Consider the following 57,671-nt stretch of genomic DNA (forward strand, 5'->3'; position numbering starts at 1 on the left):
TTGAACGGCCTCACTGCTAGTCGTAATATGATTATGAATCGCCTTGTACAGTGACTTTTCGGTCGCAAATTTACGAGTTGCATTCCAATAAGCCCGAATAAAACGGGTCGTTGCCCCCGAATCATTATTCAGTGCATCCATCATCTGGTTCCAAGTTTCTTGTACCAGCTCTAGTTCATGTTGCGCTGTTCTGAAAATATGATTTTTCAATAAATCACTAGCATTTAGATCCCGTCCACGCGCATTTAACGTTTCAAAAATCACAAAAGCCGCTGCTTCATCTGGAGTGACAATCGTAATCACAAAGAAACTTTGCGTTAGGTGTCGATAAAGCATCTTTAAGTAATTCAAACGTTCATTACTTGTTGTATATTTATGCAGTGCATTCGTCACATTTTTCTGCAATAACGTAAATGTCTGATTAATATTCTTCAATGATTGCTTATTCGTTTTAGGCGCCTTACTAAAGGCATTCGGCGTTTGCACATACGTATCAAAGTAATCTCGTACCGAGTCGCTTTGCTCTAAATGAAACTTCCCACGTTTGCCAAGAATATCATCCTGCAAATCGTTCGCACGAATCAATGCTTCTGAACCATTTTGATCATCACCAGCTGCCAGCGCCAGCAAAGCATCACGAATCACGGCTAAAAAAATAACCGTCGTCGTTAGCCGCTGTTGACCATCGATAATGTATTGCTTACCCTCACTATTGTTCATCACAATCTGACCAAAGAAGTGATCAGACTGATCATCATCCATCACTTCCATTAAGTCATTCCACAAATCATCAACTTGATCCGCCCCCCATGCGTAGCCGCGTTGGTAGATTGGAATCGCCATATTAGTGACTTCTTTAAAAAGTGCCTCTAAACTGTACTGCGTAAAAGATAGATTGCCTGCCATGAGTATCCTCCAAGTTTTTTAGGTTTTCTATTAGTTAGTTACGCAAGGTCGGTTGGTTTCCACGTTAAAAGTTATGATTTAATTCGTACCGGAATAAAGAACGCTACAGCCACCATCTAGCTTATCTAAATCAAGTCACTGTCCTCTAACAATTCTTCATAATCTGCCTCAATTCTAGCCAACAATTCCTCGTCCCACCGCTGGTAATCTTGAAACCAAGAATGCGTTTCTAACCGATACGAGTCCGTCACGGCATTAAACCTGACTTCGAGTCAAAAGTCTGTATTCAAATTTTCAGCCATGGTCATTGTCAACGCAATCGCTTTTTGAACGGTTATTTGATGATTAGGTAATCGAGTTGCCATAAATTCTAAATAATTCACAAGTGTCGCTGTCATTTACTAAAACGCCCCATCTAAAAATATTTTATTTTTAATGCGATCCGATCCTAACATGAGTGCCTACAGATCAAAACCATTTTCACTTGTGATTTTTGATCAATTAGCTAGTATAAAAATAATTATTCATGAATCAACCCTCACCTACCACCGCTAGCTTTCACCACAGACAACCGCTATAATACGATCAAAATCACTGAGGGGGCTTCACACTAATGACCACTAGTACACCTGTAAAATCACTCACGACACTTGGCGTTTTAACGGCCATGCAAATTATTCTCGGTAGTCTGCTATCGATTCAATTCTTAACCACCAAAATTGCCTTTGCATTTATCGTTGTCGCCATTACCGCCCGACTCTTTTCACCACTCGTTACAGCTGGCAGTACTGCTTTAGCATACTTCTTAGGGATGTTGCTATTTCCCAAATTCACATTCTTCCCAGGCTTTATTCTGACAGCCTTTTTAACCGGTCTCGTATTCGGCTATGCATTTCAACATCAGACTTCATTTATCCGTATCTTAATCGCTAACTTCATTGTGACGTTTATTTTGAATCTTTTCTTGAATAGTCTTTGGTTACACATTATGTATATGACGCCTTGGGCAGCTCTCTTAACGACCCGTCTCATTCAAGAAATCGTCACTTTCACTTGTTATTCTGCCTTTTTGGTGATTCTTTTCAAAGTCCCCGTCATTAACCAATTAACCACCCGTTTTAACCTAAAATAAATCAAGGGAAGTCTAACGTTATGCCAGTCAAACTAATGGACACCCACTACACTGTCGTGATTGAACGACAACCGAAAGTCTATCTGGTTAAACTTTATGCCAACGACTTTGACCAAATTGCTAGTCTATGGTTAAAGAGCTGGTACACACCCGAGCAAGGTCATCACCCAATTAACGACCTTGCTTTTACCTTACGGACACGGATTTATCGACATATTACCAACTTGAGCCTGACTGGAGTTCAAGAACTGATTATCAGTAGTGCTCAACAATGGCACATCGACACGACGACAATTGCTGCGCTAGTCATCGATGATCAATTAGGTACCAGCTTTACCCTCGCTGCCACTACTGGGGAACCGCTACAACCACTGCAGACCTACCTGCAGCATTATTACACCGCATTGGTCGCAGCTGATACGCAACAAGATGACGCCACGATGCGATTGATTCGGACTGCCCTCTTAGACTACTTGGCTGAGCAACTAGCCGGCATTCCAAAATTAACAACTAAGACCCGCACGGATACCCGGTTATTTGCTGACTTGATTCATGGACTCACCTTGCTGTCACCAGCTGAATTACTGAACACCATTATTATGGAAAACTACTTAGCCGATACCCCGATTGTGGCCGCCCATCAACAATGGCAACCACTCTATACTTTAACTGCGGTTGAAACTAATTCTTGGCAACAAAAAAGTCGCTGACACTCGTCAACGGCTTTTTTAACACTCACTATTAAGGATATAACGACAAGCGTTCCGCTCGATACGACCAATCACCAGCCGTAAAGTTCGTGCGGTTCACATCAAAGACGACTTGATTCGTCTGCCGATTCACTTCAACGAACTCACTCCGTTTACCACTATCAGCGTAACCAAAGCCAATCAAGGTATTACCTTGACCAACATTGTAACTACTACCGACAATATTAGTAAAGTTCGCTTGACCACGCGACTGACCATAAGACCAGAGCGTCTTCACCGCTTTTGCTTGCTGATTCAAACTGACTTCGGTGCCGAATGAATATTTTTTTGAAGTCTTCAAATCACCACGGGTTACCGCCACGTTGTTATCATAATATTCCAGATGTAAGACATTCCCGCCATCTGATTCGGCTAAAATATTAATGGCATGTTGACCGCCATTATATTGGAATTTGGTGCCTTTAGCCGGCTTAATTAAGTACTTTTTATAAGCAGTCGGAATTTTCTGATCTGCTCCTAAAATCCACTTCAGCTTGCCAGTCCGATAATTCAAGCCTAAGATCATCGATTGATTCCGACCTGAAACAATCAACAGATTATGCTTTTGATCATAGACCATTGAATTTTGATGGAACCAATCTTTCTTGCCATCCGAACGATGCGTGGCCTTATATTTCGTATACGCTGATTTAAATAATACTCGTTTCAAATCAATGATCTTTTTAATCTTCCCACTTTGACGGTCAATCTGAATCATGGTGTCTTCCACGTATTTCGCACTACCATCATCGACCGTCAGCAAGAAGTCGCCATTCGGCAGTTCAATCGCATCGTGATGAATCACAGTATTAACAGCCTGCTTGTTCGGATCGGCTTTCGTCGGGAACATTCCGCTAAAGTTGTACTGCTTATAAATACGTCCATAATAATCCGTAATTCGCAACGCATTATACTTTGAATCACGCGTCTTTTTCTTGGTTAACACCAATAAACGACCGTTTTTTAATGGTTTAAAAACATGTGAAATCTTATTAGTTGCGTACCAGCGAACCTGGCCTTGCGCATCTAAGCCATAGGTCAAGCCTTGACTACTGACCGCAAACGTCAACTTCGTATTGCCAGTGCCCAACACCATCTTGCTAGGGGTACTGGTCTTAAGAGTATTCGTACCGATATCACTCGGTAACTTGCTTGTCTTAACAACATACGTCTGGACCGTTTTAGCACCAGCCTTAGTGGTATAAGTAACTTTAATCTGATTAGTCCGATTCGCATATAACCCGAGCACGCCAATCTGATGACCAGTCCGATACCCTTTAATCGTATGCGTTATCGTGGTCGCTGGGCTGTCACCAACGACTTCAGTGGTCACTTGCGTTGCCGCTTTCGTCTTCACTAGAATCAAGGCTGACAGCGGACTCGTACGGTACGGATTCGTGATCACCTTACCAGCTGAGCCGGCCTTTAGCAATTTTAACTGCTTCGTATAAGTTGCCGATAATCGCCGCGTCTGCGTAACTCCCGTCGTGCTTAAAGTGGGTTGTAACCGCTGCTTAATCGTGGCCGTCGCCAAGCCACCGGTACGTTCAACTTGCTTAGCATGCCGAGCGACATCTTTAACGGGAGCTGCGCGTGACTGTTGCCAATAAACACCGCCGCCCACAATAACCAATCCAATAATTATCAAGCCACCGACTAGCCATGGCCGGTGCCGTGATGCTGACTTCATCTTAAATCACCAGTTTCTTTTCTGATTACACGTCTATATTAGCCAATTGTTTCACTACGCTTAGTGCTAGTTGAAATTTCCGCCTGCCGGTTGGTTCCTAAAACGCTGAAACGACACAGCTGAGCATTTTATGAACCAACGGCTCGGCTAAACTTATGGCCAACAATAAATAGTCAATAATCCCCGTTAGTTAACGTCGAGCGGACCAGAATTGGCTCAGTGGTGTCGTTTATCTTAGTCGGTGATTTTCCGACTTAGATAAAGCCCGGCTTGGAAGACCGCTCTTCGGCTTCCAAACGTGGCCACCACGTTCCAGCCGATTCTGGGCCAACCAGAGTGGCAATTTAAGCCAACTAACATCAAGCGTAATTGTTTCACTATATAAATATAATCATATCAAAAAAGACTGGTCACTGGCAATTAATTCAAAGCCGCTAAGATCCCCGTTAAGAAGTCATCGACATTACCAACAAAGGCATGCTGCGCCACTTTAAAGATTGGCGCGGTTTCATCTTGGTTAACCGCCACGATATGCTTAGCCCCAACCATCCCAATAACGAATTGATCAGCACCGGAAATGCCTAACGTGATAATGACTTCTGGATTGACGGTCGCACCGCCAAGTCCAATCTGCTGATCAACACTGAATTGTTCCAACGTGGTTAGTGGTCGCGTAACCGCAATCGTCGCACCAATCCACTTCGCCAATTGTTGGGCCTTTAACACTACCGCTGGGTCAAGTGCCCCACGACCGAGGGCAATAATCCGCTTGGCCGTGCTGACATTACCGACATTGACCGGCACATCTTCTGTTAAATGCAATTGTTTGACGACGCGATGTAAGTCCGCTACTTGAATGCGCTTGGCCGTTGGAACCGGTTGTTGATTCAAGGTATCTTGTTGCACCATAACACCGAGTTCAATCGCCCCTAAATCTTGACTGATCCATTCAGACGATCCTTCCGCTAAATCTAAAGCCCGCACGTCCCGCAATAATTGTTCTAATGGGAACTCATGGGTATACGCAACGCCGCCGACAACTTGAATCGCTTCATTAGTCACCTTGAACCCTTGATGGCCGCCATAAAGCTTAGCCATCGCTGCCGCCGCTTCAAAGTCAGCACTCGCATCGACTTGTTGGGCCGCATCTAAAGCTAACAATTCAGCTGCACGCTTTTGCATCGTCATATTAGCAACCTTCGTTTGGACGGCCGGAATCGTATTCAACGTGCCATCCACAACTTCGCGTTTTTCAGCATAGCCTTTAACACAATCCAAGGCATGTTCCATAATACCGGCCGCAATCGCCCCCATCATAATACGAGCAACCGCCTGATTGCGCCGAGCAATCTCTAACCCTTGACCAGGACGTCCTAAGATGTTTTCAGCCGTGACTTTGACGTTGTGGAGATGCAGGCCAGCTACAGAGACCCCACGCAAGCCCATCGTGGTTTGCTTGTCCGCAGTCGTAACCCCTGGCATACTAGTATCAATAATAAAGGTCGCAAACTCACCTTGGTCAGTCCGCGCTAAAATCACATAAGTCGTCGCCTGGCCACCGTTAGTAACAAAGGCTTTTTCACCATTAATCAGCCAACCATCAGCCGTTTTAGTCGCCATCGTTTTAACCCCGAGCAAACTACCGCCACTCGGTTCAGTAATCGCAAACCCCATCAGATGATCAACTGCTGGCGTTAAATACTTGTCCTTTTGTTCAGTGGTCCCATAATGATCGATCTGTTCAGCCGCTTTCCATAAGCCTTCTAGCATGACTGCTAGACTAGCCGAACCACGGGCAATAATCGACAATACTAACGCACGCGATTGCATCCCTAGTCCCGCGCCATATGGCTTAGCGAGTCCTAATTGTGGTACCTTTTGTTGGATCAGCAAGTCATACGCGGCTTTTGGAAATTCCCCCGTTTGATCAATCTGGTGATCCAATGGTGCCAGATGCTGTTTGGTAAACGTCACTAACTGCCGCTGCATGGCAGCTTGATCAGCCGTTAAATTCAATCCCATCGCAATGCCCTCTTCATTTCCTGAAAATTTAAGTTAAGTCTAATTTACCACAGTTCGCACAGAATAAAACGACTAAAAAAGCCGGACTGCCGCCCGACCTTTAAATTCAGTCACTTTTTAAATGTTGAACCGGCGATTCCGAACCATTAAAACGATCACAATCACCAGACTAATCAAGGTAACTGCCGTGTCAATTTGGAAAACGTGCAAGACACTAACAGCGGTTTCATTAATAATAAAGCTCGATACTAACGGCCCGACAAAGAACGTCAATGCCGTTGCAAAGCTATAGTAGCCGGTAACTTTCCCCTTTTGTGCTGGGAAATATTGACTCAATAACGTCAAGCCTAACTGCCAAATCCCACCGGCCGCAAAGAAGCCGATCACGATGGCCGTCAACCGAGCCCCATTGGCACTCGGAATCATGACCATTTGTAACAACGCTAAAAATGAGACTAAGGTGTAAATAAAAATTAATTTAATTGGTTTTACTTTTGTGACTAATGAAGACGTAATGAAGACCGAAATTAATGACGCACTGGCGTACCATGAGATTAAGGACTTCGCCGTATTCGCACCCAGCTTCAAGACGGAACTGCCAAAGTTAGGGGCATATTGCGAGAAGATATAGAACGTAAACGACAAGGTAAAGCCAATAATGATTAAAAGACTCCCATCAATCAACATCGATGGCTTCGGACCAGTTGTCTGCTCAACGTCCGCAGCCGGTTGTTTAATCGTGGTTTTTGAAATTACTGGTTGCGGTGCAAAGGCGGCCATTGCAATCAAGCCAATATCTAATACCATGATAACGACCATCGCAATCAACGTCGTCTTTGAACTCGGTTCTGCGGCGACAATAAAGGGCAGGACAAACTGTGCTAACGACATCGCTGCTTTAACGAGTGAATTCATGCTGGCAGCTTGATCTTGAAACGCATCGGTCAAGGCTGGATAGCTGGCCGTATCACCAAAGGAGTTCGTGACCCCCATGAATAACGCGGCCACACAAGCACTGATTAAGTTCGTACTGAGTAGTAGGCCAACCAAGAAGACGATTTGAGCGACCATCCCAATCAGCATCGTCCGCTTTCGACCGAGGCGATCGGACAAATACCCGGCCACTAAGATCGTCAATAACCGCCCAACCCCAATCATCGCAATGACCGTGGAAATGCCTTTTAGATCCGTGTGCCACAACGCTTGAAATTGAGTGCCGTACTGCGACACAATAATCGTCGCCATTCCCAAAATGGCATAATTAATATAGATTCCTAAAGCCAATGGTAAATATTGTTTGCGTTTCATCGTTACGACCTGCTTTTCTTTAATTTCCATCTCTGTCACCAGCCAATACTATTTTTAAGTGATTAACGTCACAGAACTATTTGTTTAACCGCTTACAATTTCATTTTGAAGTAATCCATATCGCGTGGCTATTAGTTAAAATTCGGCTATCACGTGATATGGGACGTTAATCAAGTTAACTTGATAGTTTTTTCACAATCATCTTTACAACTTTGATTTTAGCACTGGTATGGCGGCTGTCTAATGGCGACTAGTAATCAGACTGATAGCTTGTGGCTATTGATAGATAGCAAAAAGGCTTGGGAATCAACTCCCAAGTCCTTTAATTTGCTTAATTTCAATTAGATTACAAGGCCCGGCCTAACTTTTGGTTTAACCAAGCGACGACCCGATTAATAATCTCAGGTTGATACCATTCCCAAGTCCCATGGCCAGCTTGATCAATCGTAATTTGTTGTACATCAGCCTGATGGGCCTTGAGTGCGGTCACCATTTCGCTAGCTTGGGCTGGCGAGACGATTCGATCAGCATTGCCATGCATGATCAAGAATGGTGGCACTTGGGCTGTCACATAGCTGACTGGGCTGGCTGCTTGGGCCTTGGTTTTATCCGCCGTAATTGATTGCGCCGTATCACTCATGAACGATGGTCCATTGACTAGCAAGGCTTCCGTTGACGTCGTCGATTCATGGAACGGCTCATTCAAGCCAGAGCCAATGGTTAATAGGTCACAGAACCCATACATTGAGACGACCGCTTTGACTTGTGTCTGGACTTTAGTCACATCAGCTGGTAAGAAATGAGCCGTCTGACTCGTTGTGCCGAGGAACTGAGCCAAGTAACCGCCCGCCGAATCCCCGATTACCGCGATGCGATTCGTATCAATATGATAAGCATCAGCGTGTTGGTACAAATAGCTTAAGGCATGCTTGCCATCAGTCACAATCTTTGGGAACTTGTCTGGCACAACGCGATATTCAGCCGCCGCAACCACATAACCCGCTTGTGCTAACGCAGCCCGCATCTGAATATACTTGTTATGATTAGCTGCCGTAAACCCGCCACCTGGTAAGTACAACACCGCTGGCTTTAGATCAACAGTCCGTGGCACTAACATTGATAATTTCAATTCGACCGCATGATCGCCTTCAATCGTTTGGTAATAAACCAGATTAGGCATTTCATCGACTGTTGGTACCGTTTGTTTAACTTGAATTAATTCACTCATTATTTTTTACACCCCAATATTCTATTTCGCCGCTGCTGGTTGATAGTAGCCAGTAAACGTAAAGTAAAAATCAACTAATGTCATCAAAACCATTCCAGCACCGCCTAACATTAACACGGTACTCGGTGACCCATTGCCGAATAATTGCGCTAGTGGATTCATCAGAATCGGCGATAAGAATGAGCCGAGACTCCCACTGACTAAAATCATTGATGTTGATAAATGTTTGGCATCTTTTGAGGCCACTTTATCGATCCGCATGAAGCACCGTGGCAAGACCCAACCGAAGAAGAGTCCGACTAAGAAGACACCTACAAAGACTAACACCATATTTTTAGCTGTCGCAATTAGAAACATTCCTAAGGCCATGCCTAATAGTGACGTTGGCATAATGTAGTCACCTAAACGCTTGTTAACTTGGCTAAAGAAGCCACTTGCAACCATTGAGAAGACGCCCATTAAGGATAGTGCCACTGCCGCAGCGGATGGCGTCCCAATCTTTTCAGTCGTGACTAAACTAGCTAATTTGATAATCACTGCCATAAAGGCACAGAAAGTTAAAAAGACTAGCAAGGTTAATAACCAGATTTTATGATTGGCCTTGCCACTTTCCTTCACATCAACTTTAGCTGGCTGTTCAGGTACTTTTATGAATAGCCCAAATAAAACCAATGGAATGAGTACTATTAGATAAGATAAGAAGGCTAATTTCCAACTAAACGCTAATAATGCGGCAATCAATAAGCCAATCCCAGCAGCGCCGAGATTTTGTGCAGAACTTTGATAACCTAGCATCGCGGATAGCTCATCATCTTGATAGAAGCTGTACATCAGACTAACCGAGAATGGGTTAAAGAGGCCGACCCCACAGCCCATTAAGAACCGTGTCACCATAATAACCGTATAGTTGTTCGTTAAAGCCGGCGTAATGCCACCAATCAAGAAGAGCACTAACCCTAACATAATCGTGCGTTTGATACCTAACTTTTTACCGATAATTCCTGAAAACATAATCAATAACAATGACCCAAAATTGGGCATCGTAATAATACTTTCAATCTGAGATAATGATTGGCCGTGTAACGACCGTTGCATCAATGGAACGGCGGCTGAAATTGACGACGTCGTCATTGCTAAAATCGAAATTGACAATAAAGCCAATTTAAAAGCCCAGCTATGTTCATTTTTCATGATATCACCTTCCGAATGCCTGTCTCATAACTATCTATTTGGCCGCAGCTGGTTGATAGTAGCCAGTAAACGAACAATAGAAATCAATTAACGTCATGAAGACTAATCCCGACCCAGCTAACATTAAAACAGTGGCTGGCAACCCATTACCTACTAGGTTAGCCATTCCATTCATAATGGCTGGTGATAAAAATGACCCGAGACTTTCGCCCACTAAGACCATCGACGTTGAGATATGCTTGGCATTTGGAGAAGCAACTTTGCCAACGCGTAAGAAACTCTGTGGTAGTACCCAGCCAAAGAAGACCCCGACTAAGAAGACCCCAGCAAAGACCAACACGATATTAGTCGCACTAGCAATCAAGAACATACCTAGTGCCATGCCTAACAGGGAAACTGGCATCACAAAATCACCTAAGCGTTTACTAATTTGACTGAAGAAACCACTTGAAACCATTGAAACAACGCCCATCAAGGACAACGCAATCGCGGCGACAGAAGGACTGGCTAACTTTTCAGTGGTAACCAGGCTACCTAACTTAACCACAACTGACATAAAACCACAGAACGTGATAAACATTAAACCAGTTAAAATCCAAATTTTATGATTAATATGCCCATTTTCTTTCGCATGCATTTCCGTATGCTGATCTGGGACTTTGATAAATAGACCGAATAGAACCAATGGAATCAGCACAATCAGATATGAGAGAAAGGCTAACTTCCAACTAAAGGCTAACAGGGCAGCAATCAATAGGCCAATCCCCGCGGCACCTAAATTCTTCGCTGAATTCTGATAACCCAGCATCGCTGATAATTCATCATCTTGATAAAAACTGTACATTAAACTAACTGAGAATGGGTTAAATAACCCGACCCCACAGCCCATTAAGAAGCGGGTAATCATGATAATAGCATAATTACTGGTTAAAGCTGGGGTAATTCCGCCGATTAAAAACAGGCCTAACCCCAACATAATCGTTCGTTTGATTCCTAATTTTTTACCGATAATTCCCGAAAACATGATCAACAACAAGGATCCAAAATTGGGCATGGTGATGATACTTTCAATCTGCGACAGCGATTGTCCTCGCATTGAATGTTGCATCAAAGGGACCGCCGCTGAAATTGAAGAGGTCGTCATCGCCAAGATTGAGACTGACAACAAGGACAGCTTAAACGCCCAGCTATGTTGATTTTTCATGGTATTCACCTTCCGATTGCCGTGAAACGACAATCCTTTCATTGAGAAAGTGACTTCATACACAAACGAAACTAGCTTTTAGCTGTAACGCGATTCAATTTTAAGTTCGATAATTTCTAAAATACTAGTTCCACCCATATGAAGCGCTTTCAATTTAGTTAAAAGCAACAACAGGTTTTCGAGAAAAAACTCACAAATCATTCACACCTTTAGTCTAACATCTCCGCTTGGCCTGTCTAATCACCCCTAAGCATAGCATCCATAGTCTAGGGCTATGAATCCATAGCAAAAGGCCCAGGCAATACCCGCCCAGGCCTTTGCTTTTTAATTATGTCAATGGTGTCACAAAACCAAATTGTAAGATCTGCATATAATCCTTCGCCCGATCCACAATCCATTGCGCATCGGTCATCGTTTTAATATCTGGTGACTGTTGCATATGCTGCTGAAACTCTGTAAAAATTTGATTATAAAGGCCCATAATGAGACTGATTAACGTCTCCCGGTTAATCTCCGGGCGCACCGCCATCTGATCCAGTACGTCACCAATCAACCCTTGCATCGTGTGCATATTTTGTTGATACAACTGGTTTAGTTGGGCCCGTACCTTAGCGGGTAACTTATCAACCATCCCATAAGCATCAATCATAATCCGCATTTCATCGGGATGTGTCTGGCCGAACTCAGCTTTGTAACGCGCCCCTCGAACGACTAAAGTCACCAAATCTGTCGTCACTTCATACGCTTTAGGATTAATCGTGTCCAGAATAGTCTGTGTCGCTGCTTGAACGGTCTCAAAGTATAACGCTTGTTTACTCCCATAATAGTGGAAGATCAACCCTTTTGAAACCTGTGCCTTCGCGGCAATCTGTTCGGTTTTAGCCCCAGTATAACCGTGACTGGCAAATTCATGAGTGGCCGTTTGCATAATTCGGGCCACCTTTGCGGGATCTTTTGGCACTGCTGTCATCCTGAGACTTCCTTTCTTAAATCGGTTAAACTGCCACTCTGGTTGGTCCAGAATCGGCTGGAACGTGGTGGCCGCGTTTGTGAGCCAAAGAACGGTCTCACAAGCCGGGCTTTGACTAAGGCTGGGAAAACCACCCAACCTAAGTCAAACGACACCACTGAGCCAATTCTGGCCCGCCCGACGTTAAATAACTGTGTTTGTTTGATTACTAGTTAGCCATATTAAAACTCAAGTTCAAAAAAATTCTTTTTAGTTGAAGATTATTAACACTGGAACCAGCTATGGAAGTGGTATTAGGCCAATGATTTTATCCGATCTTACATCACAGACAATCCTGGTCATTTGCGAATTTGGCAACAGACCCAGTCGAAGTTTCAGACCGTTTTTTGACTACAGATCTGCCCCATCGCGAACATGCTGGCCAACGAAGACTAATTCAACCAACCTATTGCGCCAGGTCGCGACGCCGGTAGCCGATGCCAGCCACTAATAATAGTAGCACAGTTATGGCTAACAGCCACCAGTTAGTTGTCCAGTCAATGGCTTTCATCGGGACCTTATTGACAAAGCCGAGTGGGGTTAATTGCTTCGCCCATTTTGGCAAATCAATTAAACTGCCGAGATAGAGCGAGAAGAATCCATAAAAGACCCAAAGCCAGCTCAAATGCCGTAGCCTTGGTGCCCAACCCACCAATAAGCTAGCAAAAGCAATCATCACTAACATAGCCGGGAAGTAAGCCAAAAGCACGTGCCAATAGGTGAGCCATTTAATCGGATCAGTCATCATCGTAGCGCCCGTCGCGTACATCCCAAAAGCACCTGCAAAGAACACCGCCGCAGCTTCAATCATCGCCAACCCAGTATAACTGGCCCAGACTTGCCAACGTGATGTCGCGGTCGCGTAAAGCTGATGCAAATAGCCTTTATTCTCATCACTGACCAATTTTAACATCGTCTGCACCGCTGGAATCAATGCCACAATCACCATCACAATCGCTAAAATGGCAATAAAGTTCTTCACGATGACCCGATTAGCGGCGGCTAACGCCGAGGCCCCGAGTAGTTGCTTGATCATCGGATTACTCTTTGCTAAGTCGCCAATCGTATTAAAAACCGAGGCATATGAGGCCCCTAACATTAAGTTCCCCAACACCCAAACTAGTAAGCTGATGCGCGTCCGACGCCATAATAATGTCGCCGGTCCACGTAAGATTGGCGAAGCGGTTGTCCGACCTTGCCGGGTTGGCAACAAGCCGGCACCTAAATCACGCCGTAAATTCAAACGCTGGGCTGCCACTAGACAAATCAGTCCAAACAACCCCATCATTAGTAGCGGCTGCCACTGATTAGTCTGATAAATACCTAACTTTTCGATCCAACCAAATGGCACCCACCACGTTGTCTTAGGGTCACTGACATCAGTACTCATCCGCGCAACGTACATCACACCAAACACGGCATAGGCCAGCATGGTTGTCCCACTAGCGCTATCAGCTAACTGTGCCAACAAGAGCGTCAACATCCCAAACATCCAGCCAATGGCCGCTAAGCCAGCGCCAATCAGCCAGTTACCAGCTGAATCCGCTCCTGGCATGTTCGCTAATTGTAATCCGGCGCCAAATAAAAGCCCAACAATCGCGTTCAAGCCGGTTAGTTCAATAAACGCCGCCATCAAAGGCGCTAAACGACCGACCGCATGCGACCGGACCAGTTCAAGTAACCCTTCATCTTCTTCCGCTCGCGTGGCGGCGACCGCAATCATAATATTCATAATCACCATGACGATCGCCATGAAGACCATCATCTCAGTGGCAAAGATTTTCGCCGTCGTATAGGGCGCTTTTGCCGTAAAGGCCCCAAATAAAGAGACCATCGCGGGGGACTTCAACGTTTTAACAATCGTCTCAATTGCACTTTGAGTCCCATAGATGCCATCGAATTTCGCCGCAATCGCCGTGAATAATCCCGCCAACGCGACGATCCAAATGACTAACTTCGCCCAATCACGTTTTAAATTAACTCGGATCAACAACCCCGTCCGCTTTAATAGTTGTTCTGGCATCATCGTCGTCACTTCCCATCTGTTGCCCGTGCATCGTTGGGGGCTTCATAGTAACGCATGAATAAGTCTTCCAAGGTCGGCGGCGTGGTCGTCAGTGACACTAACTGTTGCTGCGTCAAATAGGCCATGACTGGGGTCAACTGCTCAGCATCAACTGCTAAGCTGACATGGTTCTCACCATGCTTGGCCGTCACGCCATGTACCCCTGGTAGTTCAGCCAACTTAGTCAACGGTGCCACCGTTTGAACATCGATCGTTGTCCGGGTCAAATGCCGCATTTCAGCCAACGTTCCAGTCTCAACGATCTGGCCTTCGCGAATAATGCCAATGCGATCACACATCTTTTCAACTTCTGACAAGATATGGCTGGATAACAGCACACTCTTGCCTTGTTGTTTCAGTGCCAACACATGATTTTGGAAAGTTTGTTCATTCAACGGATCGAGTCCCGATGTTGGTTCATCAAAGATATAGAAATCAGCATCGGTTGAAAAAGCAGCAATCAAGGCAACTTTTTGCCGATTACCTTTTGAATAAGTCCGGGCTTTTTTCCGTGGATCCAAGCCAAATTCTTCAATCAAAGCATCGGTCTTAGCCGTATGTCGTTCACCATTCATCTTCAAGAACAAATCAATGATCTCGCCACCACTTAAGTTCGGCCATAGATAAACATCGCCGGGCACATAGGCAATTCGTTGATGAATCGCCACACTGTGTTGCCAAACATCCTGACCAAAAATTGTTGCAGACCCGCCACTGGCCTTTAGGATTCCTAGTAGTACTCGGATCGTCGTCGATTTACCAGCGCCGTTCGGGCCAATAAAACCGAAAACTTCGCCAGGATAAATCGAAAAATCAATATCCTTTAACGCTTGGAATTTGCCGAAGCGTTTTTGGAGATGTGTTATTTGTAATAGTGGTGCTGGTGTAGCCATGATGGATTCCCCCTTAAGAGTGTGAGCCCAACCGGGTTGCCCATGAGCATTGCCTAGCCAAAGCAATGACTCGGCGCTTTCCCGAGTGATTGTTTTGGCGTAGCAAGCGGAGTGGGCAGGTTGGGCGAACACGTTTCGGCACCCTCGCCGAAACCAACTTTATAATTGCAGAAGCAATCATAATCTCAATTGACCAATAAGTCAATGACTCACGAGTCAATTTCATACTTTAATTTTCCAATCACACTGAAATTCCCAACACACCGGCGTTTACCGTTCAAAAATTAACCATCAAAACCCTAAAAAAAGCCAAAAAAATAACACTGATCGCCAAGACCAGTGCCCACGTTGAGGCGACAATAAAATAACCTGAGATAGTCTCACACCTTATTGTCAACGTAATTACTTAACGGTAATTACCGCTTTCAATTATACCGTATTCTAGCAATGAAGTGGTAAAAATGACCGAATTTGTTAAAAAATGGTTGGCACCAAGCCGCCATCTGCTCGAAGCGCTTCACCAGAAAAGCTGCTGGCAAACGGACTCGCAACAAAAACCACTAGACGTCCGATTTCACTCGGCCGAATCAAGCGTTGAATTTGTGATAACGGTCGGTGATTAATCATAAAGTCATGTTCCCACTGATCTTTGGGTAAGTCCGACTCCGCATACATCTCGTTAATCATATGCTGCACGCCTTCCGTCAAGGTTGATCCCGGCATAACCGTATTCACAGTCACATGGCTCCCAACCGTTAATTTCGATAGACTCTTCGCCAATGAAAGATTCATCGACTTGGTCATCGAATATTGTGGCATCTCACCAGATGGCATCACGGCTTCTTCACTCGCAATAAAGATAATGCGACCAAAATCATTGGCTAACATCGCTGGCAAATAATGCCGGGCCAAGCGATTACCCGCCAATACATTGATTTTAAAGAACCGTTCCCAAGTGGCATCATCAATATCGGCATACGCCATTGGGGCAAAGATACCCATATTGTTGACCAGAATATCCACCGTTGGGACTAACTTAAACAGCGCTGCGGTGGCCGCTTCATCACTAACATCAAATGGTGCGGCGATTGGTGTCGTTGCCGGATACGCCGCTACTAAATCATCGACAACCGCTTGAACAGTCTCTGCACGTCGACCATTAATGATGACATCCGCGCCCTCTTTAGCAAAAGCTTCGGCAATTGCGCGGCCGATACCTTTAGTCGAACCAGTCACTAAAACTGTCTTATGTTGCAAACCCATTTCCATCGTTAAGTCCTCCGTTAATTAATGACACGCTTGATACTAGTTGGATTAAATTGCCCACTCTGGTTGGACCAGAATCGGCTGGAACGTGGTGGCCACGTTTTCGAGCCACAAAACGGTCTCGAAAGCCGGGCTTTATCTAAGTCGGAAACTCACCGACTAAGATAAACGACACTACTGAGCCAATTCTGGCCCGCCCGCCGTTAATTACCAGATAATAATCATCTAATCCACAGATTTAGCCGAGAGGTTGAATTCTAAAATGCTCAGCCGTGTCGTTGGCCTTAGTGCGAGTGACTTTCTCGGACTTAGGCCAAGGTCAGTTTTGAAGACCGGGCTGTGGCTTCAAAATGGCCCATGGCGTTCCAGCGTTTTAGAATCCAACCGGCAGGCGGCAATTTTAACTAGCACTAAACCCGTATTGGTTACATCTTAAATAGCACCAGCATAGCCGATTGCTGTCTTAAACGCTAGTTAAAAGGTTTGGTAAGTTCCCGAAAAAAAACGCCGGTATCTTTAAGATAACCGACGATCAAAACGACTTAGTTATGTACGCGTTTATTCCGCGCTTGTTTTAGCATAAGCTTCTAAGACTGGCATGACATAACGTTCTTCTGCTTGTTTCCGTGCTAGAATCGCATCATCCATGTCCGCAAATTGTTGATTCAAGACTAGGCGGCCGCGATACATCAAGCGGGCGACCCACTTTTGCGAACACCGATCAAAGGAAACCCCAATCACACCACTACGGTTACGACTGTTAGGCTTCAAGCGATCAACGGATGTCCCTTGATAGAGGGGCAAGTTATCACTGCGGCCCATATTCTTGCGCGTTTGAGGATTTTCAAAAATATTCTTCCGACTGACATCAGCCCGTAAGCACCCACAGCTCTTGGTAATCCCTTTACGTAACCGATAACTATCCACCACGACCTGCCGACCACATGAACATTGACACAACCAGCGTGCATTCCCATTCGGGGCACTCTTAGCTCGTTTAATGACAGTCAATCGGCTAAACGTCTCTCCTGTTAGATCTTTTAGTCGCATCAAAATCACCTCGATAATTTTTTATGGTCCAATCGGATCGGCAGCACCCGGCCTCAATTGAACTTAAGTTCTAATCTATACTGATTTTATGAAATAAGTATGACGAATACCAAAACATTCGTTGCTTAATTTATTGACATTTTTATTTCTAGTCAAAACTAATAATTAAAACGCAGATACCAGCTTTAGCCATTTTTATAATACTACTATCCTGTTTTGATGTCACTTAATATTAATTATTTTATATTTTCGTTGATTAGCCGGACTAACTGCCTTAGCCCAGTTCATGCGACTTCAGGTAAATCCACTGAAAAGTGGCCGGCTACTTGCTATTTTCATTATACCCAACTTTAATCTGCTTATCACTAACTATCACTCAGCATTAACGGCCGGTCGAACAAAAAAGCACCTGTCAAACTACGACACGCGCTCATTCATTTACAATGGCCACAGACCTAGGAAACTCATGACGTCAACTTTGACGTCAGCACCCACAACTGGCTGAACCACTTGTTTAATTTCAGCTTGACTGGCATTGGTCTGAACATCATACCAATACGCGCCTTTTTTACTCTGACCGACTAAACGCCAATTACCTAAGCTGCCGACTTGATCCAAGTCTAATGGCGCGGACATGTTGGTTAAAAAGACATGCATCGTTGGCCGCCATGCTCCATCATAATCTTGCAACCGTGCCCGCAACCGCTTAGCCGGGCGATGGACCCGTAAGATTTGGATGACTAACCACGCGCAGACCAAAAACCAGACACCAACAATTACTTTAAACAACCAGGCTGGACCATTACCGCGAAAAATCGCTAATAAGATGGTGATTAAGATGACACTACCAATGGTCCAACCATCCGCTAAACTGAGTAACTTTGACCGTAAGCCTAAGGTCGCTTTCAATTGGGTGTCTTCATCACTCAGTAACGTCAAGTCAGCCTGCTTCAATGGGTCATGCTGACTAGCGGAATAAACAACTTGCACAGCAGGTTGTTTTAACGTGACCGTTGTTAATAATTGAAAGACTGATTGCGGCGTGGTCTCGGTTGCCACGTCCACCGGCACATATTCTGTAAAGACCCGATACGTCGCCGTCACTGCTTTGAACTCATACAGCCCCCCATGAACGGCGGTTAACAACCAACCCTTTTTCGCCAGTTGATTTAACCAAGCCAATTCTTGTGGTGACCCCTTCACTAAGATACGAAAACGCCGCACCGCACTCATCCCCCAAAAATAATCATTTTACTGGTGTGTCTACTAGCCGAAACAACAAGGCTAACCGCTCACGTTCAGCCGCCAGCACCGCTTCGCCACTCCCCGTAATCTCATAAGTATGCACCTCGTCGCCGCTCACTTGTTCCTTAACCAAATAGTCCCGCGTCATCGCGTGCAAATTTGTAAATAGTGCCCCTAAGCCCAGTTGCAGTTGATGATCCGTCAACGCTTCAATCTTCGCCGGAATATCGGCACCATTAATTGGTTGGCGAACACTAATTAAGGTTAATAACGCCGCTTCAGTCAGTGGTTCATACTTATCAATCAAACGTTGATAAAAATCGGTTGCCATGAAAACATCCCCCCGTTTATGAAATCGGTTACTTTAAATCGAATTATGGACTCCTCATGCCTTAAATGCAAACAAATAAAGTGACGTTAAACCTGATTTAATTAGGCTTAACGTCACTTTATTTGTTTGCATTTTGACTTTACGGCACCCTAATGAACTTGAATATCCGCCACCACGGTACTCGTTGCATACGGGAAGTGGGATTCTGACACTTCAAACGGCTGACCATCATCGGTATAACTGACTTGATTAATAATGAGGACGGGATCACCTAACTTGGCACCCATGCCGTCAACATCATCTTGCGTGGCTTTACCCGCCGAGACAATCCGATGAGACCCGGCAATCGATAAGCCACATTCATTTTCTAAGTAGCCATAGACTGAACCCATCAAGACGCTCTTGGTCAATGTGACAATACTGGTTGGCATAATCGTATGTTCATAGGCCCAAACCTGGCCTTCCACATAACGAACTCGCCGAATGACGTAGACGGGATCCATCTCATCGATCATCAACTGTTCTGCTTCACGAGTCGTTGGTAAGCGGGCCTGTAATTCTAAGACCTTACTCGTGACCTTCTTGCCAGCGTTCGTCCGCGTCGTCCCAATTGGGCGATCAACCCGGGTTTCTTGGCGATGGTCGGTCAACCCAAAGTCTTTGCGCACAAAGGTCCCGGCCCCTCGCTTTGAATAAACCATCCCTTCAATAATTAATAATTGAATGGCCTTATGAATCGTAATCCGCGTCGTGTTAAACGTCTTCGCTAATTTATTTTGATCCGGCATCAATTCCCCGGGCGCATACTTGCCCGCTTTGATGTCCGACCGCAAACTATCCGCGATCGTTTCGTATTTATAAGCCAATTAAATTCACATTCTTTCTTCAATAACTTCTTGTCAAACAGTTTACCCCATTTCGTTAACAATTGACAATATTTGTATATACTTTTTCTAATGATTGTTCATTTGTCTTGCCACTCTGGTTGGACCAGAATCGGTGTTAGCTAGACTGATTGCCCGCCGGTTATTTTCTAAAATACTGGCATGCTTTGGCCGACATTTTAAGAACCAACTTCTCGACTAAATTCATGGATTAATATTAATCAATAACTACCCGTTAGTTAACGCCGGGCGGGCCAGAATTGGCTCAGTGGTGTCGTTTATCTTAGTCGTGGTTTTGCGACTTAGATAAAGCCCGGCTTTCGAGACCGCTCTGTGGCTCGAAAACGTGGCCACCACGTTCCAGCCGATTCTGGCCCAACCAGAGTGGCAGAATCAGCCATTTCAACCTTTTAAAACCGATTGTTTCCCCCTCCATCATCTAAATCGTTATAATGAAGATACTGCCCAATCTAATTCAATGAGGTGAAAGTCTATGGAAGTCCATTCATTAAAACTCGATCAAGAAGCCGTCATCTATTCAGCGGCCATTAAAGCATTAGCCGGCTTTAAGCCTGAAATCGATGTTGATTTTTCAAAAGTAACCAATCAAGAAGAAGCCCAAATCTTAGCGCACGAAACCACGAAGCAATTTACTGAAGTTTTCGAAAAGCTTTTGGAATCTGGCTATGCTAAAGCCATTTCAAAAGGCCAATTGGCTGAATGGGGCGCTTACTATATGGCCCACAAGGTTCACAAATAAGTCTCAATCAATAAAACGTAAGCGCAATCATTTTAAGTCAAAAACAACTAGCACCACTATGATTGACCGCTTGAATTAGTACCAACCAATCCGGTTGGTACTAATTTTTTTGTGATTTTCTATTTTTAAAAATGCCGTCATAACGCGGTTTACCAGCGGTCATTTTTAAAAGACTATACAAATTTAATTAAAAGGATTGTTTTTAATACCATTTGAGGCTATACTAAAAATTGTTAAAGGAAAGCGCTTCCTGAAAAACAAGCTTAGATTGGAGGAAAATATGGAACTTTCACGTAGAATGCCCAAAGATTTCTTCTGGGGCAACTCCGTTTCAAGTATGCAAACGGAGGGGGCCTGGAACATTGATGGTAAAGGGCTATCAGTATATGATGTGCGCCCGGCCACTGAGCACACTGCGGATTGGCATGACGCCATTGACGAATATCACCGTTATGACGAAGACTTGGATTTGATGCAGGACATGCATATGAACATGTATCGAATTCAGATTTCGTGGTCACGAGTGGTGCCCGATGGTGATGGTGACTTTAATGAAGCCGGGATTGCTTTTTATGACCGCTTAGTTGATGGGATGCTCAAGCGCGGGATTACGCCGATGATTTGCTTGTATCACTTCGACATGCCCTTAGCGTTAGCCCAAAAAGAAAACGGATTCATGTCCCGGCATACGGTGGATGCGTTTGTCCGTTTCGGGAAAAAGATGATTGAACACTTCGCTGATCGGGTCAAGTATTGGATCACGTTCAACGAACATAATTTGTACTTTACGAATGAAGTTTTCAACATTTCAGGTTACGAACATGGCGACAAGTCTCTAAATGATCTCTACACAATCTTCCATCATACGATGTTGGCACACGCCCAATTGGAAACGTTTACCCACAGTCACTATGATGATGTGCAATTTGGAGGCATGATTGCTTATACGCCGGTCTACCCCGCTACTTCCAAGCCAGAAGACGTGTTCGCTGCTCGGCAATTAGATCAATTTTTAAATAACAATTTGAACGATGCGTTTGTCCACGGTCATTACGCCAACGAAGTCTTAACCTATATTAAGAACCACCAAATCGATTATGACTTGCAACCAGGTGACGATGACATCTTAGCAGGCATGCACGCTGACTTCTTAGCTTTCAGCTATTATCGCACGACGACGATCAACGCCGACAAGGTACCAGCGGGAACCGCACCAAATCGTTACTTAGACTATGGCATGGAAAGTAACCGTTTTCTACCAGCTAACCAGTGGGGCTGGACCATTGATCCACTGGGCTTTCGCAATATGATTACTGATTTGTACAATCGCTACAATGTACCGGTCTTCCCGATTGAAAACGGGATTGGGATCGAAGAACATTGGGATGGTCACGATATGATCGAAGATGACTTGCGCATCAAGTATCATAAAGAACACATCAAAGCGATGAAGGACGCAATGTTTTTAGATGGCGCTAAAGTGCTTGGTTACTTGGGCTGGGGGCTCATCGATATTCCAAGTTCACACGCCGACATCGAAAAACGGTACGGGGTCGTCTATGTCAATCGCAGTAATCATGATTTGAAAGATTTAAAACGAGTACCAAAGAAGTCTTATTACTGGCTAAAGTCAGTTTTAGCAAAAAATGGAGATGAATTGTAATGGAAAATAGCAGTAGTAATAGTGCTTTTAGTAATTTCATTAACAACAAGATTTTGCCACCAGTAATGAAGTTCGTTAACACGAAACCAGTTAAAGCCTTACAAGACGGGATGGTTTACGCGTTACCATTTATCATTATTGGGTCCGTATTCTTAATTTTATCAAATATTCCAATACCAGCCGTCGCCGCAGTCTTAAAAGCGTCTGGTTGGTCGGCCTTCTTTAACCAAGCTTACACCGCAACATTCGCGATTATGTCAGTTTGGGCGGCCGTTGGGATTGCGTATGTGTATGTCCGTAACGAAGGTTATGAAGCGTTGCCTGCCGGGTTAACGTCATTAGCAACCTTCCTCCTATTACAAACATTATCCATCGCCAGCCCATTAGCTGGTGCGATGGGTAAAGCTGGCACTGGGATCACCAATGCCGCTGGTAACGTTGTGATGTCTGGAACAGCCGTTTCAAGCAACATCGACAAATTACCAAAGGCTTTACAAGGCTTCTTAACCACTCCTGTTAGTGGCGTAATCAACTTAACTTGGCTTGGTGGTCAAGGGATGGTTGCCGCTATCATTATCGGGATTTTAGTTGGTTGGGCTTACTCCGCTATGATTCGTGCTGGTTGGAAGATTACCTTACCAGAACAAGTCCCAGCTAGTGTTGCTGGTCAATTTACAGCGATGATTCCTGCCGGTGTGATCATTACCGTTTCAATGTTCATTTACGCCGCCATTGATTTCTTCGGTAAGACTGATTTATTGCAATTAATCTATAAATTATTACAAACACCACTCCAAGGGTTATCTGATTCCTTAGGTGGGGCCTTAGTCATTGCGTTCTTAGTCCCATTCTTCTGGTTCTTCGGGGTCCATGGTGGGTTAATCATGGGTGCCATTACCAGTGGTCTCTTGATTCCTAACACAGCTGATAACGCCGCTTTATATAAAGCCGGCAAATTGACTGTTGCTAACGGTGCACACATTGTTACTAACGAATTCTACAATAACTTTATTAACTTAACTGGTTCTGGGATTACCATTGGTTTGGTTATCTTTACGGTCTTCGCTGCTCATTCAGTTCAAATGAAGACCATTGGGAAGATCGAATTGGTTCCAGCTTTATTCAACATTAACGAACCATTCCTGTTTGGTTTGCCATTAGTTATGAACCCATTCTTGGCAATTCCATTCTTCTTAACACCAGTGCTCGTTGCTTTGTCAACTTACTTGGTTATCTACTTCGGGATTATCCCACCACTGAACGGGGTTGCCGCTCCTTGGACGACACCAGCAATCATTTCTGGGTTCCTGATTGGCGGCTGGAAGATGTGCATCTGGCAGACTATTACCTTGGTTATGTCAACAGCCATCTACTTCCCATTCGCTAAGAAGTACGACAAGATCTTGAAGGGTCAAGAAGACGCTAAGGCCGCTGCAGAAGCTGCTGCCGGTAACGCCGCTACTGAAAAAGCTTAATCGCATTAGTTTGAAAGGATGAATTGATTATGGCTGAAAAAATCATTATGTTAGCCTGCTCAGCGGGGATGTCAACCTCCCTCTTAGTTTCAAAGATGGAAGCCGCTGCTAAAGCGGACGGCGTTGATTACAAGATCTTCGCCACTGCTTCATCTGATATTGACCACCAATTAGCTTCCGATGAAAAGCCCGATGTCTTATTACTCGGGCCACAGATTCGCTATATGGCTAACGATGTTAAAAAGAAGACCGATGCTGCCGGGATTCCAATGGACATCATCAACATGTCTGATTATGGCATGATGAACGGGGAAAACGTCTTAAAAGCTGCTGAAAAGCTATTAGGTGACGCTTAACACGTTGTTCCACGTGAAACATTGTCACACATAGATTGACTAACGGCGCCGCTGCACATTAGATTGTGTAGCGGCGCCGTTTTTTTGTTGGCCAGTAGTTGGCTTAAATTGCCACTCTGGTTGGACCAGAATCGGCTGGAACGTGGTGGCCGCGTTTGTGAGCCAAAGGGCGGTCTCACAAGCCGGGCTTTGACTAACTCGAGAAAATCGCTCGACTAAGTCAAACGACACCACTGAGCCAATTCTGGCCCGCCCGGCGTTAACTAACGGGGATTGAAAAATTAGCGTCATTGAATACACCTTTTTGCTACAAATCTACCTTACCTGCAACATGGCTAGCTTTTATTTAAGGAATTGTTTTACAATACCGGCAAGTCAAATCAAAGGAGCTAGATAAGTATGCAAAAGCGTTTATTAGATTATCTTAAATATAACAACGCTATTTGTTCCATCAATAACTACACGCCAGTCCCAGCACTATCATTAGGCCTATTTATTGAGATTATCATCATTTGTATTGGTACCTATATTCGACTGGTTATGTTTGATGCAGTACTTCCAGATTTTTCCCTAATACTAAACCTCACTGACTTATACATTAACGCACCTCAATTTATGATGGCACCACCCAATAGTCAACAAGTCGCCAACGGACTGCGCATCTGCCTGTCAGCCGCTGTATCTATCAATCGACACATCTACCCACTACTAGTTACTATTCTAGGCAATTGCCTAAGTCCGCTTACAATTTGGTACGGGACATTTGCTGTAATTGTCTTACTAATCATCTTGTCGCCCAAGATTAACCAGCACCCACTACTTAACGCCAGGCGGGTCAGAATTGGCTCAGTGGTGTCGTTTATCTTGGTCGGTGATTTTCCGACTTAGATAAAGCCCGGCCCGGAAGACCGCCCTTCGGCTTCCGATCGCGGCCACCACGTTCCAGCCGATTCTGACCCAACCAGAGTGGCAAAAAAACAACCAATACAATACAACAAAAGCACGCAACCAGCTGATCCTGATTACGTGCTTAATTGTATTTTTAACGAATCACCAACACTGAAATTGGTGAATATTTAGCCATATAAGCGGCTTGACTCCCGAAATGACGCGCTAAACCTTTTTTGGCGATTGATCCAATAATCAATAAATCTGGTTGGAGATGTGGAATCACATCTTTAACAATCGTTTCGCCCGGTTCGCCTTCAGCGATCAACGTCCGTACTCGCTTGGCACCGGCATCTTGGGCTTGCTTTTGATACTTCAGCAAGTGAGTTTCAAGCTCATCACGTTCACCATGGACGTAATCTTTATTCAAAGCCTGATACACATTCATCTCATCATTTTCCAAAATCGACACGATAATCAACTCAGCATCGGTTTGAACAGCTTGTTGAATCGCATATTCGAAAGCTAGTAAAGCATCGGCCGAATCATCGACCCCTACTAAAATTCGTTTAAACGTTGTGCTCATCTTATTCACCATCCTTGGCTAAAGCAGCCTGTTGCGCTGCATAACGCCGATTACCACGACGTAAATCATAAACGGTCCAGACTAATAAAGCTAAAATTGCAGCAACTAAAACGTATGCAATAATCGTGGACAACGTTTGTTCACCAGCCGTTGGGTTAGCCCCAAAGAATCCCAAGACCGCATCTGGTAACCCAATCATGTTCAAGACCGTTAATCCAATAACGGATAACCAACCTAACACCTTAATGACCAATGAATTCTTAAACCGATTCCCCATTTCAACTTTGCTATCGGTCATCATCAATAATGGCAGCATCGAGAATGGTAAAGCAAAGGCTAAGAAGACTTGCGAGTTGTTCATCAGATTATTCAACGCGGTATGTTCATCAATCGCGCTCTTACCACTCGTTAACATGACACAAATTAGCACTGGAATCACTGAGATTAACCGGGTGACTAACCGCCGTAACCACAGTGGCATCCGCATGTGGACGAAACCTTCCATGATAACTTGACCAGTTAAGGTCCCGGTAATCGTGGAGTTTTGACCAGAAGCTAACAACGCAATCGCGAAGAGCGCTGACAGCAACCCTGACTTGGCAACGCCGATTAGAATCCCGTTACTTAGCATCGATGTGTTTGACAAAGCTTCATACAAGCCGAAGAATGATGGATCTTTAACCGCACCACTCTTGAAGACCGCGACCCCCATAATTAAGAGCAACGCATTAACCACAAAGGCAAAGGATAATTGAATATTTGAATCCCAAGCGGCAAACTTCACTGTTCGTGCAACATCTTTTTCATCGCTGTGATCAATCTTCCGCGTTTGTGAGATGGCTGAATGCAGATACAAGTTATGTGGCATAACGGTCGCCCCGATAATCCCTAGCGAACCAGATAATGGCGTCATCCCAGCAACACTTCTGGACGTTGAGAACGTGGCGGCAGTTGGGACTAACCCTTTAATAACACCGCCCCAATCTGGATTAGAAAGGGCCACTTGATAGACGAAAACAAACAAAATAACTAAAATCAAACAAACCACAATGGCTTCGATCTTTCGAAACCCAATCTTGGTTAATAATAGCAATACTAAGACGTCAAAGACGGTAATAAACACCGCAATGACTAGCGGAATACCGAATAATAGATATAACGCAATGGCTGCCCCAATAACTTCCGCAATATCGGTCGCCATAATAGCAAATTCAGTTAAAATCCATAACACAATCCCTAACGACTTACTGGTTCTGGCCCGAATCGCTTGCGCCAAATCCATCTGACTCACGATGCCAAGTTTAGCTGCCATATATTGAAGCAACATCGCAATCAAACTTGAGATCAAGATGACAGACATTAACATATACTGGTAATTTTGCCCACCAGTAATTGACGTTGACCAGTTCCCGGGATCCATATAGCCAACCGCAACTAACGCACCTGGCCCTGAGTAAGCGAATAAGGTCTTCCAAAAGTTAAGGTTCTTAGGCACCTCAATTGAGCCATTGATCTCTTCTAGTGATGGGCCATTCGCATACTGAATTAGCTTATGCTTCTGGCCACTGCTTGCATTTTCTTTGTTCAAGTAAAACTCCCCCTTTATTCTATTTGAATTAATTGAACAGTTGTCATTGTACAATAAATATTCTTAAATGGAAATGTTTTTTAGGCATACCTAGAAAAATAAAGCGGCTATCAACTACTTTAATAGCCATTCGTGAAACCGTTGACAACATTAGGGCTATCAGCCCCAGTACGCAAAAAAGATCAGTGCAAAATTTGCACTGATCTTTTTTTAAATTAATCGATTCAGTTTAGTTTTCGACTGGGACTTTCGCCAACGCATTCTTGACCGCGCTCTTGATTGCCCGACTTGACGTTGACGCACCAGAGATACTGTCAACATCGTAGGTATTAGCCGCCACCATCTTATCTGGTAATTGTTCGACGGCCGCTTGACCAACATCTTCACTTTCACTTTGTCGTACGATATCGACTTTTTGCAAGGTGTTGTCCGCATAAGTGATCCGAACCACAACTTCGCCACCGATACCGGCTTCACTAACACCCAGATATTGGTTTGTGCCTAGCTCGATCTCGCTTAAAGCATCGGCTTGTGCAATATCATTGCCGCCAAGTTGAACATCTGTCTCCGTTGGCCCTTCGACAGGTACCGTTGAAGCGATTGGCGTCTGCTTAGCCGCGTTTTCACCGGCAATCTTACCGAAGATTAAGCATTCGGCTAAGTTGCTACCACCGGCATATTGATTAGCATTGGCGCCACCGAGTTCCCCGGCGCCGTATAAATGTGGAATCGGTTGTTCGTTGACATCCAAGATTTCAGCTTGGGCATTGCGCCGCGGCCCACCTTGGGTATTCAACATGCCAGCTTCCAAACGAGCCGCATAGAATGGCCCGTTACCAAAGGCTCGCATCGTCTTGGCATCCCGATGCTGACTGAAGTCTTCACCATTTTGGGCGAAGCTGTTAAAATCGGTAACCGTCTTTTCTAAGACAGCTGGATCTAAGTCCGTCGCTGCGGCCAAGTTAGCCAACGTATCGGCTTTAACTAAGTTGTCTAAGAAAGTCGTATCTGGCAAATTATCGGCTTGCTTAAATTGGTCAAGTTGCGCTTGATCAAAGATTAAGTAAGCATGGTCTTGAGCAGTTGGAATCCGCCAAGTCCCATGGTCATACAAACGACCATGCCGATTTGGTTCGTCTTCGCGGAAGTAACGACTCCCATCGTCCCCCGCCACAAAGATTGACCCGGTATAGAGATCTGGCCATGGCGCTAAGATCAACTTACCACGTTCACCTGGCTTCGGCGCAAAGGTCATGCCAGCTAAGAACCCTAACCCTTCATAACTGTGCATGTGCCACATGTCGGCACCCACAGCTTCAGCCATCCGAATCCCGTCACCGCGATTATACAAGCTCCCAATTGGGGCCAAATGTGGGGCGCCGAGGTAATCTTGAATATATTTCTGGTTTGTTTCAAAACCACCCATGGTCATCACAACCCCATTACGGGCCCGGATATTGACGCTAACGCCATTCCGCTTGATTTGGACCCCTAAAATAGCTTTGGTCTCAGGATCTTGAATCAACTGTTCCGCTGGAGAATCCAGCCAAACATCAATATTATCAGCCCGATCTAAGACATGTTGCCGTAAGTTCTTCCATAGAGCAGCATCAAAGAAACCTTCATGAACTAAGGTCAGATCAAATGCTTTTGCACCTGGGAATTCAGGATATTCTGGGGCCAAAGCATCTGATGGCCCCGTCTTTGGTCCATATTTGTACGTATCGTTATAGCTAACGGGATCTTTAACATCTAAATAAGTCTTAAAGTAGTCCCGCATATTGACCATCCCGTGTACATAAGTAGCTAGGAGGTCTTCGTCAATGTCGATTGAACCGAACATCGCTTGATAATAGGCCAACAATTGATCATAATCCGTCCCAGTTGCCACCACTTGGCCGGCATAGCGGACATTCCCGCCTTCATGACCATTTGGCGCGGCATCGACTAATAACGTTTTGGCATGATTATCGGCCGCAAAACGCGCTGCCGAAGCCCCAGCAGCCCCGAATCCTAGCACAATAACATCGTAACTAGCGCTCCACTTAAGATTGGAACGATTATTAACCGCTTGTGGGGCAAACTTGGCTTCAATCATTTTGGCATAATCGATAAAGTGGGCAACACATTCTTCTAAGAAGGCCACCGTCTTCGTATCTTTGAGCCAGCCTTGATCGTCAAAAGCCTGCGTCGCATGACTCAACAGGAACTCGTTACCTGGCAAGACATAACCGCCGATACCAGGTGCATCTAAAGTTTCGCGTAATTGAACTTGAGCGCGCGACGTTCCTTGGGCGCCTAATGAAGCCCCAACGATCATAATGGCTTTATTCCGAAATGGATGGTCGATACATGATAGCCATTCAATGACACTCTTCAAAGCGGCTGGAATTGCATGGTCATATTCCGGTGTCGCTAAGATAACCCCATCAGCGGCCTTTACCGCATCGTTTAATGCTTGAACACTGGCTGGCGGATTGCTGACAGCATCTTCATTGAATAAAGGTAAATCCTTAATTTCTGCCACTTCAATCTCAACTTCATCTTTAAAGTGGCGCTGCATAAATTGCAATAACTTCCGGTTGTAGGACACGCTTGCGTTGGTCCCGACCAGACCGATAACTTTCATCAAGGTCAAAACTCCCATCTTGGTTCAACTAACTTGTGTGATTGATTTGTGAATTTATTCTCAAAATCATTGTAACGCTGTTATTTAGAAATGAAAGCGGTAAAATAATTCTAGAGGCGAAAGATTTAGTTCGCCTAGCTTAGGAGGCCAAATCATGAACATTGAACTCATCCAATTATTTCTCGAAGTCGTTGAACTCGGGAGCTTTAAAAAGGTTGCGGAACGCCACTTAATCTCGCAACGGGCCGTTTCTAAAAAAATCGGCACGCTTGAAATGGATCTAGGTGTCGCGCTTTTTAAGCGTCAGGCGAATCGAATCAGCCTCACCCCGGCCGGTCACTTCTTCTATACCGCTAGCCAAGAAATGACTAACCGCTTTAGTGAAGCCTTACGTGAAATTCAAACTCTCAGTGGTAACACACAGGAAGTCTTAAGTGTCGGTTACTTTTCAATTTTTGAAAGTCACGTGATGCAAGCTCGCTTTCAGACGTTTAAGCAAGCCCATCCGGCCATCAATTTGATTTTCCGTGAAGAAAGTATTGAACACCTCAGCCAAAGCATTCTGAATGGCGACTTGGACCTCGCCTTTACGATTGTCTACGGTCAAGAACCATTTTTACCAAATAGTCAAGTTCAATCAAAAACAGTCCTAGAACGTGAAATGGTCCTCGGTATCAGTAAACAAAATCCGCTAAGCCAACAAGACAGCGTGCTGCCTCGTGACTTAGCGGATACGAAAGTGCTCTATTATAGTGCTGAGAACTCCGCCTTTTTACAACGGAGCTTTGAAACGCGAAATCCCGAACTCGATCCCCACCAATTACAACGGGTCACTAGTGTTGAACAGATGGAACTCCTTGTCGCCCTTGATCAAGCTGTGGCGTTTTATCCAGCTGACATCAATGATCCGTTGCTCAATCCCAATCGGCAAATTAACTTCGTGCCCGTACAAGGGAATGACCAGACCTATCACTTAGTTGAATTCTGGCATGCCGGTAATCAAAATCCGGCCCTCACTAAATATCAACACTTAATGCTTTAATAACCATTGTAGCCGTTGCAATGCAGCTTGATGGTCACCACTACTGTGTTGGGCCACGTAATAATAACCTAAGGTCTCGTGATATAGGGCTTGGCGAGCGGGTGCTAATTGATAGTAACGGTCAAAGGTCTGCTTAAATACCGTTGAACTGTCACTCGCAGCTAATTCACGCTGACAAAATTCCCGCAGTTCGGCTTTACTAAGCCGGGTTCGCGGAATTGGTGTTAACTGCGGCTGTTCAGCTAATCGATTAGTTAAAGCGGTTTTCAATGGTGTGGCAGCATCGCCCAAAGCGGCCTTAATCGTTGTAGCCGAAGTCAATCTAGCCAACTGTTCAAACCAGGCTAAGCTTAATTTAGCACCCCAACGCGTGGCTAAAAGTCGTTGCCAATCAGCTAATTGGGCCGTCACTTGATGATACGTCCACCCCCAGCAACTATTGAAGACATCATCATAGAAGCGCGTTGTTTGTTGCTGATCTAACGTGCGCGTTACTTGGTCTAAATCGGCCACAAAGTCACGATTCAGCATTGCTAATCGTCGGACTTGAATCCGGCCAGTTTGGGCATATTCCGTCACCATTAACCCGAATTGATAACTATTCAACAGCGTCTTTAAGGTTGATACTGTGTTCAGTTTGCTGAACTGGTTTTTAGCCGTGTTGCGGTCCGGACGTTCAACAATAATTGCTGCTAATCGTTGCAAATAACGTTGATAGGGTTGGCTCTGCCGTAAATCGGTTTCGGCTTTTACAGCGGCTTGTTGCGCAGATTGTTGGGCTTGCTGTTGGGCTAATTGATGCTGCTTTTTAGTCGCTGCGACCCGATCAGCAATGGCTTGCTTTTCTTGGACAACCAATTGGTCATAGGTCCGCAACGTTGGTTTTAATGCTAATAAAGGTAATTCAGCTGTTTTCCGCCGTAAATAAGTTGTCACTGTGGTACTCGTATCGGTTCGCACTTGATGCACTTGCGGTCGAATGTCGCTTGGCAATTGCGGTAACAGTGGCTGCTTAAACATAATCGTTGGCACAACGGGTACTTGGGCCGTCAATGTCTGATATTGGGCCGCCGCATAAAAGTTATCTTCGGTCGTAATCACCATTAAATAACGGGTTTCTGCATTCATAAATTTCTTGACACATTCGGAACCCACGATTAATTCTTGATGATTGCGTTTATTTTGAACATGATATTCATACCGCACCGGTTTATGGCACAATTCGCAATGATGCCAAGCTTTGCGATCATCGCTCGCCGTTACCACATATGGCAAACTGGCTAACAGCTGCCATTCTTGACTACAAGCCGTCAGCCAATCGGCATGGTCATGCATAATTAAATTGCGTACCGTGATGGGTAAGAAGTCACTATCGGCTTTAACCGTCACATGGTCGCGCAATAACCCACTAATTTGTTGTAAAGTCGTGTGCCGGCGCGCTTGTTCACTTAATAGAAAGAAACGGTTTTCGGCCGGCGTAATTAAAGTTGTCATGGCTGGCATGCGCTTTCAGTCCTCTCATTTGAAACTAACTTAAATAGCATAGCACAAGTTACGGTCAGCTAGGTCGGATGAGCTTTCCGCTTCGTGTTAGATAGATATAACTTGCACTCTGGTTGGTCCAGAATCGGCTGGAACATGGTGGCCGCGTTTTATCTAAGTCGGCAACCCACCGACTAAGATAAACGACACCACTGAGCCAATTCTGGACCGCCCGGCGTTAATTACCGGGCATCTGCAAATGAAAGATTTCTTCTACCAGTTGTTTTAGTTTCTAAAATATTCAGCCGTGTTGTTGGGCATCAATATGAGCGATCTTCTCAGACTTAGACTAAGAACAACTTTGAAGACCAAGCTTGCGGCGTTAGCACACAATCTTAGGTATTTGGATAATGGATAACGTGAGCGTAAATACCCAGCATCAAGCATAATTATTTAATTAGCTATCCCCATTGAACAAGCAGTCTTAGTCGTAGTGACCAGCAAGTTCGCCGTGTCGAGCCACTTAGCCGGGTACTTTTGCCCAGATTAGTGGCTGGGCCAGCTTTTAAGACGTGATTTTCGGCTTAAAGGTGCCCTAACCACCCTTTGGCTGCAGGGCTGCCCCACCGCGAATCTGCTGGTCAACGGAGACGACTAATCTCAACCATACTAGATTTTATGACAATTTCGTTACAGTATAAATGTGGTAATGATGAGATACCAACAATTCAACTACTAACCTTTTTGTCAACCTTATCAGCACGCAAACTAGCGTTAATTAAGCGAACATCCCTAACCATAAAAATAATGATTTTTTGTGTGATAAAGATTGCTCTTATAAAATCAAGGTGCTAAACTATCGGTGTTCCATCGAAAAAGGTTAAGTTATTTAAGGGGGATTTTCAATATGAAAAAGATTAATGCCTTAATTGCAACTGCTGCTTTAGCTTTACCATTAGCTGCCGCACCATTGGCACCCGCAACTACGTTAATCGCCAACGCCGCGACAGTCAAAAAAGCGACGTCCGCTACGACCACCACTTATACGTTAAAGAAAGCCACCAGCATCAAGAAGACGGCTTACCACGCTAAGAAGGCGGGCGATAAGTATAAGATCGAATTTGCCGCTGACCGTGCCACTGCCAAGGTCTCCAAGTCTAAGACGAAGTTGTCGACGAAGAAGACTTACACCACCAGCAAGACCATCGAATTATTGTCCAACAAGAAAGGTGCTAAGGAAGTTAAATACCTACACCTCAAGAACGATAAAGGTGAATTTGCTGGCTGGGTCAAGGCTTCTGAAATGACTAAAGGTGCGCTTGGTTCTAAAACACCCGCTAAGGCTAAAGCCACTAAGTTGACCTTAACCAAAAAGGCTAAGACCATCAAGAAGGCTTACACCGCGACCAAAAAAGGTGAATTTGCCAAAGCAGTCTTCGCTAAAGACGGCAAGACCGCGACTTTAACGAAGGCCGGCACGTTAACCAGCGGTAAGAAATATGACGCAACTAAGTCAATCTATGCTAAGACTTCCACTAAAGCCACTGCCCATGAATATGTTTTATTAAAGGACGCTGGCTGGACCTTAGCTACCAACTTAAAAGCGGCTAAATAAGCTAGCTAATAACTTAACTTAGGCACGACAAAAACAGCGGCTCCGTTTAAACGGAGCCGCTGTTTTTGTCGTGCTTATTGCTTAATCAAACATTTTCTTAGTAGCTTTGAGCAAGGTCTTTGGATCTTTGTCATAACGTGGTGTCTTGACTAAGTTATCCATCGGAACCCCGGCAAAGTGATATGCGGCAATCTCACCAGAACGAACCGCACTTTGTTCCGTGAAGATCATCTGATAAGGTTGTTCCGCAAATTCACCAGTGAAGGCTAAGTTGGTCGAGTGCTTTGGTAAGACTTCTGGCCGATCAGTCTTCGCCCGGTTATTGAAGAGCGCCGAAGCATAAGGCATGTAGACTGGGATATTGTTGATAATACTATCCATAATCTCTTTTTCCTTATCCTTAATGTTACCAGGGCCAGGATCAACCTTGGATAATTGCCCGATCAATTCTTGGGCCATTTCTTTACCCGTCATCTCAATGTAAGGCTTGTGAACGAACTCGCCTTTGCGCCGTGGATAGAGGAAGTAGCCCCAAAGGACGGTTTCATTCGGATTTTGCGTGGTAAAGTGTGGTTGATGATGAACCACGATCGACACGTTGATATCCTTTTGATTCAACGGCGTGATTGGCGTGGTTGATAAGAAGGAGTTCAACGCATTCCCAGGTTCTTGAGTCGTAATCCGCACGATTTCGTTTAAGAACAAATGATCCTTAGTCGTCAACGTGAAGCTGACCCATTCACTGGCATTCCGGTCGTTGAAGAATTTGTCCGGCGTCCCTAAATTATAGAACCGTTCCGTGGCTTTCTTCCAAAGGGCGGCACTAATCCCGTATTCCATGTTTTCTGGTGCAGGCGTGTTGTAATCACCCATCGTGGCCGAATCAGTAATCGAGCCGTTGGTAAAGATAACGGCGGTATCATCGTCAACGGGTACCGTTTCAACATCGCCTGAAGCGACATCTTTAACTTTCAAACCTGTCACCGTAATCTCATCTTGCATCGCTGTGTCTTTGAATTCCCAATCTTCGACAATCTTGTTATCGATGAAGGTGACATTTTGACCTTGCAAGTACTTGATCAATGGTTCAATCATACTTTCAAATTGGTTGTAACGGGTCCGGTTGACCCCAACCAAATGTTCAATTTGGGTAAATTCATAAATCATTTGATGCATGTAACGCCGTAATTCTTGCGCCGAACTTTGGGTCCGGAAAGCGAAGGTCGTTTCCCACATGTACCAGAAGTTGGTCTGGAACATATGCGGATCATCGGCAAAGTATTCGGCAATTGTTACATTGTCGAGCTTTTCTTCGTCTTTATCTGGCATCATAATGAGTTTGGTTAACAACGCTCGGTCTTTGTTATTGAAGCCTAGTTTACCAGCATTGATAATCCCTTTGCCACCTTGTAACAAACGGGCTTTATCAAAGGTCCGATGCTTGGCGTCAAAGTCACGCGTATCTTCTGCGGCGGTCATCCCAGGTTCGGTGATCGATGGAATCCGGTCGAGCAATTCCATTAAGTCCACATAGGTCCGATAGTTAAGCATCCGGCCACCCCGTGCGACGTAACCGGTCGTGTTTTCCATGGGATGATTCTTGTTCCAATATTCATTAGTGAAATCAGTTGTGACCCCACCATCATTGGCACCATGCATATCAACCCCATAGAAGGTAATATCCTTACCATCCCAATGGCCATCTTGAATTAAATAAACTGCTGAGGCCATGTTCGAGAGCCCCGCACCAATCATAATTGCTTTACTTTTAACCATAAATAACGCCTCCAAAATCATTTGTTAACGCTTACAGGTACATTATACAACTTGGATACCACTTGTCTAGTTTGAAGTGAAACCTTTTCGTTATTTTCATAGAAACTTTAGAATTGATTCGGCCGGACCACCGATTAGTCACTAAACTGCAACTTATACCGGTAAAGTTCATCGAAAGTGACGTAAAGACGCGTATAATATGAAGTACTTAGGAGTGATTGGATGACCCCATATTTAATCTGTTCAGATATCGATGGCACCTTGATGATCGATCATAAAGTAATGACGGCCAAGACCCGTCAAGTGCTACATCAAGTCATGGCACAAGGCCATCAATTTTATTTAACCACGGGACGAATGCTGCCCTTGGCCCATCAAGTTGTCACCGAAATCGGCGGTCCCGTGAAAGTCATCGCTGCTAATGGCGCAACGTTTGAGCAAGGCAATCAACTAAAGAATAGTTTTCTATCCGGTGAACATTTAACGAAAATCTATCAGACCGTCCTCAGTAACAACTGTCGCGTCTACTTTTTTGAAAATAATCGGCTCTACTACACGGGCCAAACGGTCCCTTATCAAGATGAGATTGCAACGAGTGGGACGCATGCGACGCCGGTTCTAAACGCGATGCCGCTTATCGGACCGGAATTCTTACCGAATCTGACTGGCTACATTACTAACGCCATTGTTTACGGCCAACCCAGTGAACTCGCTCTCGTCCGCCAAGTTCTGGTCCAAACGACCGATTTGAACTTATCCAGTTCAAATCCACATAATTTGGAAATTATTCCGCACAGTGTCAATAAAGCCCTAGCCGTCACGGCAATTCAGAAGTATACCGGTATCGGTCGGGACCACACGATTGTCTTCGGTAATGAGCTTAACGATCTGGGTATGTTCCGTGTGGCCGGTCACAGTGTCGCGATGGGCAACGCCAGCAACGTCGTCCGCCAAGCCGCGACCGACATCACCTTACCAAATACCGAAGATGGCGTGGCCGTCTTCTTACAAGACTTCTTTAAGTTAAACGAAAATCTAGCTTAGTCCTACGAAAAGGTCCTTTAAAGGTTAGCTTTTAACCAGCCCTTAAACATCTTAGTGAATCATTTAAAAATTCAATCTATATCGTGACTTTTTTAAGCCACTAAAAATTGTGTTTTCCCCGCCAAGCGCGGTATGATAGTTCTCGAATGCTTTTTAAGAGAGGACTATTTTATTTTGCAATCAAAACCAACGACCACTAATTCGCTTCCTGCACGTATTGCGGCCTTAATCTTCAGTCTCGTCCTAAATGCTTGCGGGAATGCCCTATGTATTACCTCCAATGTCGGTAGCGGTATCTGGACAGCTTCAGCGGTTAATATGCATGAAGCCTTTGGGTTAGATGTCGGTCTGTTGTTATTTTTAATTGGCCTGGCTAATGCCATTACTAATCAACTTCTGATTCGCCGGCTGGATGTTCCCCGCTTTGTTGGCGAAATTATTTTCGTACTGTGTTTCAGTTATTTCGTTGATCTCTTCACCATGACGTTTACGACCCTTGGAATTCCCCACTTGCCTTGGCTCGTTCGAATGTTCATTTCGATCTTAGGTGTGTCAACGTTTTGTGTCGCCATTTCCATTTATCAACGGGCCAATATCTTCATGCATCCTAATGATGATACGACGAATATCTTGCGGTTCATGTATCTAAAAGGTAACGCTACTGCCTCACAATTGATCGACTTCGTCCCACCAATTATCATCATGGCGCTAACCTTTACCATCACGCACCGGGTGGACGCGGTTAATATTGGGACGTTTTACTCCTTTTTGATGAACGGGATCTTAATTGCGACCGCTGATCGATTGGTCTTTCCCAAGTTAGTGCATAACTTTAAAGTAAAAAAATAAAGCTGCTCGGCGATTTTTCGTCGAACAGCTTTTTAGCTAGCGAATCGCCCCGGTATATTGGAACGCCTCACTGGTTGGATCTTGTAAAAAGGCTTTTAAATCGGACATGTTTTGAACGGTTGCTTGACCCGACTTGGCTAGCATGACATTGAAGGTCCCATCGCCCAAAGTTTCTGCATAATAGGCGACTGGAATGCCTAGGCCGTATGCCGTCCCAGTCTCCCAGATGGTCCCGGTATCAACCCCATCCACCACGGCAACCACTAATTTGGCTTGCTTTAAATGCGCCACATTATCAGCAAATACCGCGTTACGATCCGCATCGGTTGCATCCGGGGTCAAATCAATCCCATCTAAACGGGGACTGTAGTAGGTTATGCCTAGCTCATTCATCAACTGTTCAATCTTCGCTAACCGTTCTGGCTGACCAGCCGTAAACCATGGTCCAGCTAAGTAGACAGTCGGCGTTTCACTTTTAATTCGGGGGTTCATCAAGTATCAATCCTCTTTCAATAGTTAATCAATGTCTACACTTAGTGCTAGTTTGCTTAAATTACCACTCTGGTTGGTCCAGAATCGGCTGGAACGTGGTGGCCACGTTTTTGAGCCAAAAAGCGGTCTCAAAAGCCGGGCTTTATCTAAGGCCGGAAAATCACCGACCAAGATAAACGACACCACTGAGCCAATTCTGGCCCGCCCGGCGTTAAATAACCGGAATTGAAAAATTAATGATTGATTATTCTCAGTTCAGTTATTTAGCCGAGCCGTTGATTCCTAAAATGCTCAGCTATGTCGTTGGCCTTAGTGTGAGTAGTCTGCTCGGACTTAGGCCAAGGTCAGGTTTGAAGACCTCAGCGTTGGCTTCAAAATGGCCCATGGCGTTCCAGCGTTTTAGGAGCCAACTGGCAGACGCAATCTTAACTAGCACCAAGCGTAATCAGTGTCTTTCATTTTACACGTGTCTCGTCTTAAATAACAAGTTCAAAAAACGAGCTTGGCAATTAAGCTAGGCTCGCTACATCATCTATTTCACACTTAATTGACTTAATTCATTGAAGTCCGCCGTGGATAGATCCACGTTAGCCGCGGCCACGTTATCAGCCAGATGTTCAACTGAACTAGTCCCAGGAATTGGCAAGACATTCTTAGAACGCTTCAACAACCAAGCTAATGCAATCTGAGCTGAACTAACGTGATACTTAGCCGCCATCGTGCTCAAGCTACTCCCGGGTTGCGCCAACTGACCCGTTGCTAGTGGGAACCATGGCAAGAAAGCCATACCTTGTGATTCTGCGTAGTCTAAAACATCGTCATCGCGATGGTCAGCGACGTTATATAAGTTCTCAACAGCATCGATAGTCGCCACTTTTTGGGCGGCTTTTAATTCGTCAACCGTGACTTGACTCAGACCGATATGCTTGATTTTGCCTTCGTCTTGCAACTTCTTCAACTCACCGACTTGCTCTTCGATTGAGAAGTGCGTATCGATACGATGCAAGAAGACAAGATCTTCATGGTCGATTCCTAACGTCATCATCGAGACTTCCACTTGTTGCCGTAAGTAATTCGGCTCACCATGTGGCGTCCAAACATTCGGACCCTGCCGCGTCTGACCGACCTTATCTGAAATAAAGATCTGATCGCGATTAGCGGCGTCCTTTAAGCCCGCTGCCAAATAACGATCCGCGAACCATGGCCCATAAGAATCCGCGGTATCAAAGAAGTTGACTCCATAAGCCAAGGCTTGCTTAATGACCTTGATCCCATTTTCAGGATCAGCGTATGGCCCCCAAGTCCCTGGTCCGGTCAACTGCATCGTCCCATAGCCTAATCGATTGACTTTAAATGTCTCATCAAAAGCATAAGTTCCCGCATTAGCGGCATTAATTGTTGCCATTCAAATCGCTCCCATCAATTATTTCACTTCAGTTACATGATCTAGTGTAGCGCTTGGACGCGGGTCTAGGTCAACTATTTAGTTCGCGACTTAACGCCGAACCCGGACTGGCCGCTTCCGTGGCTGGGTTGGGTCACCGATTAAGGTCAACAAGCCAACTGCCACTAGCACCACTGCCATAATTTGTAAAACTGCCATCAGAATGCCTCCGTTCGATTTAAACTCATGAGCGTATTCTACTGGCTTCTAGTAACTCGAAGGCAAGCATTTTACCACTAAAAAAATAAATAAAATTTTTTTACGACCTTTTTTAATGATTCCTTCATAATTCGGTCTATGCCATTATTTGTTGGTACAAATACGATTAGCGGGTATTGGTTGCTTGTATTGATGTATAAGTATACTCATATGCACTATTTGTAAGGGTTTACAACACCCGTGCTAACGCTTATTCTTAGCCTATCAACAACAAGGAGGAGCTAAGCTTATGCATAAATTTATGGACTGGCTGCAAAATACCTTAATGCCGCCAATGGCTAAAGTCGGGAATAACAAGTACCTCGTTTCAGTACGGAACGGCTTGGTATTAACCTTACCAGCCATTATCAGTGGGAGTGTCTTCCTCATTATTGGGAACATTCCAATCAAAGCTTGGACCAACTTAATGGCCCCGTATATGGATATGATTGGAGTTGCGGTCAACGGATCGTTCGGGATTATCTCGTTACTGGCCGTCATTGGGATTGGCTACGAATTATCTAAAGCCCTCGAAATCGATCCACTTTCTGGGGCAGGACTATCCACGATGGCCTTCGTCATTAGTTCATTCAATAATAAATTCAAATTAGATACTAATAATTTTGCATCATCCGGTTTGTTTACCGCTATTATTACGGCCTTTGTCGCCGTGTCGATCTTCAACTTTTTTGTCAAAAAGAACATTGTCATCAAATTACCAGCTGGGGTCCCCGAAGCGGTATCTAATTCGTTCGTGGCCCTTTTCCCAGGCTTCGTTATTTTGCTTTTATTCTGGTTTGTGCGGATGCCACTACATATCGACATCAACCAAGTCATTCAAACCATTTTCCATCCCCTATTGTTTGCGATGAATACCTTGCCGGGGATCTTAGTCTATACCTTACTAGTCAGCTTACTGTGGGTCTGCGGGATTCATGGCGACATGACTTTGGAAGGTATCGCTGACCCAATCTTCTTACAGTTCCTAGCTGCAAACGGGACGGCCTTAGCGCATCATCAACCACTTCCATACGTCACGGCCGCTGGGTTCTCCAGCCTATACGTCAACGTCGGTGGGACTGGTGCAACGATTACGTTAGTGGCCCTAATGCTCTTTTCTAAGAGTAAAACGTACCGTGATCTAGGCAAAGTGGCTTTTCCAAGTGCCTTGTTCGAGATTAACGAACCCGTAATCTTCGGTTTTCCAATCGTTATGAACGCCCTCACGATGATTCCATTTATCGTCGTGCCACTCGTCTTAGCAACGTTGTCCTACTTGCTTATCTCCCTCGGCCTGATCTCAGCACCGGTTGCGATGGTGCCTTGGACGATGCCCCCAATTATCGGCCCATTAATGGCTACCGGTTGGGATTGGCGTGCTGCCGTCTGGTCTGCCATCGAATTGGTCTTGGCGGGCGCGGCTTACTACCCATTCTTCAAAGTCGCTGAAAAACAAATGTTGGCTCAAGAAACGGCTTCAACTGAAGCTTAAATCAAAAAAACGCCTCGTTGATAGTTTTCAACGAGACGTTTTTTGATTTAAGCTTCTCCGGGCACTAAGACCAGCCGGGCTTTCGATTGATTAGCTTCCACAATCTCATGAGCGCGTTGGGCTTGTGTGAACGGCATGACTTGCAAGTCATCATCCAATAATAACCCTTGGGCAAATAACTGATTCAATAGCTGGCCAGCCCGCTGCAGTTGGTCTAAGCTGGCATGACTAATCACAAAACCAACAATCCGTTGTTGCTGCGTATAGAACTCGCGCACATCAAAAGTGAATTGATTAGCGACCGGCGCGGTGATCAAGGCTACCGTACCGCCCAGACCCAACAGTGATAAGTTCGTCTTCAAGTCAACTTTACCCGATGTATCCACAATCGTTTGCATCGGTGTCGTGATTGCACTGGCAAAGTCCGCGTGATAATCCAAGACTTGCTGGACACCCAGTTGTTTTAACCGGTCAAAATCACGCGGATTGGCCGTGGCTAAAACTTCAGCGCCTTTAGCATGGGCGATTTGTACTAACTTAGTCCCAACGTGTCCAGCTGCACCTTCGATCAAAACGACCTGACCAGGCTCGACCGGACTCACATCCGTTAAGAGAATTGCGGCGGTTGCAGCGGAGTGAACGGTCGCCACTAACGGCAAATCATCAATGCCCGCTGGTGCTAAAAAGGCCCGTTCAGCGGGAATCGCGGCATACTCACTCGTTACTCCCGGGCGACCGTCATAGCCCATACTGTTCGTCCAAATACGATCACCAACGTTAAACCCGCTGACCTGTTCGCCAACTGCGGTCACCGTTCCCACGGCATCACGACCAATCACAAATGGGAATGCCGTGGTGGTCTTAAAACTACCACGCCGTACAAATGTATCCACGTGATTAACTGCCACCGCCGTCACCTTGACTAACAGTTCCGTGGGACGCAGCGTCGGTTGGGGTAAATCACCGACTTTGATCACGTCCGGCTGACCCGTCTGTTCAATATAAGCTGCTTGCATGCCAAGCCCTCCAATTAAAAATGATATCTCCGCATTGATCTAGCTAGACTAGTAAGATAAACCAGCTAATTATCGCGGAGGCTCTAATAAACTCACGTTATAAAGCTAGTGTAATCCTAATGGCGGTGTTCAAGCTAGCCAACTTACTAATCTGACTGTGGTTATCCAACCTTTCAATACCTGACACTACGCCAACAGATTCATGCACAGCGAGGCCTAACGCCGAAAAAAGGCTGATCAATCATAGATTGTCGCATGGCGTTGCACAATCACTCCAGATAAGGTTAATAATGCAGAAAAGCCTACCGCCAACCAGATCACTAAGTTCCACCCCACGTGACTCCCTAACCAACCGAACAAGACAGGGCCAATGGCAGCCAATAAATATCCAGCCGACTGCGCCATTCCTGACAAATCTGCGGTTTCAAACCCATTGGTCGTCTTACGGGTAAAGAAGACGACCGCTAAGTTGAACGCCGCCCCAGAACCAAAGCCTAAGATGATATTCAAGATTACGGCAACTGGCAAAGATAACCCGGGTAATAAAATACCGCCGATGCCACCAATAAAGCCAATCCCAATAATTGCTAACATGATAGGCACCCCATGTCGTTTACCCGCCGTGGTTGGCACAAAAAAGGCTAAGGGCAAACCACTTAATTGCATGACCGTTACTAAGTTACCGGCTGTAATCGTTGAAAAGCCATGCGCCACTAGGATCGTTGGTAACCAGGTCAGCATTGAATAATAGACCAGCGCTTGCAAGCCGAAAAAGGCCGTCACGACCCACGCGATTGGTAACCGCCAAACACTCGGGTGGGTCGTTGATTTTATTGCCGTTTCTTTCGGTAGCACTGGTTCACGATGGTTATGCTTGAGATTAGGTAGCCAAGTGATCAGGTTAACCAACCCAACCGCCGAAAGCACCGCCATCACCACCGGCAATGACCAGTGAGCGGCCATGATGCCAGACAAACCGGTCCCTAATGAACCGACCAACAACATCGATACCGTGTAAGCACTCGTTGCTAGTCCAATCTTAGTCGGAAAGTTATCCTTGATAATCGCCGGTAACAAGACATTACCACCATCGGCACCAATGCCGACTAACAAAGTTCCAAGCAGTAAGAGCGCAATAGATGGCACGACACGTAAATAACTGCCGACTGCCAAAATAACCAGCATGGCATAAATGGTGACTTCATTACCAAAGCGCCGGCCCCAGCGTGCTAATAAAGGCGACATAATTGCAAACGTCAGCAACGGAATCGTCGTTAACATCCCAGCCATCGAACTTGGTAACCCTAAGGACTGCTTCAAACTACTAATTAGACCGGGCATCATCGTAATTGGCAGCCGCATGTTAGTCGCGACTAACATCATGCCCAGTGTCAAATACCGACTATGCGTATGGGTCGTTGTCATAAATCAGACACTTCTTTCAAATAAATTTTAGTTCGATAATCATCAAACTAAGCAAGCAAAAATTACAGGGTCGCTAAAAACCCTGGCAAATAACGGTCAAACGTGGCCGTCTGCAACGAGAGATATTTGGTTTGCGCGACTTGACGAGTATTGGTCAGTCCGACTAACCGTAAAGCTTTAAAATGATACGACACCGTCGACTTGCTAATTTGTAATTGCGCCCCCACTTCACTGCAAGTCATTTCACGTTGTTCTTGATAAAGCACTCGGATAATTCGAAGACGATTTTGATCGGCTAAAGCTTTAAAAATGGCTACTCGTCGCTGATCGGCCGCGACTTGATTTAGTTCGATATTCATAGAACTAAGGTTACTCCGTCCCACGCTAAAAGACAAGCTACTGTGTACAAAAAAGCAGTTAATTAGTTTCCCAATCAACCGCCTTAAGACTTATTCTGCATGGGTACGCGGGTTCTTCCAAATCTCTGGTACTAACCACAAAATCAATGCTAGATTCACTAACAATAATCCCGCTGTTAAGATAAAGACCGAATTATAATCAAAGATCCCCGCAATCACACCCCCGAGTAATGCCCCGAGCATGTTACCAATCGCTTGAAATGATTGGTTATAACTAAAAACTGTCGACGTCAAATGTACCGGCGTATTCTTAGTAATCACCGTTTGAATCTCCGGATACAACGCTCCATCTGAGATCCCAATGGCAAAGCGCAACAAGCCTAACGTCACAACACTTGAGATTAAACCTTGCGGGAAATACATAATCACTGCAAAAACGTAGCCAAATAATAGCACTTTTCCAGAACCATGCTCATCGCCATAGCGACCCAAGCGCGGTGCCGCTAAGATATTAGAAATCCCCGGCAATGCCGCAATAATCCCTGCAACAACCGCGATTGGGCCAGTATGATGCATTAATTCCTGTACATATAAACTAATAATTGGTGCAATCGAGGCATTGCCAAGTTGCACAATCATGGTAGAACAAAGCATCACAATAATCAGTTTTGGATTTTGAAACGCCGCCAATGGATTACGGCTCGCGCCAGGTTCACGATGATGTTCAACTGGTTTGAAATGTTCTTGGACAAAGAACAGGCTGAGTAAAAAGGCACCAATTAGTAAACCCGCCGTAATAAAAAACGTGTTCCGAATTGAGAACAGCTGTGCGAGTACCCCACCAACGACCGGGCCAAATAAATTACCACTGACCGCGCCAGTAATCAACGTACTCAACGCCCGACCGCTGTACTTGCGTGGGGTTTGTGAAGCAACTAACGCTTGCGCATTCGAAATAAAGCCCGCAAAGACACCTTGTAGCGCCCGTAAAGCGACTAATTGCCAGACAGCCGTAACAAAGCCCATTAAGCCCATGGCAACGGCCATCCCTAATGAGGCTCGTAGCAGCATGATCTTACGACCTTTTTTATCCGCCACAATACCCCAAAGTGGCGCCGAAATTGCGGCGACCGCATAGTCGGCCGCAAAGGCTAACCCACTATAGAAGGTAATCTGTTGCTTACTAAACTCACCCAATTGACTAATAAATAATGAGAGGAACGGCATAATTTCACTAAAAGCCATCCCCGCAACAAACGTACAAAACCATAAAACGATTAGATTACGATGCCATGGTCCGCGCTCACGTTCTGCGTCATCCATGTGAGTCATCTCCAAACTCAAGCTCAACTAAACAGTTGGCATGTCAACTAGCTTAACATATTTTAACAAAGCCTTGCCGCTTATTTCCCGGGAAATAGCCGACAAATAAGGCGTCCTTTTAAGCAATTCTAGTGACATTTCTATCATAGCGAACCCCCGCCTAATAAGCAATCTAATCCTATTTAAAACAAGAAAGGCACCGCTCAATCTCAAGAGCGATACCTTTAAAATTAATGTGTTTATTGAATTTCAATCTTATTGTCCGTGGCTTGCTTGGACTTTGGTAAAGTAATCGTCAATACGCCATCCGTTTGGGTCGCCTTAATCTGATCAGCGGCCACATTTGGTAACATGTAACTGCGTTGTAAGCTGCCAAAGCGCCGTTCGTTCATCACCACATTTTGATCTTGGTCACTGTGATCCACGAAGCTGTCCTTTTGAACTTTGATTGATAAGACATTATCGCGATAAGCTAACTTCACGTCTTTTTTATCAATCCCAGGCACATCAACGGTCACACTGTATTGGTCATCGGTTTCACTAATATCAGTCTTCAAAGCTTCCGTATCCCCATTGAATGGTTCCCAAAAGCGTTCTGCCATCCGTGCAAATGGATCAAACATCCCAAAGTCATTGTTGCGGTTCATCATTTCATTAGCCATAATCACAATCTCCTCTCAAAAATACTCGCATTCCAAGGTCAGCCGGTTTTAATTTCTTTGACCTTTCCTGACCTTCAATTTATATCCTACCAGCTTTAATGAAAGATGCAAGGATTTAGCACTCTATCAGACAGAGTGCTAAATTCAAGGCTGATGTTGAGAATTCGCTACATTAATTCAGCCTGTAACTACAGTAGCTAATTGCTATCGTACTGAGAAGCAACTCCTGAATACAACTATACCTTGCCAACCGACTAACATTAAGTTCGGATAGTAGACGAACGCTCTTGAAACCGCTAAACTAATGGGAGTTAAAGGAGGGGTTCTCATGAAAATCGATATTCACCGTTCAAGTACTAACCGGGTCTTTGCTGGCGTGATTGGTGGACTGGCCGAACATTTTGATTGGTCGGCTAACGTTGCACGGCTAATCTTTGTCTTATTAGCCATCACCCCAATGTTCCCGGGGATTATCGCCTACTTGGTCCTTTGGTTATTAATGAAAGATCCAATTGAAGATTAACTAAAATGACCGGCTCGATTTAAGTGAGTCGGTCATTTTTTAATCCAGTAAATAAGCTAAACCATAATCATCGACGAACTGACCATCCAGGTAAAAGGCCTCACGCGCGACACTTTCCACTTGAAACCCTTGCTGCGCATAGAACTGGCGGGCCGCATGATTTGTCGCTAGTACCCGTAAAGCAATCCGATGAATGCCCTGTTCGCGAGCGGCAGCCTTTAACGCCTGCATTAACTGATGGCCAACGCCTTGATGTTGGGCCGTCTTAGCGACGCCGATGCCAATGTCCCAAGTATAACGGGCAGAAGCAAATGGTGGCAGCGGGTTCCACGAAATCATCCCGACAACTTGCCCCGCAACTTCGGCGACTAACTGACTACCAGCCGGATAACTTTGCGCATAGCTGGCTAGATCGCGGGCTAAGACCGGTCCCGGACTATTCTGCGTATTCCAAATCGTTTGATCAATTGCTAATAATGCCGGTAGATCCGCCGTCCTCGATAGCCGGCAATTCACTGTTACCATGTAGTAGCCTCCAATTTCTGTTAAAAATCAGGTTTTAGGCGACTTTTCGCACTAAACCTGATATGTTATTGCAACTAATGTAATTTTTCGTTACAAAAATGTCAAACATTTTAATAACGATTAGTTGTAATATTCGTTTATAATAATAATTAACCAATAATTTATACTGGAAGGGATGTGGCGAAATTGGCCTGCCTAACGCGCAACAAACGCCGAGATTTCACCGAACCAAATCGATAAAATAATTTATAACAATAGGAGTGGATTTAATGATAGACGAAAATGCCCATCGCTTGACCGACACTGAAGATGCTGAACAGGACCAGATGCCTCCCGATGCCGCCAAACTTTGGCAGCTTGATGAAGCAACCTTAGCCGCTAAATACAAAACTGACCCAGAAAATGGGTTAAGTCTAGATGAAGCGGCCAACCGGTTGTACTTAAATGGCCGTAACGAAATGGAAATTAAGCGCCAATCCCGCTTACTACAATTCATCAAGCAGTTTAATAACAGTATCATTTATATTTTAGCAGCCGCCGCCGTGATGACGTTCTTTATGCAGCGTTACTCCGACTCGATCGTTATCGGCTTAGTCATTATTGCCAACGCCATCATTGGCTACGTTCAGGAACGCCAAGCCGGCAACGCCTTAGAGCGAATCCGAGAAATGTTGATTTCCAAAAACTTCGTCATTCGCGATGGTCAAAAGCTAGAAGTCGACGCGCGTGATTTAGTCGTCGGCGACTTAGTCAACTTGGAAGCCGGCGATGCGGTACCCGCGGATATGCGCTTGATTGCAGCGGACAACTTAAACGTCCAAGAGTCAACGCTGACCGGGGAAACCAATCCGATTGAAAAGATTGAAGAACCGCTTAAGGATGCGCAACTAGCCCTCGCTGATCGCCGCAACATGGTCTATGCTTCAACGGCGGTTACTAGTGGCTCCGGTTATGGTGTCGTAACCGCCACAGCTGGTGCGACTGAGATTGGTCATATCCAACAATCCGTTGGTGAAGTCAAAGAAAAGCCAACACCATTGATGCGTAACTTGAATTCACTGGGCTTTGGACTCTCAATCGCGATCGTGGTCGCGGCAGTCTTGCTCTTCTTATTAGGGATGGTCATGGATACTTACAGCCTGCCAACCTTATTAATCGCCGTCATTACAATGGTCGTTGGCTCCATGCCGGAAGGATTACCCGCTAGTACGTCCGTCGTTTTAGCCATGGGTACCCGACAAATGACCAAGAAGAATGTCATCGTCAAGTCATTACCAGCCGTTGAAACGTTAGGCGCGGTCGATATTGTCAACACCGATAAGACGGGGACCTTAACCAAAAACGAAATGACCGTCACCAAAATTGTTACCCCCAACCACGCCTTTGATGTGACTGGGGTCGGCTATGATGATAACGGCGGCGTCAACTTTGACGGCGCCTTGACCTTAAATGGACAAGCCTATGATTGGCATCAAGACAACCATTTAGAGTGGCTGGTCAATATTGCCGGTCAAACAACCGATGCGCAATTGCATTTTGAAAACGGCAAATGGGAACTAACCGGGGAACCAACCGATGGCGCCTTAACGACCCTTTATCGTAAAATGTCCGGTCACGACCCCGAAGTCGCCGAAATCGACTCCTTACCGTTCGATTCAGCATTTCGGTTCTCCGCCCGTTTAGCCGATCTCAATGGGCAACGCGTCTTAATGGTCAAAGGCTCACCCGCTACGGTGCTCCGTTTAACCGACCAAGCTGGAGACGAACACCACTGGGCCGCAAAGATGAAAGTTTTAACTGGCGACGGCTTACGAATTGTCGCTCTCGCCTATCAAGTTGTTGACTCAACAGTTGATACAATTGACGCTAAAGCGATTAGCGGCCTCACCTTAGCCGGGATGGTCGGGATCATCGACCCCCCGCGTGAGGAAGCTGCCACCGCGATCCAGGAACTCCGGCAAGCTGGTGTGCAAGTAAAGATGATTACTGGGGACCATCCAGATACGGCTATGGCGATTGCCAACAAGTTAAACTTGGCGCCCACCGTCAAAGCAATTACTGGTCCCGAAATCGATGCCTTGAATGATACGCAGTTACAAGCGCAAATCGATGACTATAACGTCTTCGCTCGCGCAACGCCTGCTAACAAATTACGGATTGTTCGCGCACAACAAGCCAATGACCACGTTGTTTCGATGACTGGGGACGGTGTTAACGATGCGCCTGCCTTGAAGCAAGCAGACATCGGGGTCGCCATGGGGATCAAAGGCACCGAAGTCGCCAAAGAATCCGCCGATATGGTCTTAGCAGATGATGATTTTGCAGATATCGTCGCGGCCGTACGCGAAGGTCGCCACGTTTTCGATAATATCCGTAAAACGATTCGCTTCTTGCTCCCGACTAGTTTTGCCGAAGGACTGGTCGTCATCATCAGTATCTTGATGGGTCACGACTTACCGCTTTACCCAACTCAGTTGCTTTGGATTAACATGGTTTCGGCCTTAACGATCCAGTTCGCCTTTATCTTCGAGCCGCCCGAAGCTGGGATTATGTCTCGGGGACCACGAAAAGTGAAGGCTGGCTTACTATCGAAGCTCGATTCATTTGAAATCGTCTACGTTTCGTTATTAATCTCTGGCTTAGGAATCTTCGCCTACGACTACTTAACCGCGATTGGCTTACCAAACGTGGTTGGGAGTACGATGTCCTTGAACATTATCATCTTCGGGAAAATTTTCTATCTCTTTAACTTACGAAACGACTACCCAGTCATTTCGAAATACTTCTTCCAGAACAAGATGGCATTTTATATTATTGGAATTTTGATTCTCTTACAGCTCGGCATTGTTTACTTGCCGTTCATGCAATCAATCTTCCATACAACCAATGTCAACTTCTGGTACGGTTGGGGCATTCCGATTATCGCGGGGATCATTGTCTTAGCAGTGACTGAGATTGGAAAGTTCATCCGCTTTCACTTCTTAAAACCAGCAACCATTATTGAATAATCAGGCTAAAAACAAATACGGCGCTAACCGCTTAATTGAAAGTTAGCACCGTATTTTTGTCTTTATTCGGTTAAAAATTCTCCAAGATGTTTGAAATAATCTAACGGGTTATCCAGCATCTGACCATGCCCAGCCCCAGGGGTGATATGGACTGTTGCGTTGGGAATCGTTTGTGCCATTCGCTGTACCGCCGCAATCGGCATCGTATCATTTTCACCAACGGTCAGATAAGTCGGGACGCGCAGATACTGCAACCGCTCGCGGATGTCCCAGTCTTTTAGTGCACCGACCATGACGAACTCATTGTCGCCCTGAAAGTAATGATAAATGTCTGTCGCCAACGTTGACACTAAGTGCGTTGGGTGTGGATCGGTAGCGCGATGCAAATGCCGGTTGCCAAGTTCGGCAATTAGCTTTTGATAGCGTGGCTCGTGAAACGCTTGGCGCCGCTCAACATCTTGCATGTAGATGACGGCTCGTTTAGAAAACTGCTGCGCCCGAATGGTATTCAGATGGGTGATATATTCTGGAATGTTGTCGACCATACTAGAGATGATGAGTCCTTTGAGATGAGCGCCATATTTGAGTGCGTATTCTTGGGCTAACAAACCACCCCATGACTGCCCTAATAAATAAAAGTTATCTAAGCCCAGTGCCTGACGCACCGCTTCGACTTCATCGACATAGTACGCAATCTTAAAATATTTATCGCGATTAGCTTGATCAGTCCAATCTGGCGATTCTGAAAAGTAGGAGCCCAGTTGATCATAATAGCTGACTTGAACATGGTAGTACGCTAGTCGTTTAGCGAAGTTTTCGAAAACTTCGTGGGTACCACCGGGACCGCCGTGTAGACACAGTAAATTGATGGGACCTTGACCGTCAGTACGAGTCCATAAGTGGTAGCCGTCTGGTTGGGTGATGATTTTGGTGCCTGGTGTAATCATTATGTAAATGCCCCCCTGCGTGTTGGTTGGTGCTAGTATAGCGCGGAGCGGCGGTTGGGACAATGTGGCCGTTTTATTGTCTTTCAGCTTAACCATCTTAATCCAGCCATTGCACGAATATTCAAACTCCCCTAGAATAGGAACTATCAATCAACCACGGAGGAATTTACATGCCTACCCAATCTACAAAGCACTTACCTAAAACAATCAAAACAATCTGGATTTGGACAAGCCTAATTGAGCTAACACTTGGCTTAATATTCGCTATCGGGACTTGGCTATTAAGTCGCTGGTTTGCGCCCACTTTCTGGCACATCACGACCATCGGCATCTTAATCTTAACGTTACTCATAACCATTACTGAACTCGCGCTCGTTCCCTATCGTTGGCAATTCAACACTTATCTCGTCAACCCGCGACAATTCGAATTACACGATGGTTACTTCTTCCGTAAACAAACGGTGATTCCCATCGCTCAGATTCAAAATATCAAGTTGGAACAGGGCCCCTTATTACGACTTAAACACTTGCAAGCCGTCACCCTGGTTACCGCGGCATCTAGCCATAAGATTGCTGGAATTCCAGCGGCAAAGTCTGAACAGTTCAAATCACTAGTCATGGCACTAGCACAGGAGGCGCGGACTGATGACTAATCCCACGCCACAACGGCTACATCCGTTAGCGCTGATTAATGAGTTTTACCACCTCATTCGTGAATGGGTCATTCCCTTAATTGTGCTACTGATTTCGTTAACGCCAGTCTTAATCAAAGCCCATTTAACTGGTTGGCTACCGGTAGCGATTATCGTCATTATCTTAGCCTTTCTAATTCCAGCAGGATTGCGTTATTGGGCGTTCAAATTTGCGTTAACTACTGACAGTCTGGTTATTTATTCTGGCGTTTTTAATCATCAGATTAACCATATTCCCTACCAGCGCATTCAATCCGTCAACCAGACTCAGTGGGCGTTCTTAAAGCCGTTCAATCTCATTACCTTAAGTGTCGAAACGGCGGGCTATAGTAGTAGTGACCGCCCAGAAGCCGTCTTGGCCGTTGTTAATGCAACAGTTTATGCACAACTAATGGCTGCTCAACAAGCTGCTACGCTAGTAACGCCAACCGCAGTGCCCCAAATACCGACTTATACCATTAATCGACGCGACTTACGTGAATTTGCCTTAACCTCACCAGCCTTTTTATCCGTCTTTCTACTCATCCTAGCTGGCTTTGGTAAGCTAAGTGAAAGCGCCCGTAAAGCACTGATTAATTGGGCTTTTAGTAGTGCCCAGCATATTGGTCTCTTGACAATTATCGGGTTATTATTAGCCACCGTCCTACTCTTTTACCTTGGCTCAATTGTGACGCTCATCATGACCTACTATGGCTTTACCTTAACGCGACAAGGTGACCATCTCATTGTTCGCCGCGGCTGGTTCAAGACTCGGCAGACTGAGATTGCCATTGATCGCATTCAAGCTATCCGATTGAAGCAACCGTTATTACGACGTTGGCTACACTTAGTGACGGTCCAACTGGTCGTGATTAGCAACGACCATAAAGATGACGATGCTGCCAATGTGATCGTTATGCCAGTCATCAAGCAAGCCACCGTTAATCACTTTTTGACGACCTTTTTCCCGCAATTACCACCACTGACTTTAACGCGGAATACCGACCCCCGAACTCGCTGGTGGAACTTACGCAATTACGGCTTGGTCGGCTTACTTATTTGTCTGCCATTTAGTATCTTATGGCGTCCCTGGGGCAGTCTTAGCTGGTTAATCTGGGGACTACTGATGCCAATGGGATTGTTACGCAGTCATGCTAGTACGGCCCAAGTGTTGACACCTCGCTACCTGATGATTAGTACTAGTCGCTGGTTCACTCGCAACGACTATTTGTTCCAACGTCAACATGTTCAATCGCTTGAATTACGGCAATCAATCTGGTTGCATAAACACGCTTACGGCCATGTTCGCTTACACTTTCGCGCCGGTCAGCATGGTCGCAGTCAGACCGTTCGTTACTTACCAATCACCCAGTTACAACGCATCTGCCAGTGGTATGAGCGCTAAAATGTTTCACGTGAAACAAAAGCTCCGGTAGTTACTGTTAAATCAGTAACTATCGGAGTTTTTGTTTAGTGCATCACCGTCACAAAGATTTCAATTAAAACCATGACTACCGCTAAGCCATCCAAGACCCAGCAACCCCAGATATAATAGTTCTCCAAAGGTTTGTACGCCTGATGTGTCACCTTTAAATTTTTTTCGTAAAGGCGATTAAAGTAGATAAACGCCCACGCCAAGATCCAAAGAACAAAACAAAATAACGGATAAACAAAAATATTACTCCGAATCCCCCATGGTTCAAGGCCACTAATCGAGGTCGGCACAAAAATCTTTGCGGGTAAGACAGGATATGCGATTACCGCTAATAGTAACGGAATCAATGCCAATCCCGTTTGTTTCCATAAATTATAATGGCGTAATTTCGGTTTAAAATTAGACAACTTGCCAACTTCCCTTCATTAACCAATGCATCGCAGCTGGTAATTGTTGATTCCATAATGACCAATCATGATGGCCAACTTGTTCTTGCCACGTAAAGTCCGTGCCAAATTGAGCCGCTAACTGGGGCCGTAACGCTAAATCCATCGAGCGTAAGATATCTGCACTACCAGTCGTTGTTAAGACCCGTAAGCTCGGGGTGACTGGCTGATAATGGGCTAACAAATGCGTTAGGCTCACTGATGAATCGTCCAACTGCTGCGGATCAAAGGCCAAGTCCATATCAGGCATAATGGCCGCTTGCTCCGTTCGAAAACGTGCTAGATCAGCAACTGGTGATAAGGCTGCCACGGCGGCAAAACGTTGCGGCTCACTGAGCGCCCAACGCAATGCTGCATAACCACCCATTGAATTTCCCATGACATAATTACGGGCACGGTCGGTCGCCAACGGAAAGATATACTGCATCCGTGCGGGTAATTCTTGCGTTAAAAACGACCAGTAATGCGGCCCGTGAACCATATCGGTATAAAAGCCCCGTTCCGTTTGTGGCATCACGACGGCGACTCGATACTGTGTCGCCAACTGCTCAATGGCCGTCCGCCGTAACCAAGTCGTGGCATCACCACCTAAGCCATGTAGCAGCCAAATCGTTGGCAATAATTGTGGTCCCCGTGCGTACGCCGACAACACCCCACCAGTCGGCCCCGTTGGTTCTGGCAAGATGACATTAACTGTCACCTGCCGTCGCAAGACATTTGAAAAAAAGTTATTACTATGAATGGACATTAACCCATCACTCCCCCAACCTAACGAATTTCACTAGCGACCCGCGGCTGGGCGGTGCTAGTCAGATGTAACCCAAAATAATTCGGCAATAAGTAACTCAACGTATATTCCAAAGCTTGATCTTCACGAAAGACCCACCGCTCAACTTTAACAACCGGCGCATCCAAGGTGACGTGCAAGTAATCAGCGACCCGCTGGTTAGGCACGACCGTTACGGCATATTCTTGTTCAAACGGCTGTTGGGCCAGATCTAGCTGCGCGTGTTTACGGATCAACGCATACAACGAATGAATCAACCGTGGCCGACTCACACTAGCTGGCGGCAACAACGACTTTAAATACCAAGACTGCGAATATTCAAACGGCACCTGCTGAATCTCACGCAACCGTTCAAAGTACCAGACGGGGGTGGTCGTCTCAAACTTACTCCGCGCCTTAACGGGAGTCGTCTCATTGACGACTAACACGGCAACTTGTTCATCATCCAAATCATAGGCGTGGGTATCCGTAATCTTCACAGCCGTGCCGCGATTGAACTTCGACACAAAACTGCCCTTCCCTTGAATTCGATGGATATAGCCTTGATCAGCTAGCATATTCAACACCCGCACGACCGTGGTCGAACTGACTTGGTACTTTTCACGTAATTCTTTTTCACTATAAAACGGTGCATTCTTCTTAAAGCGATTAGAATTTAATTCCAAGATCAAAGCATTTAAAATCGTTTGATAGATTGGTTCCTTTCGACTCACGACCGCCACCTCCGCCATTTTCCAACTTAACACATTAAATGTCTATACTTACAGGCTGATTATGTCACTTTGGCCATTTAAAAGCAATGTAAGCGTTAACTCATTCACTATAATATGCTATACTTGCCACAGATTTCAAGTTAATGCATTAACTTAAAGCACAAGGAGGACTGCGAATCAAAACTTTTGGGGTGTTTTAAATTTTTTAAGGAGATGAATTTCTGATGGATCAATCAAGTTCATGGAAAGATAAGACTGTTGAAGTCATGAGTAAAATTGCCGCGAACCGTTATTTACGCGCAATTCGTGACGGGATGGCGGTCATTATTCCAGTCGCCATCGTGGGGTCATTCTTTACAGTTGTTACCCAATTCCCACTTGCGGCTTGGACCAATTTCATTAAACCCTATGCGGCTGGTTTAGCTATTCCAATTAATTTTTCAATGGGGTTTATGGCCATTTACGCGGCCTTCGCGATTGCGGGGCGCTTAGCGGAAGGCTATGATTTTGACCGGATTTCAACTGGGGTCGTATCAGTCATGGTATTCTTACTGCTTGCGGTCAAACCAATTGCCGCATCGACTCCGGCCGCGATGAAAGCGTTAAGCTTAAAGGCGGCGGCGACCGTCGTACCACTGACTAACTTTGGGGCGGCGGGACTATTTACCGCCATGTTAGCCGGGATTGCGACTGCGGAAGTCACCCGCTTTTGCCGTGACCATCACTTGGTCATTAGCATGCCAGACGGGGTACCACCCGCTGTCGCTGCGTCATTTTCAGCGCTGATTCCCGCGACCTTCTTAATCGTGGTTGCTTGGACCATTCACGTTGGCTTTAACTTTGACGTTAACACGTTCTTACAATGGGTCTTCAGTCCGTTAGCTTACTTTGGGAAAGATAACTTAATCTCAGTCATCGTCCCAATCTTATTGACTGATATCGTTTGGTTATTCGGGATTCACGGGGCGGCTTTAGCCACCCCAATCTTCTGGCCACTCTGGTACCCGAACCTGAACGCCAACATGGCAGCCGTCGCTAAAGGTACCGTTACCGCTGCCAACGCGCCACACTTCATGACTGAACAATTCTTCCAGTGGTTCGTCTATGTTGGCGGTGCCGGGGCAACCTTGTCACTATGTATTTTATTGGCTTTCTTCTCCAAGTCGAGTTATGGGAAGACAATTGGGAAAGTCACAATTATTCCAGGGCTCTTCAACATTAACGAACCCGTAATCTTCGGGGTGCCAATTGTTATGAACCCTTACTTCGCGATTCCATTCGTTTTAGCACCATTAGCGATGGGGATCTTAACTTGGTTTGCGACAATTACCCATATGATCAGTCGGACGGTCGCCTTAGTGCCTTGGACATTGCCAGGACCAATTGGCGCCTTAATGACCACCGCTTGGGACTGGCGTGCCGCCGTCTTATGTGTGGTTAATATCGTCATGGCGACGTTTATCTACTACCCATTCTTCAAGATTTGGGATCGGAACCAATTAAAGAACGAACAACAAGCAGCCGCCGAAGATGCGGCTAAAGCTGCGGCCGCTGATGCGGTTCCAGCAGAATAAGAGGGTTAAAGAGTTATGTTAGGAATTTCAGTTTATCCGACCAAAGCGCCGACTGAACAAAGTATTGCTTATCTGAAAACCGCTGCTAAGTATGGCTTCAAACGGGTCTTCGCCAGTTTACTCGATGTTACCCCGGAGAATAAAGATGCCATCTTAGCACAATTCAAAAAAGTGTTCACGGTTGCTAACGATTTAGGGATGTCTGTCACGATTGATGCCAATCCACGGCTATTTGACACCCTGGGCGTTGATTATCACCACTTAGGCTTGTTCAAGCAATTGGGGGCCAGTGCCATTCGGCTGGACGCGAACTTTGACGGCTTAACCGAATCAATGATGAGTTACGAAGATTCCGGTCTGGATATCGAATTAAACTTATCCGTTGATACCGGAAATATCAGCAACATTATGTCTTATTTACCAAACAAGCAACGGCTAAGCGGGTGCCACAACTTCTATCCGCAACGTTTTACTGGGCTAGACTTAGACTTCTTTACCAAATGTACCGAGAAATATCGGCAAATGGGCTTAAAGACCGCGGCTTTTGTGACCTCACAAGTGGCGACGACTGGGCCACATCCATTTAACGATGGTTTGCCGACCTTGGAAATGCACCGGGACTTACCAATCGTCGTACAAGCCAAGCATTTATTTGCGACTGGTCTCATCGATGATGTCTTAATCAGCAACCAATTCGCCAGTGAT

Annotated in this window: 51 protein-coding genes (2 of these 51 cut by a window edge); 18 read left to right on the top strand and 33 right to left on the bottom strand. The window is 45.4% G+C overall.

The window, feature by feature from the left end:
* Positions 1–906, bottom strand: the 5' portion of a protein-coding gene (locus FFM77_RS04160) for a DUF262 domain-containing protein (RefSeq protein WP_137634492.1). It extends 711 nt beyond the left edge of the window; 906 of the gene's 1,617 nt are visible here — the first part of the coding sequence; the start codon lies at positions 904–906; the stop codon falls past the left edge of the window.
* 272 nt (positions 907–1,178) lie between these two features.
* Positions 1,179–1,304: a hypothetical protein gene (locus FFM77_RS14230; RefSeq protein WP_263390722.1), complete on the bottom strand. Its 126-nt coding sequence runs from the start codon at positions 1,302–1,304 to the stop codon at positions 1,179–1,181.
* 215 nt (positions 1,305–1,519) lie between these two features.
* Here FFM77_RS14230 and FFM77_RS04165 point away from each other — a divergent pair, with 215 nt between their 5' ends.
* Both FFM77_RS04165 and FFM77_RS04170 read left to right on the top strand, forming a co-directional pair.
* Positions 1,520–2,038, top strand: coding sequence for a folate family ECF transporter S component (locus tag FFM77_RS04165; protein ID WP_137634493.1), 519 nt, complete (start codon positions 1,520–1,522; stop codon positions 2,036–2,038).
* Positions 2,039–2,058: 20 nt separating this feature from the next.
* A complete protein-coding gene (locus FFM77_RS04170; RefSeq protein ID WP_137634494.1) occupies positions 2,059–2,748 on the top strand; it encodes a hypothetical protein in 690 nt (229 codons plus the stop codon).
* A gap of 31 nt (positions 2,749–2,779) precedes the next feature.
* On the opposite strand, the gene FFM77_RS04175 is transcribed toward FFM77_RS04170, so the two are convergent.
* The 14 genes from FFM77_RS04175 to FFM77_RS04240 all read right to left on the bottom strand — a co-directional run bounded on the left by FFM77_RS04175 (position 2,780) and on the right by FFM77_RS04240 (position 20,155).
* Positions 2,780–4,477: an aryl-sulfate sulfotransferase gene (locus FFM77_RS04175; RefSeq protein WP_137634495.1), complete on the bottom strand. Its 1,698-nt coding sequence runs from the start codon at positions 4,475–4,477 to the stop codon at positions 2,780–2,782.
* Positions 4,478–4,897: 420 nt separating this feature from the next.
* Positions 4,898–6,499 carry an acyl-CoA dehydrogenase family protein gene (locus tag FFM77_RS04180; RefSeq protein ID WP_137634496.1) on the bottom strand — a complete coding sequence of 534 codons (1,602 nt, stop codon included), beginning with the start codon at positions 6,497–6,499 and terminating at the stop codon, positions 4,898–4,900.
* A gap of 117 nt (positions 6,500–6,616) precedes the next feature.
* The gene (locus FFM77_RS04185; RefSeq protein WP_137634497.1) at positions 6,617–7,807 is read right to left on the bottom strand and encodes an MFS transporter; all 1,191 of its coding nucleotides are present in this window, start codon (positions 7,805–7,807) and stop codon (positions 6,617–6,619) included.
* Between the two features lie 346 nt (positions 7,808–8,153).
* Positions 8,154–9,035 carry an alpha/beta hydrolase gene (locus FFM77_RS04190; RefSeq protein ID WP_137634498.1) on the bottom strand — a complete coding sequence of 294 codons (882 nt, stop codon included), beginning with the start codon at positions 9,033–9,035 and terminating at the stop codon, positions 8,154–8,156.
* Between the two features lie 21 nt (positions 9,036–9,056).
* Positions 9,057–10,226: an MFS transporter gene (locus FFM77_RS04195; protein WP_137634499.1), complete on the bottom strand. Its 1,170-nt coding sequence runs from the start codon at positions 10,224–10,226 to the stop codon at positions 9,057–9,059.
* Between the two features lie 34 nt (positions 10,227–10,260).
* Complete coding sequence (locus FFM77_RS04200; protein WP_137634500.1) at positions 10,261–11,430, bottom strand: MFS transporter; 1,170 nt, start codon at positions 11,428–11,430, stop codon at positions 10,261–10,263.
* A 328-nt stretch (positions 11,431–11,758) separates the two neighbouring features.
* Positions 11,759–12,400 carry a TetR/AcrR family transcriptional regulator gene (locus FFM77_RS04205; protein WP_137634501.1) on the bottom strand — a complete coding sequence of 214 codons (642 nt, stop codon included), beginning with the start codon at positions 12,398–12,400 and terminating at the stop codon, positions 11,759–11,761.
* Between the two features lie 445 nt (positions 12,401–12,845).
* Positions 12,846–14,465, bottom strand: a complete 1,620-nt coding sequence (locus FFM77_RS04210; RefSeq protein WP_223876778.1) for an ABC transporter permease — start codon at positions 14,463–14,465, stop codon at positions 12,846–12,848.
* A 5-nt stretch (positions 14,466–14,470) separates the two neighbouring features.
* Positions 14,471–15,397 carry an ABC transporter ATP-binding protein gene (locus tag FFM77_RS04215; RefSeq protein ID WP_137634502.1) on the bottom strand — a complete coding sequence of 309 codons (927 nt, stop codon included), beginning with the start codon at positions 15,395–15,397 and terminating at the stop codon, positions 14,471–14,473.
* 474 nt (positions 15,398–15,871) lie between these two features.
* Positions 15,872–16,666, bottom strand: coding sequence for an SDR family NAD(P)-dependent oxidoreductase (locus FFM77_RS04220; protein WP_137634503.1), 795 nt, complete (start codon positions 16,664–16,666; stop codon positions 15,872–15,874).
* A 555-nt stretch (positions 16,667–17,221) separates the two neighbouring features.
* Entirely contained in the window at positions 17,222–17,713 is a 492-nt protein-coding gene (locus tag FFM77_RS04225; protein WP_137634504.1) for an alcohol dehydrogenase, read from the bottom strand.
* 438 nt (positions 17,714–18,151) lie between these two features.
* Entirely contained in the window at positions 18,152–18,937 is a 786-nt protein-coding gene (locus tag FFM77_RS04230) for a DUF2812 domain-containing protein (protein WP_171001556.1), read from the bottom strand.
* Between the two features lie 22 nt (positions 18,938–18,959).
* Complete coding sequence (locus FFM77_RS04235) at positions 18,960–19,289, bottom strand: helix-turn-helix transcriptional regulator (protein WP_137634506.1); 330 nt, start codon at positions 19,287–19,289, stop codon at positions 18,960–18,962.
* Positions 19,290–19,438: 149 nt separating this feature from the next.
* Positions 19,439–20,155: a GntR family transcriptional regulator gene (locus FFM77_RS04240; protein WP_137634507.1), complete on the bottom strand. Its 717-nt coding sequence runs from the start codon at positions 20,153–20,155 to the stop codon at positions 19,439–19,441.
* Positions 20,156–20,666: 511 nt separating this feature from the next.
* Between FFM77_RS04240 and FFM77_RS04245 the strand changes: the two genes are divergently transcribed.
* The 5 genes from FFM77_RS04245 (at position 20,667) to FFM77_RS04265 (ending at position 25,315) form a co-directional block, all read left to right on the top strand.
* Positions 20,667–20,933, top strand: a complete 267-nt coding sequence (locus FFM77_RS04245) for a hypothetical protein (protein WP_137634508.1) — start codon at positions 20,667–20,669, stop codon at positions 20,931–20,933.
* Between the two features lie 280 nt (positions 20,934–21,213).
* Positions 21,214–22,596, top strand: coding sequence for a glycoside hydrolase family 1 protein (locus FFM77_RS04250; RefSeq protein ID WP_137634509.1), 1,383 nt, complete (start codon positions 21,214–21,216; stop codon positions 22,594–22,596).
* Complete coding sequence (locus FFM77_RS04255) at positions 22,596–24,071, top strand: PTS sugar transporter subunit IIC (protein WP_137634510.1); 1,476 nt, start codon at positions 22,596–22,598, stop codon at positions 24,069–24,071. Before FFM77_RS04250 ends, FFM77_RS04255 begins: the two co-directional genes overlap by 1 nt.
* A gap of 29 nt (positions 24,072–24,100) precedes the next feature.
* Positions 24,101–24,427, top strand: coding sequence for a PTS sugar transporter subunit IIB (locus FFM77_RS04260; protein ID WP_137634511.1), 327 nt, complete (start codon positions 24,101–24,103; stop codon positions 24,425–24,427).
* A gap of 399 nt (positions 24,428–24,826) precedes the next feature.
* Positions 24,827–25,315 (top strand): hypothetical protein, encoded by a 489-nt coding sequence (locus tag FFM77_RS04265; RefSeq protein ID WP_137634512.1) that lies wholly within the window; start codon positions 24,827–24,829, stop codon positions 25,313–25,315.
* A 154-nt stretch (positions 25,316–25,469) separates the two neighbouring features.
* On the opposite strand, the gene FFM77_RS04270 is transcribed toward FFM77_RS04265, so the two are convergent.
* The 3 genes from FFM77_RS04270 to FFM77_RS04280 form a co-directional block, all read right to left on the bottom strand.
* Positions 25,470–25,901, bottom strand: coding sequence for a universal stress protein (locus FFM77_RS04270; RefSeq protein ID WP_137634513.1), 432 nt, complete (start codon positions 25,899–25,901; stop codon positions 25,470–25,472).
* A gap of 1 nt (position 25,902) precedes the next feature.
* Complete coding sequence (locus tag FFM77_RS04275) at positions 25,903–27,489, bottom strand: Nramp family divalent metal transporter (RefSeq protein ID WP_137634514.1); 1,587 nt, start codon at positions 27,487–27,489, stop codon at positions 25,903–25,905.
* A gap of 229 nt (positions 27,490–27,718) precedes the next feature.
* Positions 27,719–30,118, bottom strand: a complete 2,400-nt coding sequence (locus FFM77_RS04280; protein ID WP_137634515.1) for an NAD(P)H-dependent oxidoreductase — start codon at positions 30,116–30,118, stop codon at positions 27,719–27,721.
* 154 nt (positions 30,119–30,272) lie between these two features.
* Here FFM77_RS04280 and FFM77_RS04285 point away from each other — a divergent pair, with 154 nt between their 5' ends.
* Positions 30,273–31,160 (top strand): LysR family transcriptional regulator, encoded by an 888-nt coding sequence (locus FFM77_RS04285; RefSeq protein ID WP_137634516.1) that lies wholly within the window; start codon positions 30,273–30,275, stop codon positions 31,158–31,160.
* Here the strand turns inward: FFM77_RS04285 and FFM77_RS04290 are convergent.
* On the bottom strand, positions 31,149–32,663 hold the full coding sequence (locus tag FFM77_RS04290; protein ID WP_137634517.1) for a hypothetical protein: 1,515 nt from the start codon (positions 32,661–32,663) through the stop codon (positions 31,149–31,151). The genes FFM77_RS04285 and FFM77_RS04290 overlap by 12 nt on opposite strands.
* Positions 32,664–33,549: 886 nt before the next feature.
* On the opposite strand from FFM77_RS04290, the gene FFM77_RS04295 reads away from it, so the two are divergent.
* Positions 33,550–34,257, top strand: coding sequence for a hypothetical protein (locus tag FFM77_RS04295; RefSeq protein WP_137634518.1), 708 nt, complete (start codon positions 33,550–33,552; stop codon positions 34,255–34,257).
* A gap of 81 nt (positions 34,258–34,338) precedes the next feature.
* Here the strand turns inward: FFM77_RS04295 and FFM77_RS04300 are convergent, their stop codons facing one another.
* Positions 34,339–36,033, bottom strand: a complete 1,695-nt coding sequence (locus FFM77_RS04300; protein WP_137634519.1) for an oleate hydratase — start codon at positions 36,031–36,033, stop codon at positions 34,339–34,341.
* Positions 36,034–36,255: 222 nt separating this feature from the next.
* Between FFM77_RS04300 and FFM77_RS04305 the strand changes: the two genes are divergently transcribed.
* Both FFM77_RS04305 and FFM77_RS04310 read left to right on the top strand, forming a co-directional pair.
* Positions 36,256–37,077: an HAD family hydrolase gene (locus FFM77_RS04305; protein WP_137634520.1), complete on the top strand. Its 822-nt coding sequence runs from the start codon at positions 36,256–36,258 to the stop codon at positions 37,075–37,077.
* A 174-nt stretch (positions 37,078–37,251) separates the two neighbouring features.
* Positions 37,252–37,926 carry a DUF6198 family protein gene (locus FFM77_RS04310; RefSeq protein WP_479686904.1) on the top strand — a complete coding sequence of 225 codons (675 nt, stop codon included), beginning with the start codon at positions 37,252–37,254 and terminating at the stop codon, positions 37,924–37,926.
* A 36-nt stretch (positions 37,927–37,962) separates the two neighbouring features.
* Here the strand turns inward: FFM77_RS04310 and FFM77_RS04315 are convergent, their stop codons facing one another.
* Complete coding sequence (locus FFM77_RS04315) at positions 37,963–38,418, bottom strand: nucleoside 2-deoxyribosyltransferase (RefSeq protein ID WP_137634521.1); 456 nt, start codon at positions 38,416–38,418, stop codon at positions 37,963–37,965.
* A gap of 532 nt (positions 38,419–38,950) precedes the next feature.
* The gene (locus FFM77_RS04320) at positions 38,951–39,823 is read right to left on the bottom strand and encodes an aldo/keto reductase (RefSeq protein ID WP_137634522.1); all 873 of its coding nucleotides are present in this window, start codon (positions 39,821–39,823) and stop codon (positions 38,951–38,953) included.
* A 487-nt stretch (positions 39,824–40,310) separates the two neighbouring features.
* On the opposite strand from FFM77_RS04320, the gene FFM77_RS04325 reads away from it, so the two are divergent.
* Positions 40,311–41,552 (top strand): PTS sugar transporter subunit IIC, encoded by a 1,242-nt coding sequence (locus FFM77_RS04325; RefSeq protein WP_137634523.1) that lies wholly within the window; start codon positions 40,311–40,313, stop codon positions 41,550–41,552.
* 47 nt (positions 41,553–41,599) lie between these two features.
* On the opposite strand, the gene FFM77_RS04330 is transcribed toward FFM77_RS04325, so the two are convergent.
* From FFM77_RS04330 to FFM77_RS04350, 5 genes are all read right to left on the bottom strand, one after another.
* On the bottom strand, positions 41,600–42,568 hold the full coding sequence (locus FFM77_RS04330) for an NADPH:quinone reductase (protein WP_137634524.1): 969 nt from the start codon (positions 42,566–42,568) through the stop codon (positions 41,600–41,602).
* Between the two features lie 237 nt (positions 42,569–42,805).
* Positions 42,806–43,993 (bottom strand): CynX/NimT family MFS transporter, encoded by a 1,188-nt coding sequence (locus FFM77_RS04335; protein ID WP_137634525.1) that lies wholly within the window; start codon positions 43,991–43,993, stop codon positions 42,806–42,808.
* Positions 43,994–44,055: 62 nt separating this feature from the next.
* A complete protein-coding gene (locus FFM77_RS04340; protein WP_137634526.1) occupies positions 44,056–44,352 on the bottom strand; it encodes an ArsR/SmtB family transcription factor in 297 nt (98 codons plus the stop codon).
* 90 nt (positions 44,353–44,442) lie between these two features.
* The gene (locus FFM77_RS04345; protein WP_137634527.1) at positions 44,443–45,675 is read right to left on the bottom strand and encodes an MFS transporter; all 1,233 of its coding nucleotides are present in this window, start codon (positions 45,673–45,675) and stop codon (positions 44,443–44,445) included.
* Positions 45,676–45,914: 239 nt separating this feature from the next.
* Complete coding sequence (locus tag FFM77_RS04350; protein WP_137634528.1) at positions 45,915–46,337, bottom strand: Hsp20/alpha crystallin family protein; 423 nt, start codon at positions 46,335–46,337, stop codon at positions 45,915–45,917.
* A 328-nt stretch (positions 46,338–46,665) separates the two neighbouring features.
* Here FFM77_RS04350 and FFM77_RS04355 point away from each other — a divergent pair, with 328 nt between their 5' ends.
* Positions 46,666–46,860: a PspC domain-containing protein gene (locus tag FFM77_RS04355; protein WP_137634529.1), complete on the top strand. Its 195-nt coding sequence runs from the start codon at positions 46,666–46,668 to the stop codon at positions 46,858–46,860.
* A 39-nt stretch (positions 46,861–46,899) separates the two neighbouring features.
* On the opposite strand, the gene FFM77_RS04360 is transcribed toward FFM77_RS04355, so the two are convergent.
* Positions 46,900–47,385, bottom strand: a complete 486-nt coding sequence (locus FFM77_RS04360) for a GNAT family N-acetyltransferase (protein WP_137634530.1) — start codon at positions 47,383–47,385, stop codon at positions 46,900–46,902.
* A 269-nt stretch (positions 47,386–47,654) separates the two neighbouring features.
* Here FFM77_RS04360 and FFM77_RS04365 point away from each other — a divergent pair, with 269 nt between their 5' ends.
* On the top strand, positions 47,655–50,393 hold the full coding sequence (locus FFM77_RS04365; protein WP_137634531.1) for an HAD-IC family P-type ATPase: 2,739 nt from the start codon (positions 47,655–47,657) through the stop codon (positions 50,391–50,393).
* Positions 50,394–50,455: 62 nt separating this feature from the next.
* Here the strand turns inward: FFM77_RS04365 and FFM77_RS04370 are convergent, their stop codons facing one another.
* A complete protein-coding gene (locus FFM77_RS04370) occupies positions 50,456–51,340 on the bottom strand; it encodes a proline iminopeptidase-family hydrolase (RefSeq protein ID WP_137634532.1) in 885 nt (294 codons plus the stop codon).
* Positions 51,341–51,510: 170 nt separating this feature from the next.
* On the opposite strand from FFM77_RS04370, the gene FFM77_RS04375 reads away from it, so the two are divergent.
* Positions 51,511–51,993: a PH domain-containing protein gene (locus FFM77_RS04375; protein WP_137634533.1), complete on the top strand. Its 483-nt coding sequence runs from the start codon at positions 51,511–51,513 to the stop codon at positions 51,991–51,993.
* Complete coding sequence (locus tag FFM77_RS04380) at positions 51,986–53,416, top strand: PH domain-containing protein (RefSeq protein ID WP_137634534.1); 1,431 nt, start codon at positions 51,986–51,988, stop codon at positions 53,414–53,416. Before FFM77_RS04375 ends, FFM77_RS04380 begins: the two co-directional genes overlap by 8 nt.
* A gap of 65 nt (positions 53,417–53,481) precedes the next feature.
* Here the strand turns inward: FFM77_RS04380 and FFM77_RS04385 are convergent, their stop codons facing one another.
* From FFM77_RS04385 to FFM77_RS04395, 3 genes are read right to left on the bottom strand one after another with little or no spacing between them, the layout of a single operon-like run.
* Positions 53,482–53,853 (bottom strand): hypothetical protein, encoded by a 372-nt coding sequence (locus FFM77_RS04385; RefSeq protein WP_137634535.1) that lies wholly within the window; start codon positions 53,851–53,853, stop codon positions 53,482–53,484.
* On the bottom strand, positions 53,846–54,640 hold the full coding sequence (locus tag FFM77_RS04390) for an alpha/beta hydrolase (RefSeq protein ID WP_137634536.1): 795 nt from the start codon (positions 54,638–54,640) through the stop codon (positions 53,846–53,848). The genes FFM77_RS04385 and FFM77_RS04390 overlap by 8 nt, the downstream gene beginning before the upstream one ends.
* A 20-nt stretch (positions 54,641–54,660) precedes the next feature.
* The gene (locus FFM77_RS04395; RefSeq protein ID WP_137634537.1) at positions 54,661–55,392 is read right to left on the bottom strand and encodes a GntR family transcriptional regulator; all 732 of its coding nucleotides are present in this window, start codon (positions 55,390–55,392) and stop codon (positions 54,661–54,663) included.
* A gap of 224 nt (positions 55,393–55,616) precedes the next feature.
* Between FFM77_RS04395 and FFM77_RS04400 the strand changes: the two genes are divergently transcribed.
* Both FFM77_RS04400 and FFM77_RS04405 read left to right on the top strand, forming a co-directional pair.
* On the top strand, positions 55,617–56,966 hold the full coding sequence (locus tag FFM77_RS04400; RefSeq protein ID WP_137634538.1) for a PTS sugar transporter subunit IIC: 1,350 nt from the start codon (positions 55,617–55,619) through the stop codon (positions 56,964–56,966).
* 15 nt (positions 56,967–56,981) lie between these two features.
* Positions 56,982–57,671, top strand: the 5' portion of a protein-coding gene (locus tag FFM77_RS04405) for a DUF871 domain-containing protein (protein WP_137634539.1). 411 nt of this gene lie beyond the right edge of the window; only the first 690 of its 1,101 coding nucleotides appear in the window; its start codon is at positions 56,982–56,984; its stop codon lies off the right edge, out of view.

The organism is Lactiplantibacillus songbeiensis (assembly GCF_005405125.1).
Classification (GTDB): domain Bacteria; phylum Bacillota; class Bacilli; order Lactobacillales; family Lactobacillaceae; genus Lactiplantibacillus; species Lactiplantibacillus songbeiensis.

Excerpts from the sequence above, each read along its gene's own strand:
- FFM77_RS04280 (WP_137634515.1), bottom strand. The coding sequence starts at position 30,118 with ATGAAAGTTATCGGTCTGGTCGGGACCAACGCAAGCGTGTCCTACAAC.
- FFM77_RS04400 (WP_137634538.1), top strand. The coding sequence starts at position 55,617 with ATGGATCAATCAAGTTCATGGAAAGATAAGACTGTTGAAGTCATGAGT.
- FFM77_RS04355 (WP_137634529.1), top strand. The coding sequence starts at position 46,666 with ATGAAAATCGATATTCACCGTTCAAGTACTAACCGGGTCTTTGCTGGC.
- FFM77_RS04330 (WP_137634524.1), bottom strand. The coding sequence starts at position 42,568 with ATGCAAGCAGCTTATATTGAACAGACGGGTCAGCCGGACGTGATCAAA.
- FFM77_RS04195 (WP_137634499.1), bottom strand. The coding sequence starts at position 10,226 with ATGAAAAATGAACATAGCTGGGCTTTTAAATTGGCTTTATTGTCAATT.
- FFM77_RS04270 (WP_137634513.1), bottom strand. The coding sequence starts at position 25,901 with ATGAGCACAACGTTTAAACGAATTTTAGTAGGGGTCGATGATTCGGCC.
- FFM77_RS04380 (WP_137634534.1), top strand. The coding sequence starts at position 51,986 with ATGACTAATCCCACGCCACAACGGCTACATCCGTTAGCGCTGATTAAT.
- FFM77_RS04170 (WP_137634494.1), top strand. The coding sequence starts at position 2,059 with ATGCCAGTCAAACTAATGGACACCCACTACACTGTCGTGATTGAACGA.
- FFM77_RS04325 (WP_137634523.1), top strand. The coding sequence starts at position 40,311 with ATGCATAAATTTATGGACTGGCTGCAAAATACCTTAATGCCGCCAATG.
- FFM77_RS04200 (WP_137634500.1), bottom strand. The coding sequence starts at position 11,430 with ATGAAAAATCAACATAGCTGGGCGTTTAAGCTGTCCTTGTTGTCAGTC.
- FFM77_RS04295 (WP_137634518.1), top strand. The coding sequence starts at position 33,550 with ATGAAAAAGATTAATGCCTTAATTGCAACTGCTGCTTTAGCTTTACCA.
- FFM77_RS04320 (WP_137634522.1), bottom strand. The coding sequence starts at position 39,823 with ATGGCAACAATTAATGCCGCTAATGCGGGAACTTATGCTTTTGATGAG.
- FFM77_RS04205 (WP_137634501.1), bottom strand. The coding sequence starts at position 12,400 with ATGACAGCAGTGCCAAAAGATCCCGCAAAGGTGGCCCGAATTATGCAA.
- FFM77_RS04365 (WP_137634531.1), top strand. The coding sequence starts at position 47,655 with ATGATAGACGAAAATGCCCATCGCTTGACCGACACTGAAGATGCTGAA.
- FFM77_RS04215 (WP_137634502.1), bottom strand. The coding sequence starts at position 15,397 with ATGGCTACACCAGCACCACTATTACAAATAACACATCTCCAAAAACGC.
- FFM77_RS04360 (WP_137634530.1), bottom strand. The coding sequence starts at position 47,385 with ATGGTAACAGTGAATTGCCGGCTATCGAGGACGGCGGATCTACCGGCA.
- FFM77_RS04255 (WP_137634510.1), top strand. The coding sequence starts at position 22,596 with ATGGAAAATAGCAGTAGTAATAGTGCTTTTAGTAATTTCATTAACAAC.
- FFM77_RS04285 (WP_137634516.1), top strand. The coding sequence starts at position 30,273 with ATGAACATTGAACTCATCCAATTATTTCTCGAAGTCGTTGAACTCGGG.
- FFM77_RS04185 (WP_137634497.1), bottom strand. The coding sequence starts at position 7,807 with ATGAAACGCAAACAATATTTACCATTGGCTTTAGGAATCTATATTAAT.
- FFM77_RS04235 (WP_137634506.1), bottom strand. The coding sequence starts at position 19,289 with ATGGCAACCGATTTTTATCAACGTTTGATTGATAAGTATGAACCACTG.
- FFM77_RS04265 (WP_137634512.1), top strand. The coding sequence starts at position 24,827 with ATGCAAAAGCGTTTATTAGATTATCTTAAATATAACAACGCTATTTGT.
- FFM77_RS04210 (WP_223876778.1), bottom strand. The coding sequence starts at position 14,465 with ATGATGCCAGAACAACTATTAAAGCGGACGGGGTTGTTGATCCGAGTT.
- FFM77_RS04220 (WP_137634503.1), bottom strand. The coding sequence starts at position 16,666 with ATGGAAATGGGTTTGCAACATAAGACAGTTTTAGTGACTGGTTCGACT.
- FFM77_RS04335 (WP_137634525.1), bottom strand. The coding sequence starts at position 43,993 with ATGACAACGACCCATACGCATAGTCGGTATTTGACACTGGGCATGATG.
- FFM77_RS04370 (WP_137634532.1), bottom strand. The coding sequence starts at position 51,340 with ATGATTACACCAGGCACCAAAATCATCACCCAACCAGACGGCTACCAC.
- FFM77_RS04245 (WP_137634508.1), top strand. The coding sequence starts at position 20,667 with ATGGAAGTCCATTCATTAAAACTCGATCAAGAAGCCGTCATCTATTCA.
- FFM77_RS04190 (WP_137634498.1), bottom strand. The coding sequence starts at position 9,035 with ATGAGTGAATTAATTCAAGTTAAACAAACGGTACCAACAGTCGATGAA.
- FFM77_RS04305 (WP_137634520.1), top strand. The coding sequence starts at position 36,256 with ATGACCCCATATTTAATCTGTTCAGATATCGATGGCACCTTGATGATC.
- FFM77_RS04165 (WP_137634493.1), top strand. The coding sequence starts at position 1,520 with ATGACCACTAGTACACCTGTAAAATCACTCACGACACTTGGCGTTTTA.
- FFM77_RS04340 (WP_137634526.1), bottom strand. The coding sequence starts at position 44,352 with ATGAATATCGAACTAAATCAAGTCGCGGCCGATCAGCGACGAGTAGCC.
- FFM77_RS04175 (WP_137634495.1), bottom strand. The coding sequence starts at position 4,477 with ATGAAGTCAGCATCACGGCACCGGCCATGGCTAGTCGGTGGCTTGATA.
- FFM77_RS04180 (WP_137634496.1), bottom strand. The coding sequence starts at position 6,499 with ATGGGATTGAATTTAACGGCTGATCAAGCTGCCATGCAGCGGCAGTTA.
- FFM77_RS14230 (WP_263390722.1), bottom strand. The coding sequence starts at position 1,304 with ATGACAGCGACACTTGTGAATTATTTAGAATTTATGGCAACTCGATTA.
- FFM77_RS04300 (WP_137634519.1), bottom strand. The coding sequence starts at position 36,033 with ATGGTTAAAAGTAAAGCAATTATGATTGGTGCGGGGCTCTCGAACATG.
- FFM77_RS04260 (WP_137634511.1), top strand. The coding sequence starts at position 24,101 with ATGGCTGAAAAAATCATTATGTTAGCCTGCTCAGCGGGGATGTCAACC.
- FFM77_RS04225 (WP_137634504.1), bottom strand. The coding sequence starts at position 17,713 with ATGCGACTAAAAGATCTAACAGGAGAGACGTTTAGCCGATTGACTGTC.
- FFM77_RS04315 (WP_137634521.1), bottom strand. The coding sequence starts at position 38,418 with ATGAACCCCCGAATTAAAAGTGAAACGCCGACTGTCTACTTAGCTGGA.
- FFM77_RS04375 (WP_137634533.1), top strand. The coding sequence starts at position 51,511 with ATGCCTACCCAATCTACAAAGCACTTACCTAAAACAATCAAAACAATC.
- FFM77_RS04250 (WP_137634509.1), top strand. The coding sequence starts at position 21,214 with ATGGAACTTTCACGTAGAATGCCCAAAGATTTCTTCTGGGGCAACTCC.
- FFM77_RS04345 (WP_137634527.1), bottom strand. The coding sequence starts at position 45,675 with ATGGATGACGCAGAACGTGAGCGCGGACCATGGCATCGTAATCTAATC.
- FFM77_RS04290 (WP_137634517.1), bottom strand. The coding sequence starts at position 32,663 with ATGCCAGCCATGACAACTTTAATTACGCCGGCCGAAAACCGTTTCTTT.
- FFM77_RS04390 (WP_137634536.1), bottom strand. The coding sequence starts at position 54,640 with ATGTCCATTCATAGTAATAACTTTTTTTCAAATGTCTTGCGACGGCAG.
- FFM77_RS04350 (WP_137634528.1), bottom strand. The coding sequence starts at position 46,337 with ATGGCTAATGAAATGATGAACCGCAACAATGACTTTGGGATGTTTGAT.